51 protein-coding genes (1 of these 51 running past the window's edge) are annotated in these 56411 nt (G+C 68.5%); 31 read left to right on the forward strand and 20 right to left on the reverse strand.

The window, feature by feature from the left end; genetic code table 11:
- Positions 1 to 335 precede the first annotated feature (335 nt).
- Together B3Z70_RS02395 and B3Z70_RS02400 are read right to left on the reverse strand one after the other, a co-directional pair.
- Positions 336 to 791: a MaoC family dehydratase gene (locus B3Z70_RS02395; protein WP_292044547.1), complete on the reverse strand. Its 456-nt coding sequence runs from the start codon at positions 789 to 791 to the stop codon at positions 336 to 338.
- A gap of 63 nt (positions 792 to 854) precedes the next feature.
- Entirely contained in the window at positions 855 to 1835 is a 981-nt protein-coding gene (locus B3Z70_RS02400) for a threonine ammonia-lyase (protein ID WP_292044548.1), read from the reverse strand.
- Between the two features lie 56 nt (positions 1836 to 1891).
- On the opposite strand from B3Z70_RS02400, the gene glpK reads away from it, so the two are divergent.
- Together glpK and B3Z70_RS02410 are read left to right on the forward strand one after the other, a co-directional pair.
- Complete coding sequence (gene glpK / locus B3Z70_RS02405; protein WP_292044550.1) at positions 1892 to 3409, forward strand: glycerol kinase GlpK; 1518 nt, start codon at positions 1892 to 1894, stop codon at positions 3407 to 3409.
- Positions 3410 to 3455: 46 nt separating this feature from the next.
- Positions 3456 to 4532: a phosphotransferase family protein gene (locus tag B3Z70_RS02410; RefSeq protein ID WP_292044551.1), complete on the forward strand. Its 1077-nt coding sequence runs from the start codon at positions 3456 to 3458 to the stop codon at positions 4530 to 4532.
- On the opposite strand, the gene B3Z70_RS02415 is transcribed toward B3Z70_RS02410, so the two are convergent.
- The 4 genes from B3Z70_RS02415 to B3Z70_RS02430 form a co-directional block, all read right to left on the reverse strand.
- The gene (locus B3Z70_RS02415) at positions 4529 to 5308 is read right to left on the reverse strand and encodes a DUF1223 domain-containing protein (protein WP_292044553.1); all 780 of its coding nucleotides are present in this window, start codon (positions 5306 to 5308) and stop codon (positions 4529 to 4531) included. The genes B3Z70_RS02410 and B3Z70_RS02415 overlap by 4 nt on opposite strands.
- 72 nt (positions 5309 to 5380) lie before the next feature.
- Positions 5381 to 7579: a prolyl oligopeptidase family serine peptidase gene (locus B3Z70_RS02420; RefSeq protein ID WP_292044555.1), complete on the reverse strand. Its 2199-nt coding sequence runs from the start codon at positions 7577 to 7579 to the stop codon at positions 5381 to 5383.
- Positions 7580 to 7823: 244 nt separating this feature from the next.
- Positions 7824 to 10016, reverse strand: coding sequence for a prolyl oligopeptidase family serine peptidase (locus B3Z70_RS02425; RefSeq protein WP_292044557.1), 2193 nt, complete (start codon positions 10014 to 10016; stop codon positions 7824 to 7826).
- A gap of 100 nt (positions 10017 to 10116) precedes the next feature.
- A complete protein-coding gene (locus tag B3Z70_RS02430; RefSeq protein ID WP_292044560.1) occupies positions 10117 to 10911 on the reverse strand; it encodes a potassium channel family protein in 795 nt (264 codons plus the stop codon).
- Positions 10912 to 10952: 41 nt separating this feature from the next.
- On the opposite strand from B3Z70_RS02430, the gene dapF reads away from it, so the two are divergent.
- The 5 genes from dapF to B3Z70_RS02455 all read left to right on the forward strand — a co-directional run bounded on the left by dapF (position 10953) and on the right by B3Z70_RS02455 (position 16427).
- Entirely contained in the window at positions 10953 to 11783 is an 831-nt protein-coding gene (gene dapF, locus B3Z70_RS02435; RefSeq protein ID WP_292044562.1) for a diaminopimelate epimerase, read from the forward strand.
- A 209-nt stretch (positions 11784 to 11992) separates the two neighbouring features.
- Positions 11993 to 14323 (forward strand): NADP-dependent malic enzyme, encoded by a 2331-nt coding sequence (locus B3Z70_RS02440; RefSeq protein ID WP_292044564.1) that lies wholly within the window; start codon positions 11993 to 11995, stop codon positions 14321 to 14323.
- The gene (gene rsmI / locus B3Z70_RS02445; RefSeq protein WP_292020754.1) at positions 14320 to 15192 is read left to right on the forward strand and encodes a 16S rRNA (cytidine(1402)-2'-O)-methyltransferase; all 873 of its coding nucleotides are present in this window, start codon (positions 14320 to 14322) and stop codon (positions 15190 to 15192) included. The genes B3Z70_RS02440 and rsmI overlap by 4 nt, the downstream gene beginning before the upstream one ends.
- Positions 15193 to 15197: 5 nt before the next feature.
- Positions 15198 to 15602: a YraN family protein gene (locus B3Z70_RS02450; RefSeq protein ID WP_292044566.1), complete on the forward strand. Its 405-nt coding sequence runs from the start codon at positions 15198 to 15200 to the stop codon at positions 15600 to 15602.
- Positions 15603 to 15611: 9 nt separating this feature from the next.
- Complete coding sequence (locus B3Z70_RS02455; protein ID WP_292044568.1) at positions 15612 to 16427, forward strand: transglutaminase family protein; 816 nt, start codon at positions 15612 to 15614, stop codon at positions 16425 to 16427.
- On the opposite strand, the gene B3Z70_RS02460 is transcribed toward B3Z70_RS02455, so the two are convergent.
- The gene (locus tag B3Z70_RS02460) at positions 16424 to 17680 is read right to left on the reverse strand and encodes a UbiH/UbiF/VisC/COQ6 family ubiquinone biosynthesis hydroxylase (protein WP_292044570.1); all 1257 of its coding nucleotides are present in this window, start codon (positions 17678 to 17680) and stop codon (positions 16424 to 16426) included. The genes B3Z70_RS02455 and B3Z70_RS02460 overlap by 4 nt on opposite strands.
- Before the next feature lie 139 nt (positions 17681 to 17819).
- Between B3Z70_RS02460 and B3Z70_RS02465 the strand changes: the two genes are divergently transcribed.
- From B3Z70_RS02465 to B3Z70_RS02510, 10 genes are all read left to right on the forward strand, one after another.
- On the forward strand, positions 17820 to 20243 hold the full coding sequence (locus B3Z70_RS02465) for a DNA translocase FtsK (RefSeq protein WP_292044572.1): 2424 nt from the start codon (positions 17820 to 17822) through the stop codon (positions 20241 to 20243).
- A gap of 337 nt (positions 20244 to 20580) precedes the next feature.
- Entirely contained in the window at positions 20581 to 21264 is a 684-nt protein-coding gene (locus B3Z70_RS02470; protein WP_292044574.1) for a LolA family protein, read from the forward strand.
- Between the two features lie 66 nt (positions 21265 to 21330).
- Positions 21331 to 21894: a hypothetical protein gene (locus B3Z70_RS02475; protein WP_292044575.1), complete on the forward strand. Its 564-nt coding sequence runs from the start codon at positions 21331 to 21333 to the stop codon at positions 21892 to 21894.
- On the forward strand, positions 21891 to 22589 hold the full coding sequence (locus B3Z70_RS02480) for a DUF2459 domain-containing protein (RefSeq protein WP_292044577.1): 699 nt from the start codon (positions 21891 to 21893) through the stop codon (positions 22587 to 22589). The genes B3Z70_RS02475 and B3Z70_RS02480 overlap by 4 nt, the downstream gene beginning before the upstream one ends.
- Positions 22590 to 22654: 65 nt before the next feature.
- The gene (gene rbfA / locus B3Z70_RS02485; protein WP_292044579.1) at positions 22655 to 23107 is read left to right on the forward strand and encodes a 30S ribosome-binding factor RbfA; all 453 of its coding nucleotides are present in this window, start codon (positions 22655 to 22657) and stop codon (positions 23105 to 23107) included.
- 34 nt (positions 23108 to 23141) lie between these two features.
- Positions 23142 to 24074, forward strand: a complete 933-nt coding sequence (truB, locus tag B3Z70_RS02490) for a tRNA pseudouridine(55) synthase TruB (RefSeq protein ID WP_292023487.1) — start codon at positions 23142 to 23144, stop codon at positions 24072 to 24074.
- Between the two features lie 12 nt (positions 24075 to 24086).
- Positions 24087 to 24356 (forward strand): 30S ribosomal protein S15, encoded by a 270-nt coding sequence (rpsO, locus tag B3Z70_RS02495; RefSeq protein ID WP_267514908.1) that lies wholly within the window; start codon positions 24087 to 24089, stop codon positions 24354 to 24356.
- A gap of 246 nt (positions 24357 to 24602) precedes the next feature.
- Entirely contained in the window at positions 24603 to 26837 is a 2235-nt protein-coding gene (gene pnp / locus B3Z70_RS02500) for a polyribonucleotide nucleotidyltransferase (protein ID WP_292044581.1), read from the forward strand.
- A gap of 147 nt (positions 26838 to 26984) precedes the next feature.
- A complete protein-coding gene (locus B3Z70_RS02505; RefSeq protein WP_292044584.1) occupies positions 26985 to 28823 on the forward strand; it encodes a DUF885 domain-containing protein in 1839 nt (612 codons plus the stop codon).
- A gap of 86 nt (positions 28824 to 28909) precedes the next feature.
- A complete protein-coding gene (locus B3Z70_RS02510) occupies positions 28910 to 30712 on the forward strand; it encodes a DUF885 domain-containing protein (protein WP_292044586.1) in 1803 nt (600 codons plus the stop codon).
- A gap of 9 nt (positions 30713 to 30721) precedes the next feature.
- Here the strand turns inward: B3Z70_RS02510 and B3Z70_RS02515 are convergent, their stop codons facing one another.
- Genes B3Z70_RS02515 through B3Z70_RS02530 form a run of 4 tightly spaced genes read right to left on the reverse strand, consistent with a single transcriptional unit; the run spans position 30722 to position 33118 of the window.
- Complete coding sequence (locus B3Z70_RS02515; protein ID WP_292044588.1) at positions 30722 to 31693, reverse strand: NAD(P)/FAD-dependent oxidoreductase; 972 nt, start codon at positions 31691 to 31693, stop codon at positions 30722 to 30724.
- On the reverse strand, positions 31642 to 32778 hold the full coding sequence (locus B3Z70_RS02520) for a DUF1176 domain-containing protein (RefSeq protein ID WP_292023477.1): 1137 nt from the start codon (positions 32776 to 32778) through the stop codon (positions 31642 to 31644). Before B3Z70_RS02520 ends, B3Z70_RS02515 begins: the two co-directional genes overlap by 52 nt.
- Entirely contained in the window at positions 32775 to 32987 is a 213-nt protein-coding gene (locus tag B3Z70_RS02525) for a DUF2945 domain-containing protein (RefSeq protein WP_292023475.1), read from the reverse strand. The genes B3Z70_RS02520 and B3Z70_RS02525 overlap by 4 nt, the downstream gene beginning before the upstream one ends.
- Positions 32951 to 33118: a hypothetical protein gene (locus B3Z70_RS02530; RefSeq protein ID WP_292023473.1), complete on the reverse strand. Its 168-nt coding sequence runs from the start codon at positions 33116 to 33118 to the stop codon at positions 32951 to 32953. The genes B3Z70_RS02525 and B3Z70_RS02530 overlap by 37 nt, the downstream gene beginning before the upstream one ends.
- Before the next feature lie 179 nt (positions 33119 to 33297).
- Here B3Z70_RS02530 and B3Z70_RS02535 point away from each other — a divergent pair, with 179 nt between their 5' ends.
- The 3 genes from B3Z70_RS02535 to B3Z70_RS02545 all read left to right on the forward strand — a co-directional run bounded on the left by B3Z70_RS02535 (position 33298) and on the right by B3Z70_RS02545 (position 35853).
- Positions 33298 to 34518: an NADP-dependent isocitrate dehydrogenase gene (locus B3Z70_RS02535; protein ID WP_039246750.1), complete on the forward strand. Its 1221-nt coding sequence runs from the start codon at positions 33298 to 33300 to the stop codon at positions 34516 to 34518.
- Positions 34519 to 34652: 134 nt separating this feature from the next.
- Positions 34653 to 35264 carry a DUF2939 domain-containing protein gene (locus B3Z70_RS02540; RefSeq protein WP_292044590.1) on the forward strand — a complete coding sequence of 204 codons (612 nt, stop codon included), beginning with the start codon at positions 34653 to 34655 and terminating at the stop codon, positions 35262 to 35264.
- A 34-nt stretch (positions 35265 to 35298) separates the two neighbouring features.
- Positions 35299 to 35853, forward strand: coding sequence for a DUF2939 domain-containing protein (locus B3Z70_RS02545; RefSeq protein ID WP_292023469.1), 555 nt, complete (start codon positions 35299 to 35301; stop codon positions 35851 to 35853).
- Positions 35854 to 35892: 39 nt separating this feature from the next.
- On the opposite strand, the gene alaS is transcribed toward B3Z70_RS02545, so the two are convergent.
- The 3 genes from alaS to B3Z70_RS02560 all read right to left on the reverse strand — a co-directional run bounded on the left by alaS (position 35893) and on the right by B3Z70_RS02560 (position 40348).
- Entirely contained in the window at positions 35893 to 38538 is a 2646-nt protein-coding gene (alaS, locus tag B3Z70_RS02550; protein WP_292044592.1) for an alanine--tRNA ligase, read from the reverse strand.
- A 309-nt stretch (positions 38539 to 38847) separates the two neighbouring features.
- Entirely contained in the window at positions 38848 to 39714 is an 867-nt protein-coding gene (locus B3Z70_RS02555) for a pirin family protein (RefSeq protein WP_292044594.1), read from the reverse strand.
- Between the two features lie 37 nt (positions 39715 to 39751).
- On the reverse strand, positions 39752 to 40348 hold the full coding sequence (locus tag B3Z70_RS02560) for a hypothetical protein (RefSeq protein ID WP_292044597.1): 597 nt from the start codon (positions 40346 to 40348) through the stop codon (positions 39752 to 39754).
- Positions 40349 to 40554: 206 nt separating this feature from the next.
- On the opposite strand from B3Z70_RS02560, the gene sdhC reads away from it, so the two are divergent.
- The 7 genes from sdhC to B3Z70_RS02595 are packed head-to-tail and all read left to right on the forward strand — an operon-like array spanning position 40555 to position 45555.
- The gene (sdhC, locus tag B3Z70_RS02565; RefSeq protein ID WP_292024550.1) at positions 40555 to 41019 is read left to right on the forward strand and encodes a succinate dehydrogenase, cytochrome b556 subunit; all 465 of its coding nucleotides are present in this window, start codon (positions 40555 to 40557) and stop codon (positions 41017 to 41019) included.
- On the forward strand, positions 41016 to 41420 hold the full coding sequence (gene sdhD / locus B3Z70_RS02570; RefSeq protein ID WP_292024549.1) for a succinate dehydrogenase, hydrophobic membrane anchor protein: 405 nt from the start codon (positions 41016 to 41018) through the stop codon (positions 41418 to 41420). Before sdhC ends, sdhD begins: the two co-directional genes overlap by 4 nt.
- A gap of 8 nt (positions 41421 to 41428) precedes the next feature.
- Positions 41429 to 43213, forward strand: coding sequence for a succinate dehydrogenase flavoprotein subunit (sdhA, locus tag B3Z70_RS02575; protein WP_292024548.1), 1785 nt, complete (start codon positions 41429 to 41431; stop codon positions 43211 to 43213).
- Between the two features lies 1 nt (position 43214).
- Positions 43215 to 44009: a succinate dehydrogenase iron-sulfur subunit gene (locus B3Z70_RS02580; RefSeq protein ID WP_292044599.1), complete on the forward strand. Its 795-nt coding sequence runs from the start codon at positions 43215 to 43217 to the stop codon at positions 44007 to 44009.
- A gap of 55 nt (positions 44010 to 44064) precedes the next feature.
- Entirely contained in the window at positions 44065 to 44385 is a 321-nt protein-coding gene (locus tag B3Z70_RS02585; RefSeq protein WP_039246732.1) for a 2Fe-2S iron-sulfur cluster-binding protein, read from the forward strand.
- Between the two features lies 1 nt (position 44386).
- Positions 44387 to 45202, forward strand: coding sequence for a kinase (locus B3Z70_RS02590; RefSeq protein ID WP_292044601.1), 816 nt, complete (start codon positions 44387 to 44389; stop codon positions 45200 to 45202).
- Positions 45199 to 45555, forward strand: coding sequence for a PilZ domain-containing protein (locus tag B3Z70_RS02595; RefSeq protein WP_292024545.1), 357 nt, complete (start codon positions 45199 to 45201; stop codon positions 45553 to 45555). The genes B3Z70_RS02590 and B3Z70_RS02595 overlap by 4 nt, the downstream gene beginning before the upstream one ends.
- On the opposite strand, the gene B3Z70_RS02600 is transcribed toward B3Z70_RS02595, so the two are convergent.
- Both B3Z70_RS02600 and B3Z70_RS02605 read right to left on the reverse strand, forming a co-directional pair.
- Positions 45552 to 46400: a haloacid dehalogenase-like hydrolase gene (locus tag B3Z70_RS02600; RefSeq protein WP_292044604.1), complete on the reverse strand. Its 849-nt coding sequence runs from the start codon at positions 46398 to 46400 to the stop codon at positions 45552 to 45554. The two genes, B3Z70_RS02595 and B3Z70_RS02600, sit on opposite strands and share 4 nt — an antisense overlap.
- 41 nt (positions 46401 to 46441) lie before the next feature.
- The gene (locus B3Z70_RS02605) at positions 46442 to 46960 is read right to left on the reverse strand and encodes an S-type pyocin family protein (protein WP_292024543.1); all 519 of its coding nucleotides are present in this window, start codon (positions 46958 to 46960) and stop codon (positions 46442 to 46444) included.
- Between the two features lie 113 nt (positions 46961 to 47073).
- Between B3Z70_RS02605 and coaBC the strand changes: the two genes are divergently transcribed.
- Together coaBC and dut are read left to right on the forward strand one after the other, a co-directional pair.
- Positions 47074 to 48303, forward strand: a complete 1230-nt coding sequence (gene coaBC / locus B3Z70_RS02610) for a bifunctional phosphopantothenoylcysteine decarboxylase/phosphopantothenate--cysteine ligase CoaBC (protein ID WP_292024540.1) — start codon at positions 47074 to 47076, stop codon at positions 48301 to 48303.
- Positions 48300 to 48755: a dUTP diphosphatase gene (gene dut, locus B3Z70_RS02615; RefSeq protein ID WP_292024538.1), complete on the forward strand. Its 456-nt coding sequence runs from the start codon at positions 48300 to 48302 to the stop codon at positions 48753 to 48755. Before coaBC ends, dut begins: the two co-directional genes overlap by 4 nt.
- A gap of 151 nt (positions 48756 to 48906) precedes the next feature.
- Here the strand turns inward: dut and B3Z70_RS02620 are convergent, their stop codons facing one another.
- Entirely contained in the window at positions 48907 to 49857 is a 951-nt protein-coding gene (locus tag B3Z70_RS02620) for a DMT family transporter (protein ID WP_292024536.1), read from the reverse strand.
- 7 nt (positions 49858 to 49864) lie between these two features.
- Complete coding sequence (gene secB / locus B3Z70_RS02625) at positions 49865 to 50389, reverse strand: protein-export chaperone SecB (RefSeq protein ID WP_292024534.1); 525 nt, start codon at positions 50387 to 50389, stop codon at positions 49865 to 49867.
- A 210-nt stretch (positions 50390 to 50599) separates the two neighbouring features.
- Here secB and timA point away from each other — a divergent pair, with 210 nt between their 5' ends.
- Positions 50600 to 51238 (forward strand): TIM44-related membrane protein TimA, encoded by a 639-nt coding sequence (gene timA, locus B3Z70_RS02630; RefSeq protein WP_292024551.1) that lies wholly within the window; start codon positions 50600 to 50602, stop codon positions 51236 to 51238.
- Positions 51238 to 52365 (forward strand): MltA domain-containing protein, encoded by a 1128-nt coding sequence (locus B3Z70_RS02635; protein ID WP_292024532.1) that lies wholly within the window; start codon positions 51238 to 51240, stop codon positions 52363 to 52365. Before timA ends, B3Z70_RS02635 begins: the two co-directional genes overlap by 1 nt.
- A gap of 23 nt (positions 52366 to 52388) precedes the next feature.
- Here the strand turns inward: B3Z70_RS02635 and B3Z70_RS02640 are convergent, their stop codons facing one another.
- The gene (locus tag B3Z70_RS02640; RefSeq protein ID WP_292024529.1) at positions 52389 to 52856 is read right to left on the reverse strand and encodes a universal stress protein; all 468 of its coding nucleotides are present in this window, start codon (positions 52854 to 52856) and stop codon (positions 52389 to 52391) included.
- Between the two features lie 82 nt (positions 52857 to 52938).
- Positions 52939 to 56411, reverse strand: partial view of an NAD-glutamate dehydrogenase gene (locus B3Z70_RS02645; protein WP_292024527.1) — the 3' portion only. It continues 1393 nt past the right edge of the window; the window shows 3473 of its 4866 coding nt (coding positions 1394–4866); its start codon lies beyond the right edge, outside the window; it ends in the stop codon at positions 52939 to 52941.

Raw genomic sequence — 56411 nt, forward strand, 5'->3', positions numbered from 1 at the left:
GGGTTCCGCCGATGCGGCGCCAGCCGACAGGGCCAAGGCGGCCGCTGCGCTGGAAGCCAGCACGAAAGTCTTCATACGCATAAGGGGGTATCCCTCCGCTTCTGTTTATAGGGGGCGGGTCTACCGCCTGCGCGGGTCTTACCAGCCTTGCCATAGAAGGTCGAGGCGGAAACGTGACCAAGATCGATGCTTCTGCGGCCACCGTGACGTTGATGCTACAGATGAATTTGGAACATTGCCGAAGTTTCGCTGACTTCTGATCGCCCCGACGTCACAATCCGCACCTTAGCCCCACCCAACCACAGCGAGCGCAGGCGACCCTCCTTATCCGCCTTCTAGGCCCGAACCATCTGCATCCCCAGCCACTCGGCGATCAGGGCCGGCTTGTCTTCACCCTCGATCTCGACCGTCAACTCGTGCTTGAGCAGCCAGCGGCCGCCGCCCTTGTCCTCTGCCGACAGAAGCTTGAATCGGCCGCGAATGCGCGATCCGGCGCGCACGGGGGCCAGGAAACGCAGCTTGTCGAAGCCGTAGTTGACGCCCATCATCACCCCGTCCAACGGCGCGACGGCGTCATAGCTCATGGCCGACGCCAGACTGAGCGTCAGAAATCCATGGGCGATGGTTCCGCCAAAGGGCGTCGCCTTGGCGGCCTCGGGATCGACGTGAATGAACTGGTGATCCTCGGTGCAGTCGGCGAAGGCGTCGATCCGCGCTTGATCGACCTCGAACCATTTCGACAGCCCCACCTCGTGGCCGATCAGCGCATTAAGTTCACTGGCCTGCGTCATCTTGTCCTCGCTCCCTTTTGGTTTGGTGGGAGGTTGACCCAGTGTCGAGGCGAAGAAAACCCCTCAGGCGGCGAAACGGTCTTCGATGATCTGGGCGTAGAGCGTCGGATCGACATTCCCGCCAGACAGGACGATGGCGGTCGTGCGCCCCTGGGCCTCGACCTTTCCTGTCAAAAGGGCCGCCAGGGAAACCGCGCCGCCCGGCTCGATCACCAGTTTCAGGTGACGGAAGGCGAAGCGCATCGCCTCGGCGACCTCGGCGTCCGACACGGAGACGGCGCCGGCCAGGCGCCGGTTGATCGGCCAGGTCAGTTCGCCCGGCATCGGCGCCATCAGGGCGTCGCAGATCGACGGCGCCCCTCGCGGATGCCCCACCCGCTCGCCTGCGGCCAGGGACCGGGCGGTGTCGTCGAACGCCTGCGGCTCCACCACCAGGACCGAGGTCGCGGGGCTGCGTTCGGCCATCACCAGATTGATCCCGGCCATCAGCCCGCCGCCCGACGCCCCGCACAGCAGTTGGTCCAGCGGCGCATCCGCCTGGTCCAGTATCTCCAAGGCGACCGTGCCCTGGCCTTCGATGACGAAGGGGTCGTCGAAAGGTGGGACCAGAACGGCGCTGCGCTCAGCGGCGATGGCGGCGCCGATGGCTTCGCGGCTTTCGGTCCAGCGATCGTACATCCGCACCTCGCCGCCGAAGGCGATCACCCCATCGACCTTCACCCGGGGCGAGTCCGACGGCATGACGATGAGGGCGGGGGCGCCGACCAGGGCGGCGGCGGCGGCGACGCCTTGCGCATGATTGCCCGAGGAGAAGGCCACAACGCCGCGTCGCTTTTCCTCGGACGTCAGGCGACTGATGCGATTGTAGGCGCCGCGAAACTTGAAGGCCCCGGCGCATTGCAGCGTCTCGGCCTTCATCAGAACCCGACCGCCGACCGTGGCGTTCAGGCCGGGGCTCTCGATCAGGGGCGTGCGGACGGCGACGCCCTGGATCTGGCGGGCGGCGTCCAGAACGCCTTCATAGCTGGGCCGGTGCGTGGTCATATGCTCCCATAAACCGCAACGTCGGCGTCGCCCAAGCCGCCGCAGGGAGAAAATCCATGAGCCTGATCCTCGCCATCGACCAGGGCACGACCTCGACGCGGGCGATCGCCTTCGAGATCGGGGCGAACGCCGCGTCGGGCGAGACGGGCGACCTGCGTCCCGTCGCCGTCAGCCAGATCGAACTAGCCCAGCATTTCCCAAGGTCCGGCTGGGTCGAGCATGACGCCGCCGAAATCTGGACGGCGACGCTCCAGACCTGCCGCGAGGTCGTCCGCAAGGCCGGCGGCGTGGCCCGCTTCGCCGCCATCGGCATCACCAATCAGCGTGAGACGGCGGTGATCTGGGACGCGGCGACGGGCCAGCCCCTGCACCGCGCCATCGTCTGGCAGGATCGCCGCACCGCCGACGTGACCGCCCGCCTGACCGCCCAAGGCCATGAGCCGAAGGTGCAGGCGGCGACCGGCCTGATCCTGGACCCCTACTTTTCAGCGACCAAGTTCGCCTGGCTGTTGGACGCCGTTCCAAGCGGGCGCGAGCGCGCGGCGCGGGGCGAGATCAAACTGGGGACCATCGACGCCTGGCTGATCTGGAATCTGACCGGGGGCCGGGTCCATGCGACCGACGCCACCAATGCATCGCGCACCGCTTTGATGGATCTGAAGACGGTCGCGTGGCGCGACGACCTGTGCGCCCTGTTCGACGTCCCGCGCATGGCCCTGCCCGCCATCGTTCCCTGTGCTGGCGTTATCGGCGAGACCGATGCGGCCCTGTTCGGCCGCCCTCTGCCCATCGCCGGATCGGCGGGCGACCAGCAGGCGGCCCTGGTCGGCCACGGCGCGCTGAAACCCGGCGACGCCAAGATCACCTATGGCACCGGCGCCTTCCTGGTCGCCAATGTCGGGGCGGCGCCGGTCGCCTCGACGCGGCGCCTGCTGGGCACGATGGGCTATCAGGCCGGCGGACGCACGGCCTATGCGCTGGAGGGCTCCATCTTCTCGGCCGGGTCGGCGATTCAGTGGCTGAGGGACGGGGTCGGCATGATCTCGCAATCGCGCCAGTCCGAGGCGATGGCGCAGGAGCTTCCCGACAACGGCGGCGTCTATCTGGTCCCCGGCTTCACCGGCCTGGGCGCGCCGTGGTGGGAGCCGGAGGCGCGCGGGACCATCGTCGGCCTGACGCGGGATTCCGGCCCGGCCCATTTCGTCCGCGCGGCGCTGGAGGCCCTGGCCTATCAGACGCGCGACCTGCTGGACGCCCTGGCCGAAGACGGGGCCCCGCCGCTGAAGACGCTGAAGGTGGACGGCGGCGTCACCGCCAACAGTTTCGCCATGCAGTTCGTCGCCGACATCTGTCAGGTCGAGGTGGAACGTCCAGCCTTCCAAGAGATGACCGCCCTGGGCGCCGCGCGGCTGGCCGCCCTCGGCGTCGGCCAGGTTCCCGATTTGGAGGCGCGCCCGGCCGAGGCGCCGGCGCGCTGGACCCCGCGCATGGACAAGGCCGAGCGCGAACGGCTGCTTTCCGGCTGGCGTCGCGCGGTGAAGGCCGCCATCATCGCTGCGCCGAACCGGGCCTGAGAGCCCGACGGCGACAGGAAACGCGAACAGGACTGACTGGGCCCCCATGACCGACGCCTCTTCTCTCGACGCCCAGACCGCCTTTTCCGGCACGCGCGAGGTCGATCCCCGCTACCGGCTGGACGACGCCGCGCTGGACGCCTGGATGGCGGAACACGTCCCCGGCTACGCCGGTCCGCTGACGGTGCGCCAGTTCAAGGGCGGACAGTCCAACCCGACCTATGAGCTGATCACCCCGACCGCCGCCTATGTCCTGCGGCGCAAGCCGCCCGGCGTCCTGTTGCCCAGCGCCCATGCGGTGGACCGCGAATATCAGGTCATCTCCGCCCTGGCCGCCCAGGGCTTTCCCGTGGCCAAACCCCACGCCCTGTGCCTGGACGAGGGCGTCATCGGCTCGATCTTCTATGTGATGGACAAGGTCGAGGGACGCATCTTCTGGGACCTGAAACTGCCGGGCCTGACGCCGCCCGAACGGCGCGCCGTCTACGAGGCCCAGACCGACACCCTGGCTCGGCTGCACGCCTTCGATCCCGCCGCCATCGGTCTGGCGGACTATGGCAAGGCCGGAAACTATTTCGCGCGTCAGGTCGGGCGCTGGACCAAACAGTACCGGGCCTCGGAGATCGAACCCGTCGCGGCCATGGATCGCCTGATCGCCTTCCTGCCCGACAGCCTGCCGCCCGAAGGGCCCAGCCGGATCGTCCACGGCGACTTCCGACTGGACAATATGATCCTGGCGCCCGACCGCGCGGAAGTGCGGGCCGTGCTGGACTGGGAGCTGTCGACGCTAGGCGATCCGATGGCCGACTTCTCCTATCTGCTGATCGCCTGGGCCATTCCGGCCAGCCTGCGCAACGGCCTGGCCGGGGCGGACCTGAAGGCGCTGGGCATCCCTTCCGTCGAGGAGACGGTCGAACGCTATGCCGCCGCGACCGGGATGCGGCCGGCCGATCTGGACTGGCTTTACGCCTACAACCTGTTCCGTCTGGCGGCCATCTGCCAGGGCATCGCCGGGCGGGTTCGCGACGGCACGGCCGCCAGCGCCCACGCCCGGACCATGGCCGCCCAGGTCGGGCCGCTCAGCGACGCCGCATGGAGCTTCGCCAAGAAGGCCGGCGCCTAGTCGCGGACGGCGGCGCCCAGGATGCGGTGGTCGGTCTTGCCCTGGATCAACACCGCGACCGCATCGCCCCCGCGCGCCGGGGGCAGGGCGTAGAGGACCGGACGGCCGCGCCATTCGCCCAGCCGGCGCACCTCGCGCACGACATTGACGTGACGGACTTCGCGGCCGCGGTTCTCGCCACGCGCGACCTCCACCGTCTGGACGCCCGGCGTATAGGTGACGGCGACGACATCGGCCCCGCCGACGGGCGCGCGGCCCGAGCCGACGCCGACGCGGTCGCCGGTCTCGCGGAACTCGATCTGGGGCGGCCAGGACTGGCGGGCGGTTTCCTCGACGATGGCGCCTTCCAGCTCCAGCCCGTGGGCGCCGGAGACCTGACGTCGGCCGTCGATAACCACCTGCGGGGTGGAGACCCCGCGCTGGCGCAGGGCGGCGCGGTAGGCGCGCTGGCGCTGAGAGAATTCGGGCCGGGCGAAGGTGTCGGTCCAGCCCAGATAGTCCCAGTAGTCGACGCCATAGGTCAGGGCGATCACGCCCGGTTCGGAGGCCGCCCGCTCCACCGCCGTATTGGCCTCGATACAGCCCCCGCAGCCCTGGGCCGTGAACAGTTCGACCACCACCGGGGCGGCGTTGCGGATGGCGGGGGGACGACCACGCTCGGCCCGCGCCCCGGCCGGCCCGCCGCCCGTCACGCCGGACGACTGGGCGGCCGAACTCATGGCCAGCAGCGCGCTCGCCATCATGATCGCCGAAATCGCCCAGCCCCTGGTCTTCATGGCCTCGTTCTTAGTCTCCGCCGCCTGCGACCGCGCCTCATATTCGCGTGAGGCGAGCCGACATGGACTCGATCAGTCCATCAACTGCTGCGAGAGATAGACATAATGGCGAGCCCAACGGCGGGCGTTGGCGACCGGATCGGCATCGTTGGAGTGACCCCCCGCCGTGTCCTCGTAATAGAGGTGGTCATAGCCCAGGTCGCCCAGGCGCGCGGCGAACTTGCGGGCGTGGCCGGGGTGGACACGGTCGTCACGGGTGTTGGTGGTCAGATAGACGCGCGGATAGGCGGCGCCGGGACGCAGTTGCTGATAGGCCGAGTAGCGGGCGATGAAGTCGGCGTCGGCCGGGATGCGCGGGTCGCCGTATTCGCCGATCCAAGAGGCGCCTGCGGGCAGTTCGTGATAGCGCAGCATGTCCACCAGCGGGCTTTCGATCACCGCCGCATTGAACAGTTCCGGGTGCTGGGTGATGGATACCGAGGTCAGAACCCCGCCGTTCGAGCGGCCGTAGATGCCCAAGCGACGCGGGCTTGTGACGCCGCGCTGCTCCAGATCGCGCGCCACGGCGGCGAAGTCGTCGAAGGCGCGCTGGCGGTTCTCCTTCAGGGCCGCCTGGTGCCAGTCGGGACCGAACTCGCCGCCGCCGCGGATATTGGCCTGGACGAAGACGCCGCCCCGCTCCAGCCACAGCTTGCCCATCTCGGGCTTGTAGGCCGGGTTCAGGCTGACCTGGAAACCGCCATAGCCCAGCATGATGGTCGGGTTCGACCCGTCCAGCTTCATGTCGCGCGGGCGGGTGATGAAATAGGGGATCTTTGTTCCGTCGGTCGAGGTGGCTTCATACTGTTCGGTGATGTCGCGCGAGGCGTCGAACTTAGGCGGGGCGGATTTCAGCTCGGTCAGAGTGGCGGCGTTCGCGTCCGCCAGGCTGAGCGTGGGCGGAACCAGGAAACCCTGGGTAGAGACGAAGACCTCGCCGCGTGACTTGGAAGAGTCGCCTAGGCCGACGGCGAGGTTGTCGGGGACGGTGATGTCCTTGCGTGGCCAGCCCCATTCGCCCCGGTCTTGAAACACAGCAGCTCTGCCCCGAACATTGTCGGTGTAGGAAACCATGACGCGATCGGAGAGGACGCGGACATCAGCCACGGCCTGACGCATCTCCGGCCGGAAGATCATGTCGGAAGCATTCGTGATGACGATGTCCCCAGCGGCCGTCGCCGGATGCAGCACCTCCAGAACCTCGGCCAAAAGGTCGCCCGCCTTGCGATCCTTGCCTCGCCGCGACCAATCTTCTTCGGCGGTGAAGACGAGCTTGCCGTTCAGCACACCGTGGATGGAAACACGGGCGGGAAGTTCGAGGCGCACAGGCTGACCATCCACCAACTGCCACGTCTCCGACCGGAAGGTGTCCAGCGGGCGGCTGATGATGACGGCGGTCACCTTGCCGTCCTTGTCGCGATAGACGGCGGGGCTGACGCCATAGCCGCCGTCGCCCTGTTCGCCGCGATAGACCTCGGTCGCCTGGGTCAGGGTCTGGCCGCGCTTCAGCGTCTTGACGATGAAGGGATAGCCGGACTCGGTCATCGTACCGGCGCCGAAGTCGGTGGCGACCAGAAGCGTGTCGCGGTCCAGCCATTCGATGCGGTGCTTGCCTTCGGGCAGGCGGAAGCCGCCATCCACGAACCGTTTCGTGGTCAGGTCGAACTCGCGCACCACCACCGCATCCTTGCCGCCGTCGGACAGATTGATCAGGCAGCGCGTGTCGTCGGGCGCCAGGCAGTCGGCGCCCTTGAACACCCAATCCTTGCCCTCGACCTTGGATAGGGCATCGATGTCCAGCAGGGTTTCCCACTGCGGCGTCGCGGTCCGGTAGCTGTCCAGCGTCGTGCGACGCCAGACGCCCTTGGGATTGGTCGCGTCCTGCCAGAAGTTGCCGACGCCGTCGCCCAGGAAGGACGGGCTGGGGATGCGGTCGGTGGCGGTCAGGATCGCCTGGGCTTCGGCGCGGAAGGTTTCGTAGCGCGGGTCGCCTGTCAGGACGGCGAGGGATTTGCGGTTTTCCTCGGCGACGAAGGCCATGGCCTCGGCTCCGTCCACCTGCTCCAGCGCCAGATGATCGTCGGCGGCCGCGACGCCGGCGGGGGTCAGGTCGCGGGGCTTATAAGGATAAAGCGGCCTTGGCTGTTCTGACCACGTGATGTCGCCGTGGGGTGTCTGGTCTGGTGTCAGGGCGTTTCGAGAATGCGCCGGTCGTCGGTCGTCTATCTTCATGACGATTTCATCAACTGCACCCGTAACCGGCGCGCTCGCGCAAGCGCCCAGTAGAAGGGCGGGAATGGCGGCGGACAGGATCAGGTGACGCATGGCTTAAACTTTCCGCTCATCCCCGCGAAAGCGGGGACCCAGACCTTTGGGCGTTCGGCGTCGCCCGTGTCGTCGTGAACGCAATCCCAGCCGCCGAACCTTGCGAAAGCACTGGGTCCCCGCTTTCACGGGGATGAGCGGAAGAGGAAATCTATTCCTGCGCCGGTGTGTCCATCAGGCGGCGCGACAGATAGGTGTATTCCAGCGCCAGACGACGCGCGGTTTCGCGCAGGTTGGCGCCGGCCGCGTGACCGCCGTCGACGTTCTCGTAGAACAGCACCGGATAGCCCAGTTGCTCAAGCCGCGCGGCCGCCTTGCGGGCATGGCCCGGATGGACGCGGTCGTCCTTGGTCGAAGTGTGGATGAAGACCTCGGGGTAGGGCTGGCCCGCGCGCAGGTTCTGATAGGGGGAATACTGCTCGATCCAGGCGCGCTGCTCCGGGATGTCCGGGTCGCCGTATTCGCCCTTCCAGGAGGCGCCGGCCAAGAGCTTGTGGAAGCGCAGCATGTCGAACAGGGGCACCTGGATGACGGCGGCGTTGATCAGGTCCGGGCGCTGGGTCAGCATCGCCCCCATGAACAGCCCGCCCTGCGAGCCGCCCATGATCCCCAGCTTGGGCTGGCTGGTGATGTTGCGGGCGATCAGATCCAGGGCCACGGCCTGGAAATCCTCGTGCGCGCGCTGGCGATTCTGCTGCAGGGCCGCCTCGTGCCAGCGCGGGCCGAACTCGCCGCCGCCGCGCGTATTGGCGATGACATAGACGCCGCCCCGCTCCAGCCACAGCTTGCCGACCGTCGCCGAATAGCCGGGCAGAAGCGAGCTTTCGAACCCGCCATAGCCGTAGAGCAGCGTGGGGTTGGAGCCGTCCAGCGGCATGTCCGCCTTATGCACCACGAAATAGGGGATCATGGTCCCGTCGGCCGAACGGGCCTCGTGCTGATCGACCGTCATGCCGGTCGCGTCGAACTTGGCCGGCATGGACTTGACCTGATCGACCGCGCCGGTCGCCGCATCGGCCAGCCACAGGCTGGACGGGTTCAGATAGCCGGTGACGCTGACGAAGACCTTGTCGTCCTTCTCCGAGGCCGAGCCGACGCCCACCGAGACGTTTTGCGGCAGGTCCAGCGCCGTATGCGCCCACTCGCCGTCACTTCCTTCTGGGCCGGGCGTATAGACCCGCACCGAGCCGCGCACATTGTCGTACAGGGCCACGACCAGACGGTTGCGGGTGACGTTTACGCCCTCGATGGCCTGACGCTCGGTCGGGCGCAGCACCAGCTGGGCCGGGGTCGCCGGGTCGGCCAGCCAGGCCTCCAGCGGCCAGGCGATCAGGTCGCCGGTCTTGAAATCCTGGCCCGAAGGCGCGGTCCAGTCCTGCTTCAACGACACCAGAAGCCGGCCGTCGACCAGGCCGCTGATGTCGGACTTGGCCGGCAGTTGCAGCTGCGTCAGGGCGCCGTCGTCGCCGACGCGCCAGGTCTCGGACGAATAGAAGTCCACCGAACGGTTGATCAGCACCGCCTTCACCACCCCGTCGGCGTCGCGCAGCGTATAGCCGGACACCGACACGTCGGTCGGCTGGCCGGTGAACAGGGTCTCGGCCTGATCCAAGCTCTGGCCGCGCTTCATCCGCTTGACCACCATCGGATAGCCCGAGTTGGTCAGGGTGCCGGGGCCGAAGTCGCGCGAGACCAGCAGGGTGTCCTTGTCGATCCACGACGCGCCGCCCTTGGACTCCGGCAGGACGACGCCGCCCTCGACGAATTTGCGCTCGACGCTGTCGAATTCGCGCAGCGTCACGGCGTCCTTGCCGCCGTTCGACAGGCTGATCAGGCAATAGCGCTCTTCGGGCTGGAGGCAGGTCGATCCCTTGTAGACCCAATTCTGGCCCTCGGCGGCGGCCAGGGCGTCGACGTCCAGGATCGTCCGCCACTCGGGCGTGGCGGTGCGATAGCTGTCCAGCGTGGTGCGGCGCCACAGGCCGCGCACGTGCTGGGCGTCCTGCCAGAAGTTGTCGATATGGCCGTCGTGAGTGAAGCCGGGCGAGGGGATGCGATCCTGGGCCTGGACGATGGCCAGGGCTTCCCCATGCAGGGTCTCGTAGCGCGGATCGCCCTGCAGCACGCCCAGCGAATGGGCGTTGTGTTCGCGCACCCAGGCCATGGCGCGTTCGCCCTCCACATCCTCCAGCCAGACATAGGGGTCGGTCGCCTCGCTGGAGGCGAAGCCGCCAGAAGCCGGAGCAGGCGCGGGAGAAGCAGCGGGGGTCTGGGCCATTGATACCGAGGTCAGGCTGGTGGAGGCGAGAAGGGCCGCGAGCGCGACGGCGGAAGAGCGGATCATGGACAGTCCCCGAAAACGAAGCCGGCACCTTAGCGGCGGCGCGGTCGGCGACAAGTCGCGCGACCTTACCGTTTTGTCACACCGGCCCGGCTCGGGGGCTTCAGTCCTCGTCGGGAATGCACAGCAGATTGCCGCACGCCTTGCAGTGGACCGCGTCCTGGTCGTGGGTCTGAAGCCCGCAGGCCTCGCACGGATAACGGACCTTGTGCGGCTTGATCAGGGCCTGGGCCAGACGCAGGAACAGGGTGATGCCGACCAGCATGATGGCGATGGACAGCAGCTTGCCCAGCGATCCCGGCAGGGTCACGTCGCCAAAGCCGGTCGTGGTCAGGGTCGCCACGGTGAAATACAGGGCGTCGACATAGCCGGCGATCCCGTCATGCCCCAGGAAGGTCGCATAGACGAAGCCGGTCGTGACGAAGACGAAGGTGACCAGGCTGGACAGGGCCCGCACGATCCCCTCCACCCGCGTGTCGTCGAAGCGGGCGCCGATGGTTCGCCAGAAAAAGTCCGAGTTCAGCACCGTCCACAGCCGCATCATCCGCAGGAAACCGAGGTTGAACAGCCAGGCCGGGAACAGCAGGGTGGCCAGGATGAACAGGTCCAGCCAGACGATGGGCCGCTTCAGCCAGTCCTTGATGTCGGAATAGGCATAGGCCCGCGCCGCCAGATCCAGCCCCAGGATCGTCGCCACCAGATAGTCCAGCGCATAGAAGGCCCAGCCCATGTTCTTCAGGATCGGCGAGGCCAGGAAGAAGGCGATGATGGCGAAATCGACGGCGATCACCGTCAGGCGGAACTTCACCGCCGCCGGCCGACTGCCGTGATACAGATATCGCAGCCGCGCGCGCAGGCGCAGGCCGTCGTCCTTGGGGTCGGTTTCGGTGTGGGGCACGCTGGTTTCCGGGACGCGGGGATTACGCCTATATGGCCTGCATGACCCGTCCTTTCGTCAAGATGAACGGCGCCGGCAACGATTTCGGCGTCGTCAATGCGCTGGAACAGCCGTTCGCTCCCACCGAGGACCAGATTCGCGCGCTGGGCGACCGGCAGACGGGCGAAGGCTTCGACCAGCTGATCGCCATCGAACCGTCCGAAACGGCCGACGCCTTCATGCGGGTGTGGAACGCGGACGGTTCGATGGTCGAGACCTGCGGCAACGCCCTGCGCTGCGTCGGCTGGCTGTTGATGCAGGCCAACGGCGCGGATCGGGTGGTGATCGACACGGCCGGCGGCCCGACCGTCGCGACCCGTGCGGGCGACCACAGGGTGACGGTGGACATGGGCCGCCCCCGCCTGGACTGGACCCAGGTTCCGCTGGCCGAAGAGATGGACACGCGCGGGATCGAGCTTCAGGTCGGCCCCATCGACGATCCGGTCCTGCACACGCCGGGCGCCGTTTCGATGGGCAATCCCCACGTGGTCTTCTTCACCGACCGCCAGGACGATGGCTTCGTCACCGGCTCGGGCTCGCTGGTCGAGCATCACCCGCTGTTTCCGCAAGGGGTCAATGTCGGCTTCGCCAACGTGCTGGACCGCGACCACATCCGCCTGCGCGTGTGGGAACGGGGCGCGGGCCTGACCCAGGCGTGCGGCACCGGCGCCTGCGCCGCCCTGGTCGCGACGGCGCGTCGGGGCCTGACCGAGCGCAAGGCGACCGTGGTGGTGGACGGCGGCGAACTGGTCATCGACTGGGACGCCGAAACCGATCACGTCCTGATGACCGGGCCGGTCGAGATCGAGCGCACGGGCGTGCTGCCCCTCTGAAACGCGCCGCTTTGCGGAAATCCGCACGGACAGGCGCACACCGATCACCTTTTTCGCACAGGCTGGACGCGGCGCGGCCCCGGCCTCGGCGGCGTCGCCCGTCAGGACGGGACGGCGCGCGATGGGGCCTGGCCGGTTGTCCCGCCTGCCCCCGCGCTTTAGGAACAGACAAAGCCAATCAGAACGACGCGCCGGAAACGCCTGAAGCCATGCCCGATCAGACCGAAAAACAGACCTTCTCCGACCAGGAGGCTCTGGATTTCCACCGCATCCCGACGCCGGGCAAGATCTCCATGGCGCCGACCAAGCCGATGGCGACCCAGCGCGATCTGTCGCTGGCCTATTCGCCGGGCGTGGCCGTGCCGGTGCTGGCCATCGCCGAGGATGCGGACAGGGCCTACGACTACACCGCCAAGGGCAATCTGGTGGCCGTGATCTCGAACGGCACCGCCATCCTGGGCCTGGGCAATCTGGGCCACATGGCCTCCAAGCCGGTGATGGAGGGAAAGTCCGTCCTGTTCAAGCGGTTCGCCGACGTCGACAGCTTCGACGTCGAGGTCAAGACGACCGACCCGGACGAGTTCATCACCGTGGTCAAGAACATCGGCGACACCTGGGGCGGCATCAATCTGGAGGACATCAAGTCCCCGGAATGTTTCGTGATCGAGAGCGAGCTTCAGGACCTCTTGGACATCCCCGTCTTCCATGACGACCAGCACGGCACCGCCATCATCTCGACCGCCGGTCTGATCAACGCCGTCCACATCGCCGGCAAGAAGCTGGACGAGGTCAAGGTGGTGCTGGCCGGCGCCGGGGCGGCGGGCCTGTCCTCCATCGCCCTGATGAAGGCGGCGGGCGTGAAGGCCGAAAACACCGTGATCTGCGACCGCGACGGCGTGGTCTACAAGGGCCGCGAACACGGCATGGACCAGTGGAAGGCCGCCCATGCGACCGACACCCCGTTCCGCACCCTGGCCGAGGCCATGGTCGGCGCCGACGTGGTGCTGGGCCTGTCGGCCAAGGGCGCGATCACCAAGGAGATGGTGGCGTCAATGGCGCCCAATCCGATCATCTTCGCCATGGCCAACCCCGATCCCGAGATCACGCCCGAGGACGTCCAGTCGGTGCGTTCGGACGCCATCATCGCCACAGGCCGTTCGGACTACGTCAACCAGGTCAATAACGTCCTGGCCTTCCCCTATCTGTTCCGGGGCGCCCTGGACGTGCGGGCGCGCCGGGTGAACCACGAGATGAAGGTCGCCTGCGCCCAGGCCCTGGCGGCCCTGGCCCGCGAGGACGTGCCGGACGAGGTCGCCGCCGCCTATCGCGGGCGCAAGCTGAAGTTCGGGCCGGACTACATCATCCCGACCCCGTTCGATCCGCGCCTGATCTGGTACATCCCGCCCTTCATCGCCCAGGCGGCGATGGATACCGGCGTGGCGCGCGTGCAGATCGAGGACATGGACGTCTATCGCAACGCCCTGCGATCGCGCGTCGATCCGTCCGCCGCCCTTATGCAGAAGATCAACTCGGCCGTGCGCGGCGGGCCGGACAAGCGCGTGGTCTTCGCCGAGGGCGAGGAGCCCGCCGTCATCCGCGCGGCCTGGGGCTTCAAACAGGCCGAGCTGGGCACGCCGATCCTGGTCGGGCGCGAGGATCTGATCCGCCAGAACGCGGCCGAGGCGGGCCTGAACTTCGACGACCTGGGCATCGAAATCACCAACGCCCGCGTCTCGCCCAACAATGTCGAGGACACCGACTGGCTGTACGAAAAGCTGCAACGCCGGGGCTATCTGCGCCGGGACGTGCAGCGGATGATCAACCAGGACCGCAACTATTTCGCCGCCACCCTGGTCGCCAAGGGCCGGGCCGACGCCATGGTCGCGGGCGTCACCCGCAACTTCAACATGGCGCTGAAGGAGGTCCAGCGCGTGCTGGACGTCGAGGACACGCTGATCGGCCTGTCGATCCTGCTGGCCAAGGGGCGGACCCTGTTCGTGGCCGACACCACCATCCACGAACTGCCGAACGCCGAGGAACTGGCCGACATCGCCATCAAGGCCGCCGAGACGGTCAGGAAGCTGGGCCGCAATCCGCGCGTCGGCTTCCTGTCCTATTCCACCTTCGGCAACCCGCCCGGCGACCGGGCCGAGAAGGTGCGCGAGGCGATCCGCATCCTGGACAAGAAGGGCGTCGACTTCGAATACGAGGGCGAAATGCCGCCCGAGGTCGCGCTGGATCCCAAGGGCCATCCCGCCTACGCCTTCAACCGCCTGACCAAGCCGGCCAATGTGCTGGTCATGCCCGCCATCCATTCGGCCGCCATCTCGACCAAGCTGGTTCAGGCCCTGGGCGGCGCCACCGTGATCGGCCCGCTGCTGGTCGGTCTGGAGAAGCCGGTGCAGATCGTGTCCCTGGGCGCCTCGGTCAGCGAGATCATCACCGCCGCCACCTTCGCCGCCTATGACGCCGGTCCCGCCTTCCAGGGGTCGGGCCTGACCTCGGCGCCGCGTCCGCCCGCGGCCGTGGTCGAACGTTGAGCGAAGCCTCGGTCTTTCCACCCGCCGCCCCGCCGCCCCGGCGGGTGGAGCCGGGCCTCTATCTGGTCGCCACCCCGATCGGGAACCTGCGCGACATGACGCTGAGGGCGCTGGACGTTCTGGCCGCCGCCGATCTGGTGCTGGCCGAGGACACCCGCGTCACCGCCAAACTGCTGAGCGCCTATGGGCTGAAGGCGAAACTGGAACGCTGCGACGACCATGCGTCGGGCCGCGCCGCCGAACAGGCCATCGAACGCCTGCGCGAGGGGCAGGTCGTGGCCCTGGTGTCGGACGCCGGCACGCCCCTGGTCAGCGACCCGGGCTTCGTCGTGGCCCGCGCGGTGATCGCCGAGGGCCTGCCGGTCCATCCGATTCCCGGCGCCTCCAGTCTGCTGGCGGCCCTGTGCATCGCCGGCCTGCCGGCCGACCGCGTGCTGTTCGCCGGCTTCCTGCCGCCCAAGACCGCCGGGCGCACCGCCGCGCTTGAGACGTTGAAGGGCCAGCGCCAGACCCTGGTCTTCTTCGAAAGCGGGCCGCGCCTGAAGGACAGCCTGACCGACATGGCCGCCGTCCTGGGGCCGCGCCCGGCCGCAGTGGCGCGCGAACTGACCAAGCTCTACGAGGAATGCGTGCGCGGCCCGCTGGACCAGCTGGCCGTCGATCCGCGCCTGGATGCGCCCAAGGGCGAGATCGTCGTGGTCGTGGGGCCGGGCGAGGAGGTTCAGGCGACCGAGGCGGACGCCGACGCCGCCCTGATCGACGCGCTGCGGACCCTGTCGACCGGCGACGCCGCCTCGGAGGTCGCCAAGGCCCTGGGGCTGAACCGCAAGACCCTGTATCGCCGCGCGCTGGAGCTGAAGGGCAAGTGAAGCGCGTGGCCCGCCTCGCGCCGGTCCGTCGACCCAAGGCGGCGTGGCGTCAGGCGAAGGGCGGGACGGCGTTCCGGGCGGGCCATGCGGCCGAATGGGTCGCGGCCTTCTGGCTGATGCTGCGTGGCTACCGAATCCTGGGCTTTCGCCTGAAGAGCCGGGCCGGCGAGATCGATCTTCTGGCCTGTCGCGGTCGGGTTCTGGCGGTTGTGGAGGTGAAGCGGCGCGCGACGATGCAGGCGGCGCGGCTGGCGCTGAAGCCCGCGCAGTTCGACCGGCTGGTCGCGGCGGGCGAGGCGATCCGGCGCAATCGGCCGGCCCTGCAATGTCTGGATTTGAGAATTGATATGGTGGCGCTGGCTCCCTGGCGGTTTCCGCGTCATCTTCGCGGCGTCGAACGAGGCGGTTGAAGGAACGGCATGACCCGCGAGGAGGCCGAACGTATCCTGACGGCGGCCGGCGAGGCCGACGACGAGGCCTTCCCCCTGCTGGAGGCCGCGATCGCCTGCGCCATCCACGACCATCCCTTGCGCGATCCAGAACCGACCCGCGCCCTGGCCTTGAACGCCTGCGCGCGGTTGAAGGAGCGGCTGGGCGGCGAAGGTCCCGACGACGCCCTGTCCGAGACCATGTGCGCGGATCTGCGTCTGAACGGCGACCTGATCCATTACGATCATCCGGCCAACACCGACATCATTCAGGTGGCCGAGCGGCGACGCGGCCTGTCCGCCGCCCTGGCCGTCTTCTATCTGCACGCGGCGCGCCATGCGGGCGTGGCGGCGGCGGGCGTGGATTTTCCCGGCCACTTCATGGTGCGGGTCGAGACGGCGGAGGGGCCGGTGGCGCTGGACCCCTTCAGCCAGGGGCGGCTGATCCTGCCCAGCGAACTGACCCGCCGGGCCCTTCGCGCCGGGCTGACGCCGCATGTGGCGGACAGGCTGGACATCCTGATGGCGCCGGTGACGGACCGGCAGTCGCTGATCCGGCTGCAGAACGTGCTGTTCAGCCGCGCCATCCGGGACCGCGACTATGAGGCGGCGGAACGCTCGGCGCTGCGCCGCGCCCTTCTGGACCCCGAGGACCACCGCCCATGGCTGGACGTCGCCTCGGCGCGCGAAAAGCAGGGCGCCCTGGCCGGCTCGCTTCAGGCCCTGTCGCGCGCCCACGGCCTGGACGGGGCTGAAGAGGCGCGGCGCTTCACGACGTTCGAGCGCGTGCGGTTGCAGCTGAACTAGACGACCGCCTCGCCGCGCAGCAGCCGGGGCAGGTCGCCCGTCGCGCCGCCGGCCTCCTGCATGAAGGCGCGACGTAAGGGGCCGATGCGGTTGACCGCCGCCATGCCCAGGTCGCGCGCCAGACGGATCGGCGCGATGTCGTTGGAGAACAGCCTGACGAAGGCGTCGAAGCCCGCCGCCAGGGCCGCATTGTCGAACCGGCGCCAGCGGGCGTAGCGGTCCAGCACCGTCTCGGCGCCGATGTCCTCGCCCAGGCGCGCGGCCTCGGCCAGAACCTCCGCCAGGGCGGCGGCGTCCTTCAACCCCATGTTCAGCCCCTGACCCGCGACGGGGTGGACGCCGTGGGCGGCGTCGCCGATCAGGGCGATGCGCGGCGCGACCAGCGCCTCGGCCAGGCTGAGCGACAGCGGATAGACGAAGCGCGGCCCCTCGACCGTCGCGCCGTCCAGGAATTCGCCGAACCGCCGCATCAGATGGGCGTGGAAGGCGGGGTCCGAGGCGTCGCGCAGGGCCTCGCCGCGCCGCGTCGTCTCGGTCCAGACCAGGCTGGCGCGCTGATCCGTCAGGGGCAGGATGGCGAACGGGCCGCCGGGCAGGAAATATTCGTGGGCGACATTGCCGTGGTCGCGACCCAGCCGCACCGTGGCCACCACGCCGCTCTGGCCATAGCCCCAGCCCACGGTCTCGATGCCCGCCGCGCGGCGCACGATGGAGCCGCGCCCCTCGGCGCCCACCACCAAGGGAGCGGTCAGGACCGCGCCGTCCGCCAGGGTCACCGTCGCCTTGCCGGCGTCGGTCGCGACGGTCGAAACGGCCGCCGGCGCCCGGACCGCGATGCCGGACGCCGTCACCGTCTGGGCCAGGGCGGCGCGGATGCGGCGGTTCTCGACCATATATCCCAGCGGCTCGCCCCCCGTTCGGCCGCCGATCTCCTCGGCGTCGAAGCGCAGGAAGGCGGGCGAGGCCGGGCGGCTGGCGGCGCCCGGTCGGCGCCCGTCCGTCACCAGAATATGGTCCATGCGACAGGCGTGCGGCCGCAGCGCCTCGCCCAGCCCCAGCGCGTCCATCATGCGGAAGGTGGAGAAGGCGATGGCGGTCGAACGCCCGTCGAAGGTGGGCGCCAGCTGGGCGTCGAACGGCTGGGGGTCGATCATCACCACCTTCAGCCCGCCTTGCGCCGCCGCCAGGGCGAAGGCCGCCCCGGTCAGGCCCGCCCCGGCGATGATGATGTCGTAGCGTTCGATCTCGGACATGACAGGCTTGTCGCCCCGTGCGACCGAAAGGTCCAGAGGGCGAAACGCCCGCGCACGGCCAAGCTGGTAAACAGCCCTTTAACCCTGTGGGTGCGACAAGGGCGGTCGAACGTCAGCCGCCCGGAAGGCTCGCCCCTTCATGTCCACCGCCCTCGCCGTCGGCCGTCAGGCCTGGATCAGCGCCCGCATCCTGTGGGACGCGCCGTTCGTGGTGCGGTTCCGGGGGGTGCTGCAGGCCTTGTTGGCGGCCCTGCTGCTGATCGCCCTGCTGTCCTGGAATCCGGCGGACGCCAGTCTGAACGCGGCCTCCACCCTGCCGACCACCAACTGGCTGGGCGCCAACGGCGCCCTGTTCGCCGACCTGTTCATGCAGTCGCTGGGCCTGGCCGCCTGGCCCGCCGCCCTGCTGCTGGTCGCTTTCGGCCTGGCGCGGGCGGTCGGGGACGCGATCCAGCAGCGACTGAAGCCCACGCCGTTGAAGGCCCTGGCCGCGACCGGCGGGACCCTGGCCCTGTCGGCGGCGCTGGCGGCGCTGGCGGCGCCGGCGGCCTGGCCCTTGGCGGCCGGGCTGGGCGGTCTGTGGGGCGACGGGCTGACCGGACTGACGGCCAAGGCCATCGGCGCCCTGCACATTCCCGGCGCGCGGATCATCGCGGGCCTGATCTTCCTGATCGCGGGCCTGTGGCTGGTCGGGTTCGCCATCGGCCTGAGGGCGATGGACTTCCTGGACGCCCTGCATTGGGGGCGCTCGTTGAAGGCGCCCGCGCCGCGCGCGCCGGCCAAGCCCGCACGGGAAAAGGCCCCGCCCAAGGCCCGTGCGCCGCGCGCCGCGCCTGTTCAGGACGCGCCCGCGCCCCTCGAAACGGAGCTGTCGGACGATCCCGGCCCGCAGACCGCCTATGACGACCTGCCGCCATGGGAGGACGAGGCCGCACCCCTGCCCCCCAGCGCCGCGCGTGCGGCCGCGCAGTCCGTCGAACCGCGCGTCGCGGCGGTCAAGGCGCCCAAGGCCCGGAAGGACGACCTGGATCAGCAGGCCTTCGACTTCACCCGGCCCGAGGGCGATTTCGACCTGCCGCCGCTGGGGATCCTGACCAAGCCGGCCCAGCGTGTCGGTTCGGTGGACGAGGATTCGCTGAAACAGAACGCCAAGATGCTGGAAGGCGTGCTGCAGGAGTTCGGCGTGCGCGGCGTGATCGACCAGATCCGCCCCGGACCTGTCGTCACCCTGTACGAACTGGTCCCGGCGCCGGGCGTGAAGCACGGCCGCGTGGTGGCGCTGGCCGACGACATCGCCCGCTCCATGTCCGCCCGCGCCTGTCGTATTTCAGTGGTTCAGGGCCGCAACGCCATCGGCATCGAACTGCCCAACGCCAAGCGCGAGACCGTCTATCTGCGCGACCTGCTGGCCAGCGCCGAATACGACAAGAAGGGGCATCTTCTGCCCCTCGCGCTCGGCGAGACCATCGGCGGCGAACCCTATGTCGCCGACCTGGCGCGGATGCCCCACCTCCTGATCGCGGGCACCACCGGCTCGGGCAAGTCGGTGGGGGTCAACGCCATGATCCTGTCGATCCTGTATCGCCACAGCCCGGCCGAATGCCGCTTCATCATGATCGATCCCAAGATGCTGGAGCTGTCGGTCTATGACGGCATCCCGCACCTGCTGGCGCCGGTCGTGACCGATCCGAAGAAGGCCGTCGTCGCCCTGAAATGGACGGTGCGCGAGATGGAGGACCGCTATCGCCGCATGTCCAAGCTGGGCGTGCGCAACATCGCCTCCTACAACGAGCGCGCCCGCGAGGCGCAGGAGAAGGGCGAGCATTTCGAGCGCACGGTCCAGACGGGCTTCGACGATCAGGGGCGTCCGGTTTACGAGTCAGAGAAGATCCGGCCCGAGCCTCTGCCCTTCCTGGTCGTGGTCATGGACGAAATGGCCGACCTGATGCTGGTCGCGGGCAAGGATGTCGAAGGCGCCGTCCAGCGTCTGGCCCAGATGGCGCGGGCCGCCGGCATCCACCTGATCATGGCCACGCAGCGCCCGTCGGTGGACGTCATCACCGGCACCATCAAGGCCAACTTCCCGACCCGCATCTCCTTCCAGGTCACGTCCAAGATCGACAGCCGCACCATCCTGGGCGAACAGGGCGGCGAGCAGCTGCTGGGCCAGGGCGACATGCTGTACATGGCGGGCGGCGGCCGCATCACCCGCCTGCACGGCCCCTTCGTCGACGACAAGGAGGTCGAGGACGTCTGCAAACACCTGAAGGCTCAGGCCGAGCCCGACTATCTCGACCTGATCACCGACGAACCGGACGGAGACGCGGACGGCGGCTATGACGAGGGCGGAAACGGCGGCTCGGGCGACGACCTTTACGACCGCGCCGTCGCCGTCGTCACCCGCGACCGCAAGGCCTCGACCTCCTACGTCCAGCGCCGCCTGCAGATCGGCTACAACCGCGCCGCCTCCCTGATCGAGCGGATGGAGCAGGAAGGCGTGGTCAGCCCCGCCAACCACGCCGGCAAGCGCGACGTCCTGGCCGGTCCGCCGCCGATGGTGTGACGCCCCCTGTCTCCTCCCCGCTTGCGGGGAGGTGGCGCGCCGCGACTTCGCGCCGTGACGGAGGGGCTATTCACGGCATCGCAAGCGCCTGTGGATCTTCAAGAACCCCTCCACCACGCTACGCGCGGTCCCCTCCCCACAAATGGGGAGGAGACGCGATGCAACCGTCCTTCTCAATGTCCGTTGTCCAACCCGCTATCTTTCCCAAGCTTCAGCATTTCGATGAACAGGGCTTCATCGCAGCGCCGGAATATGGTCAGGCTCGCGTCATTCCGACGCCAAGCCGACCGGGCAAGACGGCAGGATCGACAACCATCCCGAACGGGAGACGGACTTCATGACCTCGCGCGCCAAGACCTTGGCTATGGCCACCCCCGACCTGCACCGCCGCAACCTGCTGCTGGGCGCAGGCCTGACGACCGGCCTGATCGCGTTGGGCGCCTTTGACGCCGCGCACGCCCAGTCCAACCTGTCGGCCGACGACCGGGCGGTCGTTCAGCAGGCCCAGGGCTATCTGCAGGCGCTGACCTCGGCGCAGGGGACCTTCACCGAGACGGGGCCGAGCGGCCAGACCCGCCAGGGCCGGTTCTATCTGCAGCGGCCGGGCAAGATGCGGTTCGAATACACCGATCCGGCCGGGCTGCTGGTGGTTTCGGACGGCTATAACGTCAAACGCTACGATCCGCGTTTGAACACCTTCCAGCAGGTGCCGCTGGGCCGCACCCCGCTGTCCACCTTCCTGGCGCGCAACGTCCGCCTGGACCAGGGCGTCCGTATCGAGCGGGTGACGCGCATGGCCTCGGGGGCCTTCGCCATCACGGCGCGCGACGCCGGCCGTCCCAATGACGGCCAGGTGGTTCTGGCCTTCGCCGGCAACCCCGTGCGGCTGCACGAATGGACCATCACCGATCCGCAGGGCGCCCGCACCCGGACGCAGCTGACGTCGCTGCAACCGGCGTCGAACCTGTCGGCGCGTCTGTTCCAGCTCAGCGACCCGACGCGCCGCCCCGGTCGGAACTGATCGCGCGACGGGGGTGGGGTGGTCAGGTGACCATTCCTCAACCCCTGTTCCCTTAAGCTGTCGGCTATGAGCGCGACCGTCCCGCCGTCCGGCGTCCCATCGCTGAAATGGAGCGTGGCGGTCGGCGTGGGCGCGTTCGGGCTGTTCCTGCTGGGCGCCTTGGTGATCGAGCCGGCCCTCCACCGCCTGATCGAGACAGGTGCGGCGGCCGCAGGACCCGGCGCCAGAGGGCAGGTGGTGATCGGCGATCCGGTGGTCGCCGGACGGTATGTCTCCGCCGGGTCAGACACGCTTTCGCCACTGACGATCCAGGCCGAAGGCGGCGCCCTGACCATCGAGGGGGCGGGTCGCTTGACCGCCACGCCGCACAGACTGGTGGGCGCCGATCAGAAGGCCGACGCCGCCCGGACCTTTGCCGAGGTCATGGGCGCGCCGGTCGCCGCGCAGATCGAAATCCGCAGGGTCCTCGCCGACGAGGACAGCAGGCTGTGCGCCGGTCAGGCCGTGGGCTGGCTGGCGCTGGCGGTGCGACGAGACGGATTTCTGCTGATGCCGGTGCGCCAGGGTCCCCCGCCCGGCGCCTTGGCCTCCGAGGATCGGCTGTGCGCCGTTAGAGACTTCGACCGATGATCCGCGCCGTGATCCTGGCGGCCCTGATCGGCGCCGCCGCCGCCCTGTGGACCTGGACCCGGCCGGGCGCAACCGAGACCGGCGTCCCGCGCGATGCGGTGGTCGTCCAGGTGCTGGACAACGGCTTTCACACCGACCTGGCCGTGCCGCGCGCCGCTCTGATGCGGCGCGGCGGCCCTCTGGCTCAAGCGACGGCGAGCCTGGCGCCCGGCGACTGGATCCTGATCGGTTGGGGCGACGCGCGGTTCTATGTGGATCAGAGCCCGATCGCGGACCGCCTGCCGGACGGCGCCCGCGCCTTCTTCCGGCCGGGCAATGCGTCGGTCGTCATGCTGGATCCGGTGCGCGTCGATCCCGGCGCGGGCCACGGAGGCGACGTGGCCCGCCTGACCCTGACGCGGGCGCAGTTCGACCGGATGGCGGCGCGCGTCGAACAGTCGCTGGCCCTTTCCGACGGTGCAGTCCGCATCGTCGCCGCCCGCCCCGGCGACGATGCGCGGTTCTTCGCCAGTCGCGAGACCTTCTCCATCGGCCATCTTTGCAACCATTGGACGGCCCAGGTGCTGAACGCCGCAGGCGTGCCGGTCCGGCCGGTCCGGTCCATCACCTCGGCCGAGGTGATGCGGTCCGTGCGGGCGGCGGAACAGGCCAAGGACCCGGAGCGAAAACTGGACATGGGGCCGTCGCGAGACTAGACCGCCCGACTTTCGCCTATCCGGCCGGGTCCGATCCCCTGCGGGCGAACAAGAAGGAGAGGCCGATGGCCCACAAGCAACATACGCGAAATTCCTCAGGCCCCGCAGGTCCCAGCCAGCGCCAGCTGCGCGCCGGCGAACTGATCCGACACGCCCTGGTCGACATCCTGCGCGAGGAGGACATTCACGACGAGGCCCTGTCCGGCGTCTCCGTCACCGTGACCGAGGTGCGGCTGTCGCCCGACCTGAAACACGCCACCTGTTTCGTGGAGCCGCTGGGCGCCGGGGTCGAGACCGCCCCGACTGCGGGCCACGAAAGCGAGATCATCAAGGCGCTGAACGCCCACGCCAAATTCCTGCGCGGCCAGCTGGGCCGCCGGCTGGACATGAAGTTCACGCCCGACCTGCGTTTCCGCCACGACGACAGCTTCGATGCGGCCAGCCATATGGACCGCCTGTTCGACGACCCCCGCGTCCGCGCAGACCTGGAGCGACGCGACGACGAGGGCGATCAATGATCCTGCCCCGTCCTTCGCGGGAGAGGATTTAACAATGGGCCGCAAGAAAAAGGGCGAGATCGTCGACGGCTGGGTCTGCCTGGACAAGCCGTTCGAGATGGGATCGACCGAGGCCGTCAGCCGCATCCGCCGCCTGTTCAACGCCCAGAAGGCCGGTCACGCGGGCACCTTGGACCCGCTGGCCAGCGGCATCCTGCCCATCGCGCTGGGCGAAGCGACCAAGACCGTGCCCATGATGATGGAGGCGCAGAAGGTCTATCGCTTCACCATCAACTGGGGCGTCTCGACCGACAGCGTGGACCGCGAGGGCGAGATCGTCGGCCGGTCCGACGTGCGACCCACGGTCGATCAGGTGAAGGCCGCCCTGCCCGCCTTCGTCGGCGAGATCGACCAGACCCCGCCGCGCTTTTCCGCCATCAAGGTGGACGGCGCGCGCGCCTATGACCTGGCCCGCGACGGCGTGGAGTTCGAACTTCAGGCCCGGCGCGTGACCATCCATTCCGCGGAGGTGACAGACGCGCCGGACGCCGACCATGTCGAAATCACCATCCGCACCGGCAAGGGCGTCTATGTGCGGTCGCTGGCGCGCGATCTGGCGGCGGTTCTGGGCGCCGAGGGTCATGTCAGCGCCCTGCGACGCGAGCGCGTGGGGCCGTTCAGCACGCAAAACGCCGTCACTCTGGATTCTCTGGAGGAAATGGTGCATAGGGGCGCCGCCTCGGAAGGCTTGCTTGCCGTTGCGACCGCTCTGGACGACATCCCGGAACTGGCCGTGACGGAACAGGACGCCTTCTCGCTTCGGCAGGGACGCCCGATCGTTCTGCTCCCCCGTCAGGTGGAAACCCTCAAAGGCCGTCTTTCCGACGGTTCGCGCACGGTTTCAGCCTTTCAGGGCCAGACCCTCGTCGCGCTGTGTCAGTTGCGGGCCGGCCGGTTAGAACCCGACCGCGTTTTCAACCTCCAATGACGGAGACATACGATGTCGGTTACTGCTGAACGCAAGCACGAGATCATCGCCGATAACGCCCGCACCGCCGGCGACACCGGCTCGGCCGAGGTTCAGGTCGCGATCCTGTCGGAACGCATCGCCAACCTCACCGAACACTTCAAGACCCACAAGAAGGACAACCACTCGCGTCGTGGCCTTCTGAAGATGGTGTCGCAACGTCGCCGCCTGCTCGACCACCTGAACAAGGTCGACGCCGGCCGCTACCAAGCGCTCATCTCCAAGCTGGGCCTGCGCCGCTAAGGCGTCGGATCAGTGTAAAAGAACGCTTTCGAGGCGCGGGCGGTCACGTCCGCGCCTCGTTGTGTACCTAGAGACTGCCCGCGCGCTGCGGGACTGAACACAGCGCAGATGCGAGGACCAGATGGTCCTCACCGGGTTTTCCGCGATGGCGCGGCGACCCACGGACCTCGGGACTGAACGCCCCGCGCTCCACCCCATGATGGGACCCCGCCGGGAATACGCCCGCCGGGATACGAAAGACGAAATATGTTCGACATCAAACGCAAGACGATCGAGTGGGCCGGCCGCCCGCTGACCCTGGAAACGGGCCGCATCGCCCGCCAGGCCGACGGCGCCGTGCTGGCGACCTATGGCGAGACCGTGGTTCTGGCCACCGTCGTCTATGGCCGCGCCCCCAAGCCGGGCCTGGATTTCTTCCCCCTGACCGTCAACTATCAGGAAAAGACCTTCGCCGCCGGCAAGATCCCCGGTGGTTACTTCAAGCGTGAAGGCCGTCCGTCCGAGAAGGAAACCCTGGTTTCCCGCCTGATCGACCGTCCGATCCGCCCGCTGTTCGTCAAGGGCTTCAAGAACGAGACCCAGGTCGTCGTGACCGTGCTGCAGCACGACATGGAAAACGACCCGGACGTCCTGGGCATGGTCGCCGCCTCCGCCGCCCTGACCATCTCGGGCGTGCCCTTCATGGGCCCGATCGGCGCCGCGCGCGTCGGCCTGATCGACGGTGAGCTGGTGCTGAACCCGACCATCGACCAGGTCGCGACCTCGGACCTCGACCTGGTGGTCGCCGGTACGCAAGACGCCCTGATGATGGTCGAATCCGAAGCCAAGGAGTTGTCGGAAGAGAAGATGCTGGAAGCCCTGATGTTCGCGCATGCGGGCATGCAGCCGGTCATCGACGCCATCATCGACCTGGCCGAACACGCCGCCAAGGAGCCGTTCGACTTCCAGGCCGAAGATCACTCCGACGTGGTCGCCTCGATCAAGTCGCTGGTCGGCGAGGACATCAAGGCCGCCTACACCCACCCCGGCAAATACGACCGTCGCTCGGGCGTCGATGCGGCCAAGAAGGCCGCCGCCGCCGCTCTGGTGAAGACCGACGAGAACCCCGAGGGCGTCGACGGTTCCAAGTTCTCGGCCGCCTTCAAGGAATGCGAAGCCGAAGTCCTGCGTCGCGACATCATCGAAAACGCGCATCGTGTCGACGGCCGCGACCTGGACAAGGTCCGCGCCATCGTGTCGGAAGTCGGCGTCCTGCCGCGCACCCACGGTTCGGCCCTGTTCACGCGTGGGGAAACCCAGGCCCTGGTCGTCGCCACCCTCGGCACCGGCGAGGACGAGCAGTACATCGACAGCCTGCAGGGCACCTACAAAGAGAACTTCCTGCTGCACTACAACTTCCCCCCCTATTCGGTGGGTGAAGCGGGCCGCATGGGTTCGCCCGGCCGTCGCGAAATCGGTCACGGCAAGCTGGCCTGGCGCGCGATCCGTCCGATGCTGCCGACCAAGGAGGACTTCCCCTACACCATCCGTCTGGTGTCGGAGATCACCGAGTCGAACGGCTCGTCCTCGATGGCCACGGTCTGCGGTTCGTCGCTGGCCCTGATGGATGCGGGCGTTCCGCTGATCCGTCCGGTCTCGGGCATCGCCATGGGCCTGATCCTGGAGCCGTCGGGCGAGTTCGCCATCCTGTCGGACATTCTGGGTGACGAAGATCACCTGGGCGACATGGACTTCAAGGTCGCCGGCACGTCGCAGGGCATCACCAGCCTGCAGATGGACATCAAGGTCGCCGGCATCACCAAGGAGATCATGGAACAGGCCCTGACCCAGGCTTCGGCCGGTCGCCTGCACATCCTGGACGAGATGTCCAAGGCCATGGATGCGCCGCGCACCGAACTGGGCGAGCACGCGCCCAAGATCGAAACCATCAAGATCGCGGTCGACAAGATCCGTGAAGTGATCGGTTCGGGCGGCAAGGTGATCCGCGAGATCGTCGAGAAGACCGGCGCCAAGATCGATATCGGCGACGACGGCACCATCAAGGTCGCCGCCAACGACCAGGAGAAGATCGACGCCGCCAAGGCCTGGATCCAGTCCATCGCCTCGGAACCGGAAGTCGGCACGATCTACACCGGCAAGGTGGTCAAGGTCGTCGACTTCGGCGCCTTCGTGAACTTCTTCGGCGCCAAGGACGGCCTGGTCCACGTGTCCCAGATCGCTCTGGAGCGCGTCGCCAACCCGGCCGACGTCCTGTCGGAAGGCCAGGAGGTCAAGGTCAAGTTCCTGGGCTTCGACGATCGCGGCAAGACCAAGCTGTCGATGAAGGTCGTCGATCAGGAAACCGGCGAGGACATCACCGACAAGATCAACGCCGAACGCGCCGAGCGCGGCGAGGCCCCGCTGTCGGAAGACACCGGCGGTCGTCCCAAGCGCGAGGGCGGTGATCGCGGTGGAGATCGCGGCCGTCGTCGTCGCGACTAAGCGACGCGGACCCAAGACTGAAAGAGGCCCGGCGGAGCGATCCGCCGGGCCTTTTTTCTTCGGTCGCCCGGCGCCGCTTGCGGCGATTTCGCTTGCCGCATCCGCCTGTGCGGTTTCCATTGCCGCATCGTCCGTGGGGAGAACGTCATGCTGGATCGTCGCCGCCTTCTTCAGTCCGCCGCGCTGGGTGCCGGGCTTTGCGCCGTCGGAGGCGCGGCCGCCGTGGCCCGACCTCAGGACGGCGATGTGGCCGGCGGTGCCGACGCCGCCTTCAAAACCTTCATGGACAAGGCGTTCGAGGGCACGCTGGATCGCGCGCCCGAAGTCGTGACCGCCTTCGGCCTGGACAAGGGCGCGCGCGCCGCCGCCAAGTCGCAGCTGACCGCCCCGACCCGCGCCGAGGAGGAGGGCCAGCGCGCCTTCATCCGCCAGCAGTCCGCCGACCTGGCCCGCATCGACCGCCGCGCCCTGTCGCCCCGCGACCTGAACTATTACGACAGCATCAAGGACAATCTGGACGGGGTCATCGCCACCTACGACATCCCGTATGGCCAGGGCGGCTGGCCCAATCCGTATCGGGTCAGCCAGCAGGGCGGCGCCTATCAGTCCACGCCGGACTTCCTGGCCAATCAGCACACCATCGAGACGGCCGCCGACGCCGACGCCTATATGGCGCGGGTCAACGCCTTCGCCGACGTCCTGGCCGCCGAAACGGATCGATTGAAGGAAGAGTATGCGCTGGGCGTCGTGCCGCCCGACTTCATCCTGGCCAAGGCGATCCGCCAGCAGGATGGCGTGCTGGCCACTTCGGCGGCGACCTCCCCCCTGACCCAGTCCGTCGTGGACCGGACCCAGGCCAAGGGCCTGACCGGCGACTGGGGCGCCCAGGTCCAGCGTCTGATCGAGACGCGGGTCTATCCGACCCTGGCGGCGCAGAACGCCGTGCTGAAGGCCGCCCAGCCCGGCGCTGTGCACGAGGCGTCGGTGCGCCGCCTGCCGCAGGGCGAACAGTATTACGCCAACAGCCTGCGCTACATCACCACCACCCGGCTGACGGCGGACGAGATCCACCGCACCGGCGTCGAACAGATGGCCGAACTGACCGCCCGCGCCGACGGTCTGCTGAAGGCGCAAGGGCTGACCCAGGGCTCGGTGGCCCAACGGATCGCGGCCCTGGGGGACGATCCCAAATACATCTACGCCGACACCGATGCGGGCAAGGCCGAGCTGATCGCCAAGCTGAACGCCCAGATGGCCGATATGCAGGCGCGCCTGCCGAACGCCTTCGGCCGCCTGCCCAAGGCCAAGGTCGAGATCAAGCGCGTGCCGCCCGAGATCGAGGCCGGCGCGCCGATGGGCTATTACAACGCGCCCAGCCTGGATGGGACGCGACCCGGCATCTACTGGATCAATCTGAAGGACACGGCGGAATGGCCGTCCTGGTCGCTGCCGACCCTGACCTATCACGAGGCCACGCCGGGCCATCACCTGCAGATCAGCCTGCAGCAGGAAAGCGAGTCCGCCCCCTTGCTGATGAACCTGCTGGGCTTCTCCAGCTATGTCGAGGGCTGGGGGCTTTACGCCGAACAGCTGGCCGACGAACTGGGCGCCTATGAGAACGATCCGGTCGGTCAGATCGGCTATCTGCAGTCGCTGATGTTCCGCGCCGCGCGCCTGGTGGTCGACACCGGCATCCATTCCAAGGGCTGGAACCGCGAACAGGGCATCCGCTACATGATGGAGGCCTATGGCGATCAGGAGGGCGCGGCGACGTCCGAGGTCGAACGCTATTGCGGCTGGCCCGGCCAGGCCTGCGCCTACAAGGTCGGGCACAACGAATGGGTACGGCTGCGCGAGACGGCCAAGACGAGCCTGGGGTCCAGGTTCGACATCAAGGGCTTCCACGACACGGCCCTGGCCGCCGGCGGCGTACCGCTGTCCGTGCTGGAGAGGATCGTCAACGGCTGGGTGGCGGCCCAGGCCTGATCGCATCCCGGTCGCGCCGGGCCGACGTCTAAGACAAACAGGGACTGCCTAGGCGCGGCGCGGTCCCGTCACCGAGAGTTCGCCGCATGATTGATCGTCGTCGACTTTTTCTGACCGCCGCCGCCACGGCGGCGGTCGCGCCGTCCCTGGTTCAGGCCAAGGCCACTCAAACCGAAGCGGACGGACGGTTGAACAGCCTGCTGGACGGCTGGTTCGAGGCCGATATCGACGAAAGCCCGGAGCGCGCCACCAACCTGGGCCTGGATCGGGGCGCGCGCGCCGGCCTGTCGTCCAGGCTGAGCGAAGCGGGGCCGGACACCATCCGCAAGGATCGTGCGAAGGCCGTAAATCGCTGGGGCCAGCTGCGCAGCTTCGACCAGGCGGGTCTTTCGCCGGCCGGGACGCTGAACTACGCTATCGCGGCCTTCGGCGCGGAGACGGCGGCCCAGACGGCCCGCTTCGACTATGGGGCAGGGCCGGGGCGACCGTCGCCCTATGTCGTGACCCAACTGTCGGGCGCCTATTTCAGCACGCCGGACTTCCTGGATAATCAGCACCGGATCGAGGATGCGGCCGGAGCCGACGCCTTCCTGTCGCGGCTGGAAGCTTTCTCGGGCGTGTTGAACGGCGAGACGGCCAAGATCGAGGAAGACGCCGGTCTGGGCGTCATCCCGCCCGACTTCATCATCGACCGGATGCTGCCGCAGATCCGCGCCCTGCGCGACACGCCCGCCGCCGACATGGCCATGCTGACGTCGCTGGCGCGCAAGACGGGCGATCTGGGCCTGGCCGGTTATGACGGTCGCGCCGCCGCCATCGTGGACCAGAAGGTCAAACCGGCCCTGGCCGCTCAGATCGCGGCGCTGGAAGCCTTGCGGCCTCGCGCGACCCATGATGCGGGGGTCTGGCGTCTGCCGGATGGCGAGGCCTTCTACGCTGCGGGCTTGAAGGCCAATACGACCACCACCCTGACCGCCCGGGAAATCCACGCCTTGGGTCGCGAACAGGTCGCCGAAATCAGCGCCGAGATCGACGCCATTCTGAAGACCCAGGGCTATACTCAGGGCACGGTCGGCGAACGCATCCAGGCCCTGAACAAGGAGCCGGCCCAGCTGTTCACCAACACCGACGCCGGCAAGGCCGAACTGCTGGCCTGGCTGAACCGGCTGGTCGCCGATCTGGAGCCGAAACTGCCGCAGGTGTTCGGTCGCCTGCCCAAGTCGCACGTCGAGATCCGTCGCGTGCCGGTATCGATCCAGTCGGGTGCGCCCGGCGGCTATTACCAGGGACCGCCGCTGGATGGGTCGCGTCCGGGCGCCTATTACATCAACCTGCGCGACAGCGGGAACTGGCCGAAGTTCGCCCTGCCGACCCTGACCTATCATGAGGCTTCGCCGGGGCATCACCTGCAGGTGGCGCTGCAGCGCGAGTCCGGCGAGCTGCCGCAATGGCGCCGGGCGGGAGGATTTTCAGCCTATAACGAGGGCTGGGCCTTGTATGCCGAGGCGGTGGCGGCCGACGACCTAGACGCCTATGCGACCGATCCGCTGGGCCGGGTGGGTTTCCTGATGTCCTATCTGTTCCGGGCCGTGCGTCTGGTGGTGGACACGGGCCTGCATTCCGAGCGCTGGAGCCGGGAACAGGTGGTCGACTATATGGCGGCCTCGGGCGCCAAGCCGCTGGATGCGTCGAACAGCGAGATCAACCGCTACTGCGTCTGGCCGGGCCAGGCCTGTTCGTACAAGGTCGGCCATACGGTCATCGCCCGCCTGCGGAAGGACGCCGAAGCCAAGCCCGACTTCGATCTGCGCGCCTTCCACGACAAGGTTCTGGAGAACGGGTCGCTGCCGCTGGCGGTGCTGGAACGGATCGTGGACGGCCAGGCCTAGAGGTTTGGCCTAATCCGCGACGGTCAGGCCGTCGATCCGGCGCAGGCGGTTGTGGATGTCGGTGGCGGCGACGGCGGCCTCGGCGGTGGCCACCGCGATCTGGTTGAGGCCGCGCACCGCGTCGCCGGCGGCGTAGAGGCCCGGCACGCTGGTCGCCTGGTGCAGATCGACCACCAGCCGGCCGTCGTCGGACAGGCGCGCGCCCAGGCTTTGGGCCAGTTCGGCGTTCGGCGAGGTTCCCAGCGCCGAATAGACCAGGTCGAAGGCCTGCGTCCGGGCCGACCCGCCCGGCCCCTTCCAGGTCAGGGCCGTCACCCGATCCTGCTCCAGCCGCACGGCCTCCAGCGGAGCGAAGATCAGTTCGACGCCCAGCCGGTCCAGCTCGTCGCGCCGTGTCAGGGCGTCCGGCGAACCGATGTGGATCAGGGTCACCCGGTCGGAATAGGTGCGCATGAAGGCGGCCTCGCGCGCGCCCTTGTCGCTGTGGCCGATGACGGCGACGACCTTGCCGGTCGCCTCATAGCCGTCGCAGATCGGGCAGATGCGCACCAGAGCCCGCTGAACCGCCCGCTCGACGCCCGGCAGGTCGGGGTGATGATCGACCACGCCGGTGGCCAGCAGGACGGCGCGGGCGCGGAGAGTCTGGCCCTCGACCTCCGCGACGAAGCCTTGGCCGTCCTTAGCCAAAGACGTCGCGCGACCGGGCGTGATGCGCGCGCCGTATTCCTCGGCCTGTTCGCGCATCCGGGCCAGGATGTCGGGGCCGGAGACGCCGGCGGGAAAACCGGGCGTATTGTGACTGAGCGGGATCCAGCAGGCCCGCGGCTGGCCGGCGTCGATCACCAGGGTGCGCCTGCGAAACCGGGCGAGGTAGGTCGCGGCCGTCAGGCCGGCGGGGCCGGCGCCGATGACCAGGACCTCTGGTTCGTTCACCGCGTGCGCCAGGCGACGGGCCAGAAGTCGGACGGCACGCCCGCGCATTCGCCCATCGTGCTTTCCATCGTCAGGACGAAGCGCTGGCCGGTCCAGGTCCAGGTCTGTTGCACGCCGCAATCGCCGATGCCGCGCCCCTTGGCGAAGCTGGACAGGGTGCGTGACCCGGGATCGTATTCGCCGTTGACGGTCGAGTTGTCGGGCATGTTTGGATCCGCGCCCGGCCCGGCCGTGCCGATCAGGGCCGCCGGTCGGGGATCGCGCCCGCCCGGTCCGGTCAGATACCAGTTGTGGGTCAGGTTGTAGGCGCCCGAGCCGCAGGGCACGGCCCACAGTTCGGTGCGGGCGTCCAGCCGGGCGGACATGACCATGTCGCCGACGGCCGGCATGGCGGATTCCTTCAGACAGTTTCCCACCTCGGTCAGGCCGCGAAGGGCGGCGGGCAGGGTCTGGTTCTGATCGCCGAAGCCAGCCTGATTCACGGGCGGCGCGGCCGCCACCGTGGGCAAGTCAGGCGCGACCGCCACGGCGGAGGCGGGCTTGTCGCCCCGTCGCATCAGGGCCGTGGGCGTGTCGAGGCGCCCTTGCTTCTCGTCGATCCACAACAGGGCGGCCGCTGCGCCGTGCAGGGAGATATCCTGGCTGGAGACGCCGCGAATGGTCATGACCTTGCCCTGGGCCAGGGCGTCGATGACGGGACGCGCGTCGCCGGGGATCTGGCCGATCGGGGCGTCGTCCTCGCTGGCCGCGTTCAGATCGGCGGCGAAGTCGCGGCCGTCGATGGTCAGGCCGATGCGGGCGGGACCTTTCGCATCGCCGTCGGGCCAGTATCCGAACACCACCTGAGGCCTGGCGTCCGGGCCGGGGGCGAGCGCGATGCGGACCCAGCCGCCGTTGCTTCCGCCGGTGAAACCGAAGGCCCAACAGGTTCCGTCGTTGCCGCACGTCGCGCTCCAATCGCGGAACGATTTGGTCTCGCTGGTGATCTGCAGCACCGGCGGGGTGACGGGCGTCTGAAGGGAAGCGGCTGCAGCCTTGGGCGCGCCCGTCTTCTGGGTTGAATCCTTGTCGCCGCAGGCGGCCAGGGCGAGGGCGGACGCGGCGACCGCGACCATCAGGCGTGCAGGGATCATGCCTTTTTCAACTCCGACGGCTTGTGCGCCGCGCGTGCGCCGGTCTTGGCGCTCTCGACGATATACTCCGGATTGTCGGGAGAGGCGGCGACCTTGTGGCCCTTGATGTGGGTTTCAGAAGTGACCTTTTTGACCACCTTGCCGGTGGTCGCGCCCTGACTGTGATCCCATTTTACGCGATCACCGGCCTTGAACGTCTTTTCCGGCATGGCTGTGCTCCCTGCGGCTCCGCTTGATGCTCAGCGATCAGCAGCCGCATCAGTTCCGCATCCACCACCGGCGGCGCCTCGCAAAAGACCAGTATCCATTGGTCGACCAGCTCGCGCTCTTCATCCGTCATTCCGTCGTCCGTCGTCGTTTCGGGCCTGAAAGAATCCGAAGGGACGCATCGGGTTCAGCTTGACGGGGGATGGCTTTTTCCGGGCAGGGTTAACGCGGGGCCGGGGTTTGCGTGAACGCGCGGCCCCGCTATACCGCCGCCACGATATTCCTTCCCACAGTCACAGGCGGACCGTACGCATGGCCAAGATCAAGGTCGAAAACCCCATCGTCGACATCGACGGCGACGAAATGACCCGCATCATCTGGCAGATGATCAAGGACAAGCTGGTCTTCCCGTTCTTGGATCTGGAGCTGGACTACTACGACCTGGGCATGGAGCACCGCGACGCCACCGACGACCAGGTGACCATCGACGCGGCCCACGCGATCCAGAAGCACGGCGTCGGCGTGAAGTGCGCCACCATCACCCCGGACGAAGCCCGCGTGCAGGAGTTCGGCCTGAAGAAGATGTGGAAGTCGCCGAACGGCACCATCCGCAACATCCTGGGCGGCGTGGTCTTCCGCGAGCCGATCATCTGCTCCAACGTGCCGCGCCTGGTTCCGGGCTGGACCCAGCCCATCGTGGTGGGCCGTCACGCCTTCGGCGATCAGTACAAGGCCACCGACTTCCTGATGCCCGGCCCCGGCACCCTGACGATCAAGTTCGTCGGCGAGGACGGCGAAGTGATCGAACACGAGGTCTACAAGGCGCCCGGCGCCGGCGTGGCCATGGCCATGTACAACCAGGACGCCTCGATCCGCGAGTTCGCCCACGCCTCGTTCGCCTATGGCCTGCAACGCAACTATCCGGTCTATCTGTCGACCAAGAACACGATCCTGAAAGCCTATGACGGCCGCTTCAAGGACCTGTTCCAGGAAGTGTTCGACGAACACTACGCCGCCGAGTTCAAGGCGCGCGGCCTGACCTATGAGCACCGTCTGATCGACGACATGGTCGCGGCCGCGATGAAGTGGTCGGGCGGCTTCGTCTGGGCGTGCAAGAACTACGACGGCGACGTGCAGTCGGACGTCGTGGCGCAAGGCTTCGGCTCGCTGGGCCTGATGACCTCGGTCCTGATGACGCCGGACGGCAAGGTGCTGGAGACGGAAGCCGCCCACGGCACCGTGACCCGCCACTATCGCCAGCACCAGAAGGGCGAGGCCACCTCGACCAACTCCATCGCCTCGATCTTCGCCTGGACGCGCGGCTTCAAGCACCGCGCCAAGCTGGACGGCAATGCGGCCCTGGACCAGTTCGCCGACACCCTGGAGAAGGTGGTCGTGGACACCGTCGAGGCCGGCTTCATGACCAAGGACCTGGCGCTGCTGGTCGGCGACCAACAGGGCTGGCTGACCACCGAGGGCTTCCTCGACAAGGTGGCCGAGAACCTGAAGACCGCCCTGCCGGACGTCGGCTGAGGTCGACATCGTCCCCGGCTCGCCGGTGGAGGAACGTCCTCAAGTCGCGCGAAGCGCGATAGGACAGACAAGAATCCAGGCCCCGTCGGAGCGATCCGGCGGGGCTTTTCGTTGTGCCGGGAGCCGGAGCGTGCATGATCGGCGATAATGAGGAAGCGTTCGTGAAGCGGCTGTTCGGAAATCTGGTGCTGGCGGCGCTCGCCGTGGCGGTGCTGGCCTTCTTCGCCGCGCCGGCGGTGGGCTTCTTCGCCATACGGTCGGCGGCGGAGGCCAACGACGTGGCGGGGCTGTCGCGGCTGATCGACTTCGGCGCGGTCCGTCAGTCGCTGAGGCCGCAGCTCGCCGGACGGCCCGAGGCGATGGCGCCGGCGCCGTCCTTTCTGGAGGATCCCATCGGCGCCTTCCGACGACAGTTCGATCAGCAGAACCCGCTGCAGCGTCAGCCCGACGTGAACGCCTATCTGACGCCGGCGGCCCTGTCGGCCCTGCTGCGGGGCGAGGGGCGCTACGCCAACCAGCGAACCCAGGCCGCCACGCCGCCGGACGCCAAGGTCAAGAAGCCCTGGCCGCGCCCGGCCTATTGGAGCGTCAACCGGGTGCGGATGGCGGTCGCCGATCAGGGCGGATCGCGCACCCTGTTCACCTTCGAGCGGCGGGGGCCGTTCGAGTGGAAGCTGGTCCATATCGGCCTGCCCGAGGGCACGGCGCCGCCGGTCGCGCCGGCCCAGGGCGAGGGGCGTCCATGAGCCTGCGCATCATCCGTTTTCCGAAGGAGGGATCATGACCCGCAAGATCGTTATCGGGGCTGTCATCGCCGGGATCGTCGCCCTGGCCGTCGCCCTGTTCGTCTCGCCCTTCCTGGCGGCGCAAGGGATCGTGCGGGCGGCGCGGGCCGGGGATGCGGCGGCGCTGGAGCGGCAGGTGGACTTTCCCGCCTTTCGCGCCAGCCTGAAGAGCGAGCTGAATGCCCGCGCGCGACTGGAAATCCGCGATCGGGTCAAGGGCGACCAGGGGCTGGCGGCCCTGGGGATGTTGCTGGCGCCGTCGCTGGTGGACGGGGCGGTCGACAACTTCGTCACGCCGAAAGGGGTCGCCGCCCTGGTCCGGTCGGGCGAGACGCCGGAGCCGGAACGGCCGGTGCCCGCCGACGACACCCCCGCCGCGCCCAAGGACAAGGTGCGCCAGTCCTGGGCCTATCGCGGACTGAACCGCTTCGCCGTGACCCTGACGCGCGACGACAAGCCCGAGGAGGAACTGGTCTTGATCCTGGAGCGTCGCGGGCCGTTCAGTTGGAAGCTGGCCGGGGTCGATCTGACGCCCGACCCGATGATGTGATGCGTCGGCCCCCTTCCGTCGGAAGAGGGCCCTGTCGGTTCAGGCCAGCGCAGCGCGGACCGCCGCCAGACCGTCCTCGGCCTTGGCGCCGTCGGGGGCGCCGCCCTGGGCGAAGTCGGGCTTGCCGCCCGCGCCCTGGCCGCCCATGGCCAGGACTGCGGCGCGGGCCAGGTCGGCGGCGTTGACCGTGCCGGCCAGATCCGAGGTGACGGCCACGGTGACGGCGGCCTTGCCCTCGGTCACGCCGATCAGGGCCACGACGCCCGTGCCGACCTGTTTCCTGAAGTCCTCGGCCACGCCGCGCAGGCCCTTGCCGTCCACCCCGTCCAGGACGCGGGCGATCAGCTTGGTCCCGTTGATCTCCTCCGGCGCGGAGGACGCGCCCGAACCACCGCCCAGGGCCAGTTGCTTCTTCAACTCGGCGACCTGCTTCTCCAGCGTCCTGACCGATCCCTGAAGGGTCTCGACACGCGCCGGCACGTCCAGCGGCTGGATCTTGAAGTCGCGGGCCAGGTTGCGGGCGACCCTGGCCTGACCTTCCAGATAGAGGCGCGCGGCCTCGCCGGTCAGGGCCTCGATGCGGCGGACGCCGGCGGCGACGCCGGTTTCCTGAACCACCTTGAACAGGCCGATGTCGCCGGTGCGGGCGACGTGGGTGCCGCCGCACAGTTCGACCGAATAGGGCGCGTTGTCGCTGACCAGCGAACGACCCAGGGTCAGGACGCGAACCTCGTCGCCGTATTTCTCGCCGAACAGGGCGATGGCGCCGGCCTCGATGGCGTCGGCGGGGACCATAAGCTTGGTCTCCGCCGGGACGTTCTGACGGATCACGGCGTTGACCTCGGCCTCGATGGCGGCCAACTCGTCCTCGGTGACCGGGGCCGAATGGCTGAAGTCGAAGCGGGCGCGTTCGGCGTCGACCAGCTGGCCCTTTTGCGCCACCTGCGGGCCGAGGACATTCTTCAGCGCCGTGTGCAGCAGGTGGGCGGCCGAGTGGTTGGCGCGCGTGGTCAGGCGTTTGTCGGCGTCCACGCTCTGCGCCACGCGGGCGCCGATCTGAAGCTTGCCGGCCGTGATCTGGACGGACAGGACGTGCAGGTCGCCGGCGTGTTTCTTGACGTCCAGCACCTCGGCTTCACCCCCGGGCCATTCCAGGGTTCCCTGGTCGCCGGTCTGGCCGCCGCTCTCCGCGTAGAAGGGGGTCGTGTCGAACAAGACCTCGACGATGTCGCCGGTTTCGGCCGCCTCGACGGGGGCGCCGCCGTTCATGATGGCCAAGACCTCGCCCGACCCTTCGACGGCGTCATAACCGGTGAAGACGGTCGGCCCCATGCGGTCGCGCACGGCCAGCCATTCGCCGGCGTTGGCCGTCTGGCCCGAGCCCTTCCAGTTCTCGCGCGAGCGCTGGCGCTGTTCAGCCATGGCGGCCTCGAAGCCGTCGACATTGACCGAGAAGCCGCGACGACGGGCCTCGTCCTGGGTCAAATCAAGCGGGAAGCCATAGGTGTCGGACAGGGTGAAGGCGGTCTGGCCGTCCAGCATGTCGCCGGGCTTGAAGCCTTGGACCGCCGTGTCGAACAGGGTCATGCCGCGTCCAAGCGTGGTGCGGAAGCGAATCTCCTCCTGCTTCAGCGTGTCCTCGATGAAGGGCTGGGCGCGGGCCAGTTCGGGATAGGCGTCGCCCATCTGCGCCACCAGGGTCGGGACCAGCCGGTGCATCAGCGGGTCGGCGGCGCCCAGCAGGTGGGCGTGGCGCATGGCGCGGCGCATGATGCGGCGCAGGACATAGCCCCGGCCTTCGTTGGACGGGGTGACGCCGTCGGCGATCAGGAAGGACGACGAACGCAGGTGGTCGGCGATGACCCGGTGGCTGGCGGCGCGCTCGCCCTCGGACCTGGTCGAGGTGGCGTCCTCGGACGCGGCGATCAGGGTCTTGAACAGGTCGGTCTCGAACACAGAATGCACGCCCTGAAGCACGGTGGTCATCCGCTCCAGCCCCATGCCGGTGTCCACGCTGGGCTTGGGAAGGTTGCGAACGATCTGGTCGTTCTCCTTCTCGAACTGCATGAAGACGTTGTTCCAGATCTCGACGTAGCGGTCGCCGTCCTCGTCCGGCGAACCGGGGGGGCCGCCGGCGATCTTGTCGCCGTGGTCCCAGAAGATTTCGGTGCAGGGACCGCACGGACCTGAATCGCCCATGGCCCAGAAGTTGTCCGAGCCGGCGATGCGGATGATCTTGTCGTCGGAGAAGCCGGTGACCTTTTTCCAGATCGCGGCGGCCTCGTCATCGTCGATATAGACGGTGACCAGGAGGCGTTTGGCGTCCAGCCCGAACTCCTGCGTGACCAGCTTCCACGCCCGGTCGATGGCGTGTTCCTTGAAATAGTCGCCGAAGGAGAAGTTGCCCAGCATCTCGAAGAAGGTTAGGTGGCGGGCGGTGTAGCCGACATTGTCCAGATCGTTGTGCTTGCCCCCGGCGCGGACGCATTTCTGGGAACTGGTGGCGCGCGGATAGGGCGGCTTGGCGGCGCCGGTGAAATAGTCCTTGAACGGCACCATGCCGGCGTTGACGAACAGCAGGGAAGGGTCGTTCTGCGGCACCAGCGGGGCCGAGTGCACCTTCTCGTGACCGTCGGCCGCGAAATAGTTCAGATAGGTGGCGCGGATCTCGTTCAGGCTGGGCATGGGCAGGTCTTCGGCTCGGCGGTCGCTAAGGAACCGGCGTCATATAGGGTTTTGGCGGGGAACGCATCATCCCCTCGTGGTGCGGACGGGCCAGAGAACACGATGTCTTCTCCCCGCTGTGCGGGGAGGGGGACCACCCCCCGGTCTCGCCAAAGACGAGCCCGAGGACAGGCTACGCGGTGGAGGGGTTGTGGACGCCTCACGGCCCTTGATTCGGTGACGCTCCGAAGAACCCCTCCGTCACGGCGCTGAAGAAGCGCCGCGCCACCTCCCCGCGAAACGGGGAGGAGACGGAGACGCGCGCCGCGTTCACACCCTCGGCGGCGGGCCGAACTTGCCGGCCTGGTAATCCTGGACCGCCTGGATGATCTCGTCGCGGGTGTTCATGACGAAGGGGCCGTGGCTGAAGACCGGCTCGCCGATGGGTTCGGCGTAGCCCAGGAGGACGACGGCGTCCGATGCGGCGGCGATCTGAACCGCGTCGCCGTCGCCGAGGGCGGCGAGGTTCCATTGCGGCACGGCGGTTCCGGCGACGGAGACCTCGCCCTTGACGACATAGAGGAAGACGTTGCGGCCGGGGGCGACCGGCGTCTCGAACGTCGCGCCGCCGGGCAGACGAACGACGGCCAGATGGATGTCGATCAGCGACTGGATCGGCGCCTTGACGCCCTGCCACTCGCCCGAGACCGGCTCGACCGTGACGCCGTTCTCGGTGACGAAGGTCGGGATGTCGGATTTCTGCAGGCCGACATAGTTCGGCCTGGTCATCTTCAGCCGCGACGGCAGGTTCACCCACAGTTGCAGGATCTCCATCGGCCCGCCGTTGCGCTTGAAGGCGGCCGGGGACAGTTCGGCGTGGATCAGGCCGGAGCCGGCGGTCATCCACTGGATGCCGCCCGCCTTGATGATGCTCTCCCCTCCGCCGGAATCGTTGTGGGCCAGCTCGCCGTCCAGGATGAAGGTGACGGTCTCGAAGCCCCGGTGCGGGTGAGGACCGAACGGCAGGCCCGCATTGCCCGGCGCATAGGTCTGGGGCCCGTGGTGGTTCAGGAACAGGAAGGGATCGACCTGCTCCAGCCCCGGGCCGGGCACGGGGCGGCGCGTGGTCAGGTCGCCGATGTCGTCGCGAACGGCGGGATGCAGGCGAAGGACGGGACGGGACGCAATCTGGGTCATTCGTCACATATAGGGTGGCTAATCAGCGGCCGCCAGCCTAGCCGGGGCGGGCGACGGTCACGGCGCGGGCGCGGCCGTTCTGCACCAGTTCGCCGCTCCAGCCGTGGGCGGCGGCCCGCAGATGCAGTTCGCCGTCCGCCAGCGGCACCACGGCGGCGGCGCCGTCGAACCCGGCCGGACCGGCCGGACCATCGGCGGTCGACGCCGCCCGCGCGTCCAGCCGGCGCCAGGCGCCCTCGATGCGTCGCCCCTCGCCCCGGTCGGTCAGGGCGAAGGACAAAAGCGGTTTACCGTCGGCGTCCGCGACGCGCCAGCGCCCGTCCAGCGGACCGGCGCGGCGGTCGGCGTCGATCTCGGACTGGGCGACGCCCTGGTCGTAGGCAGTCTGCACATCGCCGGGGCTGACTTCATAGTCGCCGACATAGGCCTCCACGACCACCGGCTGGGTCAGGGGGCTGCGGCGCCAGTCGCCGCCGGCGTCGCCCTGGGCTTCGGTTTCCCGACCGAAGTCGGACGGGGGTTCGAACGGCCGGACCACGGGGGCCTGATAGGTTTCGGGCGTGGCGTCCAAAAGCCCGGCGGCTTGCGGAGCCTGCGCCATGGACGCTCCGGCGAAAAGGGCGAACAGGATCATGCGTCCACCCTGCCAAATCGCGGGACCGATCGCCTAGAGCCGACAGGCCTTTGCGCGAAAACGTGATTCGGGCGAACGGCAAGGGTTCGGAACGCAACAATCGCCGCTTCTGTCCCGCCGTGCGTTGACACCGGCCCCCCAGGGTCACAAAAGCCTTCGCAACCGCACACGGCGATTGAATTCATTCGCTTTTGAGAACCATTCGCATGACCCAGCCCAGCCCGAAACCGGGTGGCGCAGCAAACGACCGGACGGGTCGTTTCGTCACCCAACCGAACGGTCACGTCACGCCGCTTTCGCCGCATATGAGCGTCTGGCGCTGGCACGTGACCATGGCCGCCTCCATCCTGTTCCGCGCCACCATCATCGCCGCGACCGTAGGCGTGCTGTTCGTGGTCGGCTGGTTGGGCGCCATGGCGTTCGGGCCGGAACACTACGCTTGCTTCCTCATGCTGGCCGGATCGCCGCTGGGTCTGTTCGTCGGCTTCGGCCTGACGGCGGTGCTGTTCTCCTTCATCCTGAACGGCGCGCGTCACACCTATAACGACACCGGCAACGGGCTGACGCTGGCGTCGGCCAATCTGCTGTCCAACATCGCGGTCTGGGCGCCGGTCCCGCTGGCCGTGTTGTTCTGGGTCGTCCTGTTCGCCACGGGGAGGGTTTCGCTGTGAGCGGCGCCGTCAAGTTCAAGAACAACGTCAAGGTTTCCGAGCGCCACGGCGCCGGCGAATGGCTGACCGAGCGGGTGCTGCTGGTCGCCCTGCTGCCGCTGGGCCTGTGGGTCGCCTCGACCGGCTTCACCCTGGCGGGCGCCGGCTATGACGCCGTTCTGGCCTGGTTCGCCAATCCGCTGAACGCGGCCCTGATGGCGATCACGGCGGTGGTCTTCTTCGGCTATCTGAGCCTGGCCTGGAAGGTCGTGCTGGAGGACTATGTGCCGAACGCGGGGACGCGCGGCCTGCTGGTCGCCCTGCTGAACATCGTCTTCGTCGTGCTGGCCGCCGCCAGCGTCTTCTTCATCGTGCGGCTGGCGCTGGGCTCGGCGCCGCTGCCCGCCGGCTTCGGAGCCTGAATAGACCGATGGCTGCTTACGAACTGATCGATCACGAATACGACGTCGTCGTCGTCGGCGCAGGGGGCTCTGGCCTGCGCGCCGCGCTGGGCGCCGCACAGCAGGGGCTGAAGGTCGCCTGCGTGACCAAGGTTTTCCCGACCCGTTCCCATACCGTGGCGGCGCAAGGCGGCATCTCGGCCTCCCTCGGCAATATGGGCGAGGACAGCTGGCAATGGCACATGTACGACACCGTCAAGGGGTCGGACTGGCTGGGCGACCAGGACTCCATCGAATATCTGGTCCGCAACGCCCCCAAGGCGGTCTATGAGCTGGAACACTGGGGCGTGCCCTTCTCGCGCACCGACGAAGGCAAGATCTATCAGCGCGCCTTCGGCGGCATGACCCGAAACTTCGGCGAAGGCCCGGTGCAGCGCACCTGCGCCGCCGCCGACCGCACCGGCCACGCCATCCTGCACACCCTGTACGGACAGTCGGTCCGTCGCGAGGTGAAGTTCTTCGTCGAATATTTCGCCCTGGACCTGATCATGCAGGACGGCGCCTGCACCGGCGTCACCGCGCTTCAGCTCGATAACGGTCAACTGCACCAGTTCCGCGCCAAGATGGTTGTTCTGGCGACGGGCGGCTACGGCCGCGCCTACTTCTCCGCCACCTCGGCCCACACCTGCACCGGCGACGGCAACGCCATGGTGCTGCGCGCCGGCCTGCCGCTGCAGGACATGGAGTTCGTGCAGTTCCACCCGACCGGCATCTATGGCGCCGGCTGCCTGATAACCGAGGGCGCACGCGGTGAAGGCGGCTATTTGACCAACTCGGAAGGCGAGCGCTTCATGGAGCGCTATGCGCCGACCGTGAAGGACCTGGCCCCGCGCGACATGGTTTCGCGCTCCATGACCATCGAAATCCGCGAAGGCCGCGGCGTGGGTCCCAAGAAGGACCACATCTTCCTGCACCTGGATCACCTGGACCCGAAGATCCTGCACCAGCGCCTGCCGGGCATTTCCGAAAGCGCCAAGATCTTCGCCGGCGTGGATGTGACCAAGGAGCCGATCCCGGTCCTGCCGACCGTCCACTACAATATGGGCGGCATCCCCACCAACTATCACGGCGAAGTCCTGACGCTGCGCGACGGCAACCCCGACAGCGTGGTGCCTGGCCTGATGGCCGTGGGCGAAGCGGCCTGCGTCTCGGTGCACGGCGCCAACCGCCTGGGCTCCAACTCCCTGACCGACCTGGTGGTGTTCGGCCGCGCCGTCGGCCTGCGCTGCGGCGAGGTGGTGGACAAGGCGTCCGCCGTGCCGTCGGCCTCCAAGGCCCAGACCGACGCCCATCTGGCTCGCCTTGACCGCTTCCGCAACGCGAACGGCTCGACCCCCACCGCCGAGCTGCGTCTGTCGATGCAGCAGGCCATGCAGGCGGATGCGGCCGTGTTCCGCACCGGCGAGACCCTGCAGCAGGGCGTCGACAAGCTGCGCGCCATCGAGGCGGCCGGCGCCGACATCAAGACCACCGATCGCGGTTTGATCTGGAACACGGATCTGATGGAGACGCTGGAGTACGACAACCTGATCGCCCAGGCGATGGTGACCATCGAGGGCGGCCTGAACAGGACGGAATCGCGCGGCGCCCACGCCCGCGAGGACTATCCCGATAGAGATGATGCAAGATGGATGAAGCACACCCTGGCCTGGAAGCGTCCGGGCGAGGGCGTCCAGATCGACTATCGTCCGGTCCACAACTACACCATGTCGGACGACATCGCCTATATCGAGCCGAAGGCGCGGGTTTACTAAGATGGTCCAGCTCACTCTCCCCAGAGGCTCAAAGCCGACGACCGGCAAGGTCCACAAGGCCGCGCCGGGCGCCAAGGACGTGAAGACCTACAAGGTCTATCGCTACGATCCGGAAACCGACGCCGATCCGCGCTGGGACACCTATGAGGTGCCGACTGGCGACCACGGTCCGATGCTGCTGGACGCCCTGATCCACATCAAGAACACCATCGATCCCACCCTGTCGTTCCGGCGGTCGTGCCGCGAAGGCATCTGCGGCTCCTGCTCGATGAACATCGACGGGCGCAACGCCCTGGCCTGCACCAAGGGCTGGGAGGAATGCTCCTCGCACAACATCACCATCGCCCCCTTGCCCCACCAGCCGGTGGTCAAGGACCTGGTGACGGACCTCAGCCTGTTCTACGCCCAGTACGACTCGATCCAGCCCTACCTCCAGTCGGACGAGCCGGACCCCGAGAAGGAACGTCTGCAGACCCCGGCCGAGCGCGAGAAGCTGGACGGCCTGTACGAGTGCATCCTGTGCGCCTGCTGCTCGACCTCCTGCCCCAGTTACTGGTGGAACCAGGAAGAGTATCTGGGCCCGGCGGCGCTGCTGCAATCCTATCGCTGGATCGCCGACAGCCGCGACGACGCGACCCAGAAGCGCCTCGATGACCTTGAAGACCCGTTCAAACTGTATCGTTGCCACACGATCATGAACTGCGCCCAGGTCTGCCCCAAGGGTCTGAACCCGGCCAAGGCCATCGCCGAGACCAAGAAGCTGATGGTCGCCCCCAGCCGCAAGAAGGCGGCCTGACGGATCGGACGCCGGAGGCTTTGTCTCCGGCGGTTCCCTGGGTTAGGAGCGGCGCATGGCCAGCATCACCTATATCGAGCATGACGGAACCGAACACGTCGTGGACGTGAAACCGGGCCTTTCGGTCATGGAAGGCGCGATCCGAAACAATGTGCCGGGCATCGACGCCGACTGCGGCGGGGCCTGCGCCTGCGCCACCTGCCATGTCTATGTCGACGAAGCCTGGCGCGAGGCGACGGGCAAGCCCAGCGCCATGGAGGAGTCCATGCTGGACTTCGCCGAAGAGGTCGAGCCCAACAGCCGCCTGTCCTGCCAGATCCGGGTGTCGGACGCGCTGAACGGCCTGATCGTGCGGCTGCCGGAAAACCAGCACTGAGATGACCGCCGCCGCCCTGGTCGAAACGATCGGCGGCTGGATCGAACACCACATTCTGCGAATCGCAGCCGAGGACGCGACGCCGATCATCGGTGTGGCGGGCTGTCAGGGATCGGGCAAATCGACCCTGGCGCTGGGACTGGCCGAACGGTTCGGCGGCGCGGCCCTGTCGCTGGACGACGTCTATCTGACCAAGGCGGAACGGACGAGAATGGCGCGCGCCATCCATCCCCTGTTCGCCACGCGCGGCCCGCCGGGCACGCATGACCTGGCGCTGCTGCACGCGGTGCTGGATCGGTTGATCACGGCCGGGCCGAACGACCGAACGGCGCTGCCCCGGTTCGACAAGCTGGCCGACGACCGTGCGGCCGAGGCGGTCTGGCCGGTGGCGACGGGCCGACCCCGCGCCATCGTGCTGGAGGGCTGGTGTCTAGGCGCGACGCCGCAGGACCCGTCGGCGCTGGCGCAGCCGATCAACGGACTGGAGCGGGAGGCGGACCCCGACGGCGTGTGGCGACGTGCGGTCAATGCGGTCTTGGCGCGCGATTACGGTGCGGTGACCCGGCGGCTGGACGCGCTGATCTTTCTGAAGGCGCCGGGCTTCGACGTGGTGCTGGATTGGCGCTGCGAACAGGAGGCGGGGCTGACGGGCCAGCGGGTGTCGGACACGCGCCGCGCGGCGTTGCGGCGGTTCGTCCAGCACTATGAACGGCTGACCCGGCACATGCTGGACGGCGGGATCGCGCCGGACCTGACGGTGACGCTGGATGCGGATCGCGGGATCGTCGCGGCCGGTCCGGGCGTTGAACGCCTATGAACCTGTTCAAGTCCAGGACGACGGCCGGCGCGCCCGCCGAAGACCGTCGCGCGACGCCCCGCCGCGCCCTCAATGCGCGCGGGGTGGTCTGCGGTGCGGACGTGGAGGTCGCCTGCCTGATCGCGGACCTGTCGGACGGCGGGATGCGGGTGCGGATGGATCGCGGATCGGCCCTGCCGCGCGAGGTCGTGGTGGTCGATATCGCCGAGGCGATAGCCTATCCGGCCGAGGTGGTCTGGCAGCGCGGACAGGAGGCGGGCCTGCGCCAGACGGGGGCCAAATCCCTGCGCGGCCTGGCGCCGGCGCGTCTGGTTCCGGCGCGGGACGCCTGGCTGAGGGCCGGCGGGCGTTAAAGGCCGGCCGGCATGCATCCGGCGTTGATGGCGATCCGCCCCACCAGCCCCTTGACGATCAGATCCAGCGCCGAACCCTCGCGATAGTCGGCGGCGGCGACGAAGTTCACCCGGTCCTCCGAGATCAGGGAATAGACCTTCTTCTGGTCCTTCTCGTTCGAGCGCGGATCATAGACGGCGATGGAGAAGCCGCCCTTGGTGTGCATCATCTTCATGGTCGGCACGTCGGTGTCGCCGTCGCCGATGAAGATCATCCGGTCGAACGGAACGGCGCGCTCGTCGTCGGGGATGAAGTGGTTGATGCGTTCGTGCTCCCAGTGGTTCTTCACGCCCTTGTTGATGCGGAACAGATACTGCGTCTTGGTGGTGTAGTTGACGCCGACCGCCGGCCAGGCGGCCTCGCCCTTGTCGTCATAGACGTAGTGGGAGGCGAAGACGTGGGTCAGGGCGGGGCGGATCGGCGTGCCGTCGATCATCTCCTCCAGCCCGGCGGAGATGATGTAGTGCTCGATCTCCAGCCCGTATTTGGCGCCGAAGGCGTTCATCCGGTCGAACCAGCTAAGGTCCTTCAGGCCCTCGAACAGGGCGACCTCGCGGCCGTGATCGCGCAGGGTCTCGCGCGTGACGGGCGCGCCGTTCTGGCGCGCATGGTGCAGCATCAGCTGCATATACATCAGGATGCCGTCGCCGTCGGCGTCCTCGGTCAGACGCTCGGCCTCGGCCCAGAAGGCGCCGATGTCCACGCCCACCGAGGGAATGAAGCTGACCTCCTGCATGTTTCCACGGGCCAGGGTGCCGTCGAAATCATAGATGAGGGCGGTTTTCAGCGGGGCTTTTTCGGCCATGAGGCGGCATCCGGTGCGTCAGTCGAACCCCGCCCTCTATATCAGCCGGCCTCCCCCGTCGATTGGCGCCGCTGGCCGAAGGTGGGGGCCGCCGTCTTCTGCTCGTCCCAATAGGTCGCGCCGGTGGTCGGCTTGAACATGGTGCGCGGCGTGCCGTTGCGCGCCACCACGGCGAAGGTGTTGGTGGAGGCCTGATAGATCAAAGTGTCGCCGTTCGGGCGTTTGACCGTCTCCACGTCGCGCGGCGGCTTGGTGGTGAAGGCCGTGACCTTGGCCAGATAGTCCTCGGCCGAGCGGGCCCCGAAGTCGGCGCCGTTGCGGTCGTAAAGGCGGGTGATCTTGGCGTCGACCGTCTCGCGCCGGTTGGCGGTCAGGACGGGTTTGACCTCCGGCGCCGACCCCATCTCGGCGACCGATCCAGCCGTGTCCGCCAAGGCCACCGGCTTGGCCTCGGTCGAGCGATCCCGCGTCTCGACCGCCGAAGATCGGTCGCAAGCCCCAACGACCAGCAGCAATCCGCCCATCGCCAGCGCAACCACGCCCCTTGTCGTCGTCTTCATTCGCACACCCCTTCATATACCCGCGTGACGCGACGAAAGCACAACTTCATTGTTCGCGCAATGTTCCTGCGCTGCGTCTCGACGCGGTCATGGAGGATCGCTAGACCGGAGCCATGGACAGCCGCGCCCTTACCCATCGCAAGATCCTGCTGATCATCGGCGGCGGCATCGCGGCCTATAAGGCGCTGGAGCTGGTGCGGCTGATCGCCAAGGCGGGCGGGCAGACGCGGGTGATACTGACCGAGTCCGGGGCCGAGTTCGTGACGCCCCTGTCGCTGGCGGCGCTGAGCGGTCATCCGGTGCGCGCGGGCCTGTTCCACCCCGACGACGAAACCTCGATGGGCCATATCGAGCTGTCGCGCTGGGCCGATCTGGTGGTGGTGGCGCCGGCGACGGCGGGCCTGATCGCCAAGGCGGCGAACGGCCTAGCCGACGACCTGGCCTCGACCACCCTGATCGCCACGGACAAGCGGGTGCTGCTGGCCCCGGCGATGAATGTGCGGATGTGGGAGCATCCGGCGGTCCAGGCCAATATGGAGCGGCTGAAGGCCTTCCCTGGCTTGCACGGCGTCGCGGTCGTGGGGCCGGACAGCGGCGAGATGGCGTGCGGCGAATTCGGGCCGGGCCGGATGGCCGAGCCCGCCGCGATCCTGGACGCCATCGAGGGCCTGTTGGCGGGCGCGGCGGGACGGCCCCTGACCGGGCGCAAGGCCGTGGTCACCGCCGGGCCGACATTCGAGCCGATCGACCCGGTGCGGGGCCTGACCAACCGCTCCAGCGGCAAACAGGGCTACGCCATCGCCGCCGCCCTGGCCGAGCTGGGCGCAGAGGTGACGCTGGTGTCGGGGCCGACGGCGCTTGGGGCGCCAACCGGCGTGACGCGCATCGACGTGGAAAGCGCGCTGGAGATGCAGGCGGCGACGCAAGGCCAGCTGCCCGCCGACATCGCCGTGCTGTCGGCCGCCGTGGCCGACTGGCGCGTGGACACCATCGCCGGCGGCAAGATCAAGAAGGGACCGGGCGGCCCGCCGACCCTGGCCCTGATCGAAAACCCCGACATCCTGGCGGGGATCGCCGCGCCCGGCCCGAACCGGCCGGCCCTGGTGATCGGTTTCGCCGCCGAGACCACGGACCTGGAGGCCAACGCCCGCGCCAAGCTGTCGCGGAAGGGCTGCGACTGGATCATCGGTAACGACGTCTCCGACGAGGTCTTCGGCTCGGACGGCAACGCCGTGCTTCTGGTGACCGCCGAGGGGACCGAGGCCTGGCCGCGTCAGTCCAAGACCGCCATCGCCCGGGCCGTCGCCGCCCGCATCGCCGACCAGTTCAAGGCTTCAGAATGACCGAGACCGCCATCCAGATCCTGCGCCTGCCGCACGCCGAGGGCCTGCCCCTGCCCGCCTATGAGACGGCCGGATCGGCCGGAATGGACCTGCGGGCCGCCGTGCCCGAGGATCAGCCGATGACCCTGGCGCCCGGCCAGCGGGCCCTGGTGCCCACGGGCCTGAAGATCGCCCTGCCGCTGGGCTACGAGGCCCAGGTGCGGGCGCGCTCGGGTCTGGCGCTGAAGCACGGGATCATCTGCCCCAATGCGCCCGGCACCATCGACAGCGACTATCGCGGCGAGTGCGGCGTGATCCTAGCCAACATCGGTGCCGAGCCCTTCGTCATCCGCCGCGGCGAACGCATCGCCCAGATGGTGATCGCACGGCATGAGCGGGCGGACTGGATAGAGGTCGAAACGCTGGACGAAACCGCACGTGGGACAGGCGGGTTCGGCTCGACGGGGCGGTAGGCCAGCGCCCTTTTGCGTCTCCGTCATCCTCGCCCTTGTGGCGAGGATCCATACGCTCGATGCATCCGCGCGGCACACCGGCGTCGAGACCGGGCATATGGATCCCAGGGACAGGCCCTGGGATGACGAAACAGCGATTGAGAAGCGGCGGCTAAACCGGCGGCGCCGTCGGTTGGATCAGGGCAGCCTTTCGGCGGATGTGTTCGCGCCAGGCGGTGTAGAGGCCGCTGGAGGCGATCAGGGCGGCGCCGGACAGGGTGGTGAGGGTCGGCGTCGTGGACATCAGCCACCAGCCGAAGACGATGGCGCCGACGATCTGCAGATAGTCGAAGGGGGCGACAACGGCGACCGGCGCCTTTTGCAGCGAGGCGGTCATGAACAGCTGGGCCAGGCCGCCGGCGATGCCCGAGCCGATCAGCAGGGCGAAGGTCAGAGGCGAATGCCAATGGCCGACGATGGGCAACAGGATCGCCCCCACGGTCGACGAACCGACGAAGAACCAGAAGACGATGGCGGCGACGTGTTCGGTGTCGCGCAACTGGCGCAGGGTGATGGTCACGCCCGCCGTCAGCAGGGCCGCGACCAGTCCGAAGGCGATCCCTTCGACCGGCACGGCATGATCGCCCGCACCCGGCCGCATGACGATGACCACGCCGATGAAGCCCACGGCGACGGCGGCCCAGCGGCGCGGGCCGACCGCCTCCTTCAGGATCAGGAAGGACAGCAGGGTGGCGAAGATGGGGGCGGTGAAGCTGAGGGTCGTGGCGTCGGCCAGCGGCAGCAGCGTCAGGGTCTGAAACACGCACAGGATCGAGAGGATGCCCAGGGCGCTGCGGCCGACATGGGCCAGGGGCCGGCGTGTTTTCAGGCTCGCCAGCCCGCCCGGCTGGGTCAGCACCCAGGCCAGCACCACCGGCAGGCCGAAGAAGGCGCGGTAGAACAGCATCTCGGACGCCACCACGCCGTCCCGCGACGCCAGTTTCAGCACCGCCGCCATGATCGAGAAACAGCCCGCCGCCGCGATGCGCAGGACGATGCCGCCGGCGATGTCCTCGCCGGCGGGCAGGGTTGGTTCGCGCCCCGGCCGTTCAGGCGCGGGCACGACCGGCTTAGGCCTGCCCGGTTTCGACCGGCTGCTGGGCGATCTGCTGCTGACGCGCGATATAGATGGCGGCGAAGTCGACGGGATCCAGCTGGAACGGGGGATAGAAGCCGCCGTCGGCCGTGGCGCCGGAGATGATCTCGCGCGCGAACGGGAACAGGTAGCGCGGGCATTCGATCAGCAGCAGGGGCTCGATGTCCTGCTCCTGGACGTTGGCCAGCTGGAACAGGCCGCCATAGACCAGTTCCACGTGGAACACGGGCTGGTTCTCGTGGGTCGCCTTGATCGACAGCTTCAGGTCCAGCTCGAACAGGCCGTCCGGGCGGCCCTGGGCGGCCATTTCGACCCCCAGGTCGATGGCAGGCTTGCCGTCGATGCGCAGGGATTCCGGGGCGCGCGGGTTCTCGAACGAGAAGTCGCGGACGTATTGGGCCAGGATGCGGAAGCCGGGGCCGGCGGGCTGGCCCTGCTGAGCCTGGCCCTGGTCGCCTTGTTGGGGTTGGCCTTCGGCAGGGGGGGCGGCGTCGGTCATGGAGCGGTCTTTGAAGCGGTTTCGGGAAACGGATGGCGGCCGATAAGGCGGCAATGAGGCGCCGCGACTACCATGCCGGGACGCTTGGCCGCAATGTCGCGCGCGCGATTGGGGGCGCGGTTCGCCTTGCCTCGCCCTATATGACACCCTAATCACGGCAGACAGCCGTCTGGCGCGCCCGTCGCCCGCTACAGGAATTCCGCCTTGAACCTGCCGGTCCAGTTCCAGATCGTCGTCTTCGCCGTGATCGCGGCCATCGTCCTGTTCCAGCTCTACAATGTGCTGGGCAAGCGGGTCGGCCGTCAGCCGCAGGAAGACGCCAAGGCGGCCGTCGCCGGGCCGACGCCGAACGAGGCGCCGGCCACGCCCGCCGTCGACCCCGCCACCCTGGCCTCCATCGCCACCCTGAAGGCGCGCGATCCGGCCTTCGACCCGGCGCGGTTCCTGGACGGGGCGCGTCAGGCCTATGAGACCATCGTGCGCGGCTACGCCTCGGGCGACCGGGCGGCGCTGAAGCCCCTGCTGAAGCCCAATGTCATGGCCTCGTTCGAGGCCGGCATCGCGGCGCGCGAGACGCGCGGCGAGACGGAATCGGTCGAGTTCCTGTTTCCGCCCCGCGCCGACCTGGAAGGAGCGACGGCCGAGGGCGACCGGGCGGTGGCCAAGGTGCGCTTCCTGGCCGAACTGCGTAGCCGGGTCACCAAGGCCTCGGGCGAGACGGCCGATTCCGAGACCGGCGAGCCGCTGGTCGAGGAACGCCGCACCGCCGAACACTGGACGTTCGAGCGCACCCTGGGCGCGGCCGATCCGAACTGGGTCCTGGCGCGCGTCGAGCCGGCCAACGCCTGATGCCCGGCCCGAGAGGTCTGGGCGGCGGATCGCTGGGCCTGGCCGGATTGATGGTGCTGGCCGCCTGTTCGTCGGCGCCGATGACGCCGCATCGGCCGACGCCCGGCGCGATCCCCGGCGGGCCCGTCCCCTATACGCCGTCGCCGAACCCGGGCGGACCGCCGCCGACGCCGTCCAACGCCTTGAGCCCCGCCGTCCTGCCCGGATGGAACGACGAGGATCATCTGGCCGCCTTCCGCGCCTATGTGGACGGGTGCGGGGCGGCGCGCGAGGACGCGGCACGCAGGGTCTGCGCCCGCGCCAAGGCCATGGCGACGACCATGACCCTGACGCCTTCGGACGCGCGGGCCTTCTTCGAGGCCAGTTTCAGCGCTGTACCGGCGACCACCTCAGACGGGCGGCCCGGCCTGCTGACCTCCTATTTCGCGCCTGAGTATCCGGCGCGCCGCCGCCCGGACGCGGAGTTTTCGGCGCCGGTCCTGCCCAAGCCCGCCAATCCGCGCGCGGCGGGCGACCGGGCCTATATCGAATCCGCCGCGCGACCGGATCAGGCCCTGGCCTGGATGCGGGCCGAGGACCTGTTCTTCCTGCAGATCCAGGGTTCGGGCTATCTGACGTTCGAGGACGGGACGCGGGGCCGCGCCGCCTACGCCGCCGACAACGGCAAGCCCTTCGTCGGCATCGCCCGGCCGATGGCGCAACAGGGACTGTTGCCGCAGAACGGCACATCGGGCGATGCGATCCGGGGCTGGCTGGCCAACCATCGGGGCTATCAGGCCCAGGCCGTGATGGCGCTGAACCCGCGCTACATCTTCTTCCGTCTGGACCCGGACGATAACGGCCATCCGGCCGGCGCCGCCGGCGTGCCCCTGACCGAACGGCGCGCCATCGCGGTCGATCCGGCCCATTGGCGCTATGGCGAACTGGTCTGGCTGGAGGCCGACGGCGGCAATCTGCGCGGCGCCAGCGCCAGCTATCGCGGATTGGCGATGGCGCTGGACACCGGCTCGGCCATTCGCGGCCCGGTGCGGGCCGACCTCTATATGGGCCGCGGCGACGCCGCAGGGGCCGAGGCCGGGACCGTGCGCCACCCCTTGCGGATGTGGCGTCTGGTTCCGAGGGGCTGAGCGCCCTCCCCTGTTCCTGAGCCTTAAGCCAGGTCCTCGATCTCGTCCTCGGTCAGTTCGCCGGGGACGATGGTGACGGGCAGTTTGCGCCCGCCGATCTGGGCGCCGTGCTTGATGATGGCCGAGACCAGGGGCCCGGGTCCGCGCGAGCCCGTCCCGGCCGCCAGGACCAGGATCTTGATGTCCGGGTCGGCGGCGACGACCTTTCTGATGGCGCCCTGGGCGTCGCCGGTCTCGATCAGGAAGACGGGCGCGGCGCCCGAGCGGGCCATCGCCTCCTCGCCCAGGCGATTGAGCAGGCCCTCCGCCTCCTCGCGCTGCTGGCGGGCGATCTCTTCGCGCGCGCCCGACCAGTGGGCGTCGCTGTCGGATGGCAGGACGCGCAGCATGACCACGCGCCCGCCCGTCGACTTGGCCCGGCGCGAGGCGAAGCGCAGGGCCGCCTCGAACTCGGGACTGTCGTCGACGACGACGAGGAATTTTCTCGGCATTGCGGCCTCCCCAGCCTGATGTCGGACGAGAAGAGGCGGCTGAACGGGCGTTCCGTCAAGCCGCCTCTGGCTCAGGCCCGTATCAGCCGCGCGTCGCGCTCGACGCCAGGTCGCGGATCGTGGCGTTGGCGATGGTCAGTTTGGCGAAGGTCCAGCCCGAGCCGGACTGTTCGATCTCGTCCACCGAGGCGCGCACGCCCTGCACCGCCGCCTGTTTGGAGCCGATCCAGGCGTCCACGGCGCCCTCGGCCGCATCCTCGCTGACGCCAACCGACGGATCGGAGGCGCCGGCGACGGCGCGGGTCAGGGCGGCCTGTTCGTTCATCAGGTCCTCGATCAGGCGACGAACGGCCAGACGGTCGAAATGATCCGCAGACGGAATGGAGCCGGCGGCCGCGCGCAGGCGGTCGAAATCGAAGGCGGCCCCGACCTGGTGATACAGGCGCGCCATGGCCGCGACAGGCCAGTTCGCCTCCTGCGCCAGGTCGCCGATGTCGGAGGCGGCGACCAGCGGTCGCATGATGGCGATGCTGCGCACCAGATCCTCGGGCGCGCCCATGTCGGCGAAGGTCTTGACCCGCGCGTCCAGCCGCCCCTGCTCGAACCGCGACAGCACCGGCGCGCCCTCGGCCTGAAGGGCGTCGGCGATGGGGCGATAGCGGTCGATCAGCCCCTGGACCGAGACGCCGGTCTTGGCGCGGCGGGCCATCCAGAAGGTCTGGCGACGCAGGACCACGGCGATCTCGCGATAGAGGGCGGTCTGCGCCTCGGCCGAAATCTTCAGGTCCAGGGCCGAGACGGCGTCCCAGGCCTGGTCCAGGCGGAAGACCCGGCGCGCGGCCTCGAAGGCGATGATCAGGGCCGTGGTGTCGCATTCCGCCGAGCCGCGCAGGCGGTCGGGGAAGGTCGGGCCGCACATGTTGACGACTTCGTTGGACATGACGGTGGCGATGATCTCGCGCCGCAGACGGTGGCTCTTCATCTCCGGCTCGAACCGGGCCAGGGCGTCGGGGAAGTAGCGGACCAGTATCTGTTCGAAGAACGGATCCTCGGGCGCGCTCGAGGCCACGATGTCGTCGGACAGTTCCAGCTTAGCGTAGGCCGTCAGGACCGCCAGTTCAGGCCGCGACAGGGCGATGTTTGCCGCCATCATCTCCTTGACGCGGACATCGCCGGGCAGGCCCTCGACCTTGCGATCCAGTTTCCCACGCGCCGACAGCGCCTGCATGAACCGCTGCTGGGCGTCCAGGGCGCCGGCCCCTTCCGCCTGTTGCAGGGTCAGGGCCAGGGTCTGGTCGTAGTTGTGGGCCAGAACCTTCAGACCCACCTCGTCGGTCATCGAGGCCAGAAGCGGCGTGCGCTCCTCCATCGGCAGGACGCCGTTGGTCACGGCCGAGCCGACCAGGATCTTGATGTTGACCTCGTGGTCGGAGGTGTCCACCCCGGCCGAGTTGTCTATGGCGTCGGTGTTGATGCGGCCGCCGTTCTGGCCGAACACGATGCGTCCCGCCTGGGTGAAGCCCAGGTTGGCCCCCTCGCCCACCACCTTGACCCGCAGTTCGTCGCCGTTGATGCGCAGGGCGTCGGTGCCCTTGTCGCCGACCTGAGCGTCGGTCTCGGCGGGCGATTTCACATAGGTGCCGATGCCGCCGAGATACAGCAGCTCGGTCGGCGCCTTCAGGATGGCGCGGATCAGGCTGATCGGGTCCAGGACGTCGTCGGAAATGTCCAGCGCGGCCTTGATCTGGGGCGTCAGCTGGATGGACTTGGCCGAGCGGGAGAAGACGCCGCCGCCCTCCGAAATCAGCGCCTTGTCATAGTCCTGCCAGGACGAACGCGGCAGGTCGAACAAGCGCTTGCGCTCGGTCCATCCCGTCACATGATCCGGGTTCGGATCAATGAAGATGTCGCGGTGGTCGAAGGCGGCGACCAGGCGCGTGGCCTTGGACAGAAGCGCGCCGTTGCCGAAGACGTCGCCCGACATGTCGCCGACGCCGACCATGGTGAAGGGCTGGGTCTGGATGTCCTTGCCCATCTCGCGGAAGTGGCGCTTGACCGCCTCCCAGGCGCCGCGGGCGGTGATGCCCATGGCCTTGTGGTCGTAGCCGACCGAGCCGCCCGAGGCGAAGGCGTCGCCCAGCCAGAAGCCGTACGAGGCCGAGACGCCGTTGGCGATGTCCGAGAAGGTCGCCGTGCCCTTGTCGGCGGCCACGACCAGATAGGGGTCGTCGCCTTCCCAGGCGATCACATCGGCTGGATGGACCACCGAACCGTCGGCGGCGATGTTGTCGGTGATGTCCAGCAGGCCGGACAGGAAGGTGCGATAGGCGCGAATGGCCTCGCCCTGGATGGCCTCGCGGTCCGTCGTGCGGGGCAGTTGCTTGGGATAGAAGCCGCCCTTGGAGCCGACCGGCACGATGACGGCGTTCTTGACCTGCTGGGCCTTGACCAGACCCAGAACCTCGGTGCGGAAGTCGTCGCGGCGATCCGACCAGCGCAGGCCGCCGCGCGCCACGGGACCGAAGCGCAGGTGAACGCCCTCGACGTGCGGCGCCCAGACGAAGATCTCCCGATAAGGTTTCGGCAGGGGCAGGTCGTCCAGCTCGCGCGAGGCGATCTTGATGGCGATGTGCGGCTTGGGCTGGCCGTCGGCGTCATGCTGGAAATAGTTGGTGCGCTTGATCGCGCCGATCAGGGCGGCGATGCGGCGCAGCGCCCGGTCGTGGTCCAGGCTCTTCACGTCCTGAAGCAGGGCGGTGATCTTGCCTTCCAGTTCGGCGACGGCCGAGGCGCGGTCGTCGGCCGATCCGCCGGCGGCCGGTTCGAACTTGGCCTTGAACAGCGACAGCAGGGCGCGGGCCACGTCGGGATATTCGCGCAGCGCCTCTTCCTGCACGGTCTGGGACGGATCGAGGCCTGTCTGCTGGCGATAGTGGGCCAGGGTGCGGATCAGGGCCGCCTCGCGCCATTCGACGCCTAGCTCGACCACCAGCCGGTTGAAGCCGTCGCTTTCGTTGCGGCCGGTCCAGACGGCGGCGAAGGCGTCCTCGAACGGCCCCTTCACATCGTCGAAGACCAGGGCTTCGCCGCGCGGATCCTCCATCAGGAACTCGTGGATGTGGATCTCGGTGTCGCCCAGCGGACGAATGGCGTTGCCGTATTCCTCCAGCGTCTTCAGCCCCATGTCGGCCAGGATCGGCAGGACGTCGGATAGGGGCACGGCCGAGCCGCGACGATACAGTTTGAAGCGGAACTGCAGGCGGCTGTCGTCCGGCGTGCGGAAGGCGCGCACGGCGACGGGCTCCCCCTCCCCCGGCGCGCCGGTGTCGTTCAGCCGGGTCATGAACTGCAGGTCCAGCGCCGCCTCGTCGGCGTCGTAGCGGTCGCGGTAGCCGGCGCCGAAGGCCCGCGTCCATTTGGCGCTGATGGGCCCGACCGAAACCTCCTCCACGCCCGACCGGCGCAGGCCCGCCTCGAAGCGATCGACCCAGCCGCGCCCGGCCTCGGCGACGTCGGCCTCCAGCTGAACGGGATCGGGCACCGGGTGATCGCCGG

Origin of the sequence: Brevundimonas sp. UBA6550, assembly GCF_002434505.1 — a bacterium.
In the GTDB taxonomy this organism is placed as follows: Bacteria; Pseudomonadota; Alphaproteobacteria; order Caulobacterales; family Caulobacteraceae; genus Brevundimonas.

Bases quoted from the DNA above. Each gene is read 5' to 3' on its own strand.
- B3Z70_RS02395 (WP_292044547.1), bottom strand. From the start codon at position 791: ATGACGCAGGCCAGTGAACTTAATGCGCTGATCGGCCACGAGGTGGGG.
- B3Z70_RS02400 (WP_292044548.1), bottom strand. From the start codon at position 1,835: ATGACCACGCACCGGCCCAGCTATGAAGGCGTTCTGGACGCCGCCCGC.
- glpK (WP_292044550.1), top strand. From the start codon at position 1,892: ATGAGCCTGATCCTCGCCATCGACCAGGGCACGACCTCGACGCGGGCG.
- B3Z70_RS02410 (WP_292044551.1), top strand. From the start codon at position 3,456: ATGACCGACGCCTCTTCTCTCGACGCCCAGACCGCCTTTTCCGGCACG.
- B3Z70_RS02415 (WP_292044553.1), bottom strand. From the start codon at position 5,308: ATGAAGACCAGGGGCTGGGCGATTTCGGCGATCATGATGGCGAGCGCG.
- B3Z70_RS02420 (WP_292044555.1), bottom strand. From the start codon at position 7,579: ATGAAGATAGACGACCGACGACCGGCGCATTCTCGAAACGCCCTGACA.
- B3Z70_RS02425 (WP_292044557.1), bottom strand. From the start codon at position 10,016: ATGATCCGCTCTTCCGCCGTCGCGCTCGCGGCCCTTCTCGCCTCCACC.
- dapF (WP_292044562.1), top strand. From the start codon at position 10,953: ATGACCCGTCCTTTCGTCAAGATGAACGGCGCCGGCAACGATTTCGGC.
- B3Z70_RS02440 (WP_292044564.1), top strand. From the start codon at position 11,993: ATGCCCGATCAGACCGAAAAACAGACCTTCTCCGACCAGGAGGCTCTG.
- B3Z70_RS02455 (WP_292044568.1), top strand. From the start codon at position 15,612: ATGACCCGCGAGGAGGCCGAACGTATCCTGACGGCGGCCGGCGAGGCC.
- B3Z70_RS02460 (WP_292044570.1), bottom strand. From the start codon at position 17,680: ATGTCCGAGATCGAACGCTACGACATCATCATCGCCGGGGCGGGCCTG.
- B3Z70_RS02465 (WP_292044572.1), top strand. From the start codon at position 17,820: ATGTCCACCGCCCTCGCCGTCGGCCGTCAGGCCTGGATCAGCGCCCGC.
- B3Z70_RS02470 (WP_292044574.1), top strand. From the start codon at position 20,581: ATGACCTCGCGCGCCAAGACCTTGGCTATGGCCACCCCCGACCTGCAC.
- B3Z70_RS02475 (WP_292044575.1), top strand. From the start codon at position 21,331: ATGAGCGCGACCGTCCCGCCGTCCGGCGTCCCATCGCTGAAATGGAGC.
- B3Z70_RS02480 (WP_292044577.1), top strand. From the start codon at position 21,891: ATGATCCGCGCCGTGATCCTGGCGGCCCTGATCGGCGCCGCCGCCGCC.
- rbfA (WP_292044579.1), top strand. From the start codon at position 22,655: ATGGCCCACAAGCAACATACGCGAAATTCCTCAGGCCCCGCAGGTCCC.
- truB (WP_292023487.1), top strand. From the start codon at position 23,142: ATGGGCCGCAAGAAAAAGGGCGAGATCGTCGACGGCTGGGTCTGCCTG.
- rpsO (WP_267514908.1), top strand. From the start codon at position 24,087: ATGTCGGTTACTGCTGAACGCAAGCACGAGATCATCGCCGATAACGCC.
- pnp (WP_292044581.1), top strand. From the start codon at position 24,603: ATGTTCGACATCAAACGCAAGACGATCGAGTGGGCCGGCCGCCCGCTG.
- B3Z70_RS02505 (WP_292044584.1), top strand. From the start codon at position 26,985: ATGCTGGATCGTCGCCGCCTTCTTCAGTCCGCCGCGCTGGGTGCCGGG.
- B3Z70_RS02510 (WP_292044586.1), top strand. From the start codon at position 28,910: ATGATTGATCGTCGTCGACTTTTTCTGACCGCCGCCGCCACGGCGGCG.
- B3Z70_RS02515 (WP_292044588.1), bottom strand. From the start codon at position 31,693: ATGCGCGGGCGTGCCGTCCGACTTCTGGCCCGTCGCCTGGCGCACGCG.
- B3Z70_RS02520 (WP_292023477.1), bottom strand. From the start codon at position 32,778: ATGATCCCTGCACGCCTGATGGTCGCGGTCGCCGCGTCCGCCCTCGCC.
- B3Z70_RS02525 (WP_292023475.1), bottom strand. From the start codon at position 32,987: ATGCCGGAAAAGACGTTCAAGGCCGGTGATCGCGTAAAATGGGATCAC.
- B3Z70_RS02530 (WP_292023473.1), bottom strand. From the start codon at position 33,118: ATGACGGATGAAGAGCGCGAGCTGGTCGACCAATGGATACTGGTCTTT.
- B3Z70_RS02535 (WP_039246750.1), top strand. From the start codon at position 33,298: ATGGCCAAGATCAAGGTCGAAAACCCCATCGTCGACATCGACGGCGAC.
- B3Z70_RS02540 (WP_292044590.1), top strand. From the start codon at position 34,653: ATGATCGGCGATAATGAGGAAGCGTTCGTGAAGCGGCTGTTCGGAAAT.
- B3Z70_RS02545 (WP_292023469.1), top strand. From the start codon at position 35,299: ATGACCCGCAAGATCGTTATCGGGGCTGTCATCGCCGGGATCGTCGCC.
- alaS (WP_292044592.1), bottom strand. From the start codon at position 38,538: ATGCCCAGCCTGAACGAGATCCGCGCCACCTATCTGAACTATTTCGCG.
- B3Z70_RS02555 (WP_292044594.1), bottom strand. From the start codon at position 39,714: ATGACCCAGATTGCGTCCCGTCCCGTCCTTCGCCTGCATCCCGCCGTT.
- B3Z70_RS02560 (WP_292044597.1), bottom strand. From the start codon at position 40,348: ATGATCCTGTTCGCCCTTTTCGCCGGAGCGTCCATGGCGCAGGCTCCG.
- sdhC (WP_292024550.1), top strand. From the start codon at position 40,555: ATGACCCAGCCCAGCCCGAAACCGGGTGGCGCAGCAAACGACCGGACG.
- sdhA (WP_292024548.1), top strand. From the start codon at position 41,429: ATGGCTGCTTACGAACTGATCGATCACGAATACGACGTCGTCGTCGTC.
- B3Z70_RS02580 (WP_292044599.1), top strand. From the start codon at position 43,215: ATGGTCCAGCTCACTCTCCCCAGAGGCTCAAAGCCGACGACCGGCAAG.
- B3Z70_RS02585 (WP_039246732.1), top strand. From the start codon at position 44,065: ATGGCCAGCATCACCTATATCGAGCATGACGGAACCGAACACGTCGTG.
- B3Z70_RS02590 (WP_292044601.1), top strand. From the start codon at position 44,387: ATGACCGCCGCCGCCCTGGTCGAAACGATCGGCGGCTGGATCGAACAC.
- B3Z70_RS02595 (WP_292024545.1), top strand. From the start codon at position 45,199: ATGAACCTGTTCAAGTCCAGGACGACGGCCGGCGCGCCCGCCGAAGAC.
- B3Z70_RS02600 (WP_292044604.1), bottom strand. From the start codon at position 46,400: ATGGCCGAAAAAGCCCCGCTGAAAACCGCCCTCATCTATGATTTCGAC.
- B3Z70_RS02605 (WP_292024543.1), bottom strand. From the start codon at position 46,960: ATGAAGACGACGACAAGGGGCGTGGTTGCGCTGGCGATGGGCGGATTG.
- coaBC (WP_292024540.1), top strand. From the start codon at position 47,074: ATGGACAGCCGCGCCCTTACCCATCGCAAGATCCTGCTGATCATCGGC.
- dut (WP_292024538.1), top strand. From the start codon at position 48,300: ATGACCGAGACCGCCATCCAGATCCTGCGCCTGCCGCACGCCGAGGGC.
- secB (WP_292024534.1), bottom strand. From the start codon at position 50,389: ATGACCGACGCCGCCCCCCCTGCCGAAGGCCAACCCCAACAAGGCGAC.
- B3Z70_RS02635 (WP_292024532.1), top strand. From the start codon at position 51,238: ATGCCCGGCCCGAGAGGTCTGGGCGGCGGATCGCTGGGCCTGGCCGGA.
- B3Z70_RS02640 (WP_292024529.1), bottom strand. From the start codon at position 52,856: ATGCCGAGAAAATTCCTCGTCGTCGTCGACGACAGTCCCGAGTTCGAG.